This window comes from Streptomyces sp. M-16, from assembly GCF_052114405.1.
Lineage (GTDB): Bacteria > Actinomycetota > Actinomycetes > Streptomycetales > Streptomycetaceae > Streptomyces.
In genome coordinates, this window is record NZ_JBFRER010000012.1 from 1 (window position 1) to 57,169 (window position 57,169).

General features: G+C 72.7%; 51 protein-coding genes (1 of these 51 cut by a window edge). 16 read left to right on the forward strand and 35 right to left on the reverse strand.

Features of this window, described 5'->3' with window-relative positions; translation table 11 throughout:
- Positions 1-113: 113 nt before the first annotated feature.
- The 3 genes from AB4039_RS08250 (at position 114) to AB4039_RS08260 (ending at position 3,011) form a co-directional block, all read left to right on the forward strand.
- Positions 114-1,481: an NtaA/DmoA family FMN-dependent monooxygenase gene (locus tag AB4039_RS08250; protein WP_442270400.1), complete on the forward strand. Its 1,368-nt coding sequence runs from the start codon at positions 114-116 to the stop codon at positions 1,479-1,481.
- Between the two features lie 11 nt (positions 1,482-1,492).
- Complete coding sequence (locus AB4039_RS08255; RefSeq protein WP_266837801.1) at positions 1,493-2,617, forward strand: LLM class flavin-dependent oxidoreductase; 1,125 nt, start codon at positions 1,493-1,495, stop codon at positions 2,615-2,617.
- A 97-nt stretch (positions 2,618-2,714) separates the two neighbouring features.
- Positions 2,715-3,011 (forward strand): WhiB family transcriptional regulator, encoded by a 297-nt coding sequence (locus tag AB4039_RS08260; RefSeq protein WP_266837803.1) that lies wholly within the window; start codon positions 2,715-2,717, stop codon positions 3,009-3,011.
- A gap of 35 nt (positions 3,012-3,046) precedes the next feature.
- Here AB4039_RS08260 and AB4039_RS08265 read toward each other — a convergent pair whose 3' ends face one another.
- The 3 genes from AB4039_RS08265 to AB4039_RS08275 all read right to left on the reverse strand — a co-directional run bounded on the left by AB4039_RS08265 (position 3,047) and on the right by AB4039_RS08275 (position 9,809).
- A complete protein-coding gene (locus AB4039_RS08265; RefSeq protein ID WP_442270401.1) occupies positions 3,047-7,663 on the reverse strand; it encodes a hypothetical protein in 4,617 nt (1,538 codons plus the stop codon).
- Positions 7,664-7,882: 219 nt separating this feature from the next.
- On the reverse strand, positions 7,883-8,329 hold the full coding sequence (locus tag AB4039_RS08270) for an Lrp/AsnC family transcriptional regulator (protein ID WP_030234152.1): 447 nt from the start codon (positions 8,327-8,329) through the stop codon (positions 7,883-7,885).
- Between the two features lie 10 nt (positions 8,330-8,339).
- Positions 8,340-9,809: an amino acid permease gene (locus AB4039_RS08275; protein WP_266837808.1), complete on the reverse strand. Its 1,470-nt coding sequence runs from the start codon at positions 9,807-9,809 to the stop codon at positions 8,340-8,342.
- A 355-nt stretch (positions 9,810-10,164) separates the two neighbouring features.
- On the opposite strand from AB4039_RS08275, the gene AB4039_RS08280 reads away from it, so the two are divergent.
- From AB4039_RS08280 to AB4039_RS08315, 8 genes are all read left to right on the forward strand, one after another.
- Positions 10,165-11,184: a GDSL-type esterase/lipase family protein gene (locus tag AB4039_RS08280; RefSeq protein WP_266837810.1), complete on the forward strand. Its 1,020-nt coding sequence runs from the start codon at positions 10,165-10,167 to the stop codon at positions 11,182-11,184.
- 117 nt (positions 11,185-11,301) lie between these two features.
- A complete protein-coding gene (locus AB4039_RS08285) occupies positions 11,302-12,267 on the forward strand; it encodes an SCO0930 family lipoprotein (RefSeq protein ID WP_442270426.1) in 966 nt (321 codons plus the stop codon).
- 122 nt (positions 12,268-12,389) lie between these two features.
- Positions 12,390-13,208 (forward strand): LytR/AlgR family response regulator transcription factor, encoded by an 819-nt coding sequence (locus tag AB4039_RS08290; RefSeq protein ID WP_266837812.1) that lies wholly within the window; start codon positions 12,390-12,392, stop codon positions 13,206-13,208.
- A 420-nt stretch (positions 13,209-13,628) separates the two neighbouring features.
- Entirely contained in the window at positions 13,629-17,783 is a 4,155-nt protein-coding gene (locus tag AB4039_RS08295; protein WP_442270402.1) for an nSTAND1 domain-containing NTPase, read from the forward strand.
- A gap of 159 nt (positions 17,784-17,942) precedes the next feature.
- Positions 17,943-18,218 (forward strand): hypothetical protein, encoded by a 276-nt coding sequence (locus tag AB4039_RS08300; protein WP_266837816.1) that lies wholly within the window; start codon positions 17,943-17,945, stop codon positions 18,216-18,218.
- 120 nt (positions 18,219-18,338) lie between these two features.
- Positions 18,339-20,066 (forward strand): sodium/solute symporter, encoded by a 1,728-nt coding sequence (locus AB4039_RS08305; protein ID WP_442270403.1) that lies wholly within the window; start codon positions 18,339-18,341, stop codon positions 20,064-20,066.
- Positions 20,063-21,337: a histidine kinase gene (locus AB4039_RS08310; protein ID WP_266837820.1), complete on the forward strand. Its 1,275-nt coding sequence runs from the start codon at positions 20,063-20,065 to the stop codon at positions 21,335-21,337. The genes AB4039_RS08305 and AB4039_RS08310 overlap by 4 nt, the downstream gene beginning before the upstream one ends.
- Before the next feature lie 339 nt (positions 21,338-21,676).
- Positions 21,677-22,312 (forward strand): LuxR C-terminal-related transcriptional regulator, encoded by a 636-nt coding sequence (locus tag AB4039_RS08315; protein ID WP_442270404.1) that lies wholly within the window; start codon positions 21,677-21,679, stop codon positions 22,310-22,312.
- A gap of 127 nt (positions 22,313-22,439) precedes the next feature.
- Here AB4039_RS08315 and AB4039_RS08320 read toward each other — a convergent pair whose 3' ends face one another.
- The 28 genes from AB4039_RS08320 to AB4039_RS08455 all read right to left on the reverse strand — a co-directional run bounded on the left by AB4039_RS08320 (position 22,440) and on the right by AB4039_RS08455 (position 51,073).
- The gene (locus tag AB4039_RS08320; RefSeq protein WP_266841493.1) at positions 22,440-23,903 is read right to left on the reverse strand and encodes a GuaB1 family IMP dehydrogenase-related protein; all 1,464 of its coding nucleotides are present in this window, start codon (positions 23,901-23,903) and stop codon (positions 22,440-22,442) included.
- Positions 23,904-24,018: 115 nt separating this feature from the next.
- The gene (locus AB4039_RS08325; protein WP_266837828.1) at positions 24,019-25,176 is read right to left on the reverse strand and encodes an XdhC/CoxI family protein; all 1,158 of its coding nucleotides are present in this window, start codon (positions 25,174-25,176) and stop codon (positions 24,019-24,021) included.
- Positions 25,176-26,468, reverse strand: a complete 1,293-nt coding sequence (locus tag AB4039_RS08330) for an IS701 family transposase (protein ID WP_266837830.1) — start codon at positions 26,466-26,468, stop codon at positions 25,176-25,178. Before AB4039_RS08330 ends, AB4039_RS08325 begins: the two co-directional genes overlap by 1 nt.
- A gap of 73 nt (positions 26,469-26,541) precedes the next feature.
- Positions 26,542-27,186, reverse strand: a complete 645-nt coding sequence (locus tag AB4039_RS08335) for a TMEM175 family protein (RefSeq protein WP_266837832.1) — start codon at positions 27,184-27,186, stop codon at positions 26,542-26,544.
- 93 nt (positions 27,187-27,279) lie between these two features.
- Positions 27,280-27,621, reverse strand: coding sequence for a nuclear transport factor 2 family protein (locus AB4039_RS08340; RefSeq protein WP_266837834.1), 342 nt, complete (start codon positions 27,619-27,621; stop codon positions 27,280-27,282).
- A gap of 153 nt (positions 27,622-27,774) precedes the next feature.
- Positions 27,775-29,244, reverse strand: coding sequence for an ATP-binding protein (locus AB4039_RS08345; protein ID WP_266837836.1), 1,470 nt, complete (start codon positions 29,242-29,244; stop codon positions 27,775-27,777).
- Positions 29,241-30,512: an MFS transporter gene (locus AB4039_RS08350; protein ID WP_442270405.1), complete on the reverse strand. Its 1,272-nt coding sequence runs from the start codon at positions 30,510-30,512 to the stop codon at positions 29,241-29,243. The genes AB4039_RS08345 and AB4039_RS08350 overlap by 4 nt, the downstream gene beginning before the upstream one ends.
- 37 nt (positions 30,513-30,549) lie before the next feature.
- Complete coding sequence (locus AB4039_RS08355) at positions 30,550-31,371, reverse strand: FAD binding domain-containing protein (RefSeq protein WP_442270406.1); 822 nt, start codon at positions 31,369-31,371, stop codon at positions 30,550-30,552.
- Complete coding sequence (locus AB4039_RS08360) at positions 31,368-33,896, reverse strand: xanthine dehydrogenase family protein molybdopterin-binding subunit (RefSeq protein ID WP_442270407.1); 2,529 nt, start codon at positions 33,894-33,896, stop codon at positions 31,368-31,370. Before AB4039_RS08360 ends, AB4039_RS08355 begins: the two co-directional genes overlap by 4 nt.
- 5 nt (positions 33,897-33,901) lie before the next feature.
- Positions 33,902-34,432 (reverse strand): (2Fe-2S)-binding protein, encoded by a 531-nt coding sequence (locus AB4039_RS08365; RefSeq protein ID WP_442270408.1) that lies wholly within the window; start codon positions 34,430-34,432, stop codon positions 33,902-33,904.
- Positions 34,423-34,986, reverse strand: coding sequence for an NADPH-dependent F420 reductase (locus AB4039_RS08370; RefSeq protein ID WP_442270409.1), 564 nt, complete (start codon positions 34,984-34,986; stop codon positions 34,423-34,425). Before AB4039_RS08370 ends, AB4039_RS08365 begins: the two co-directional genes overlap by 10 nt.
- Before the next feature lie 91 nt (positions 34,987-35,077).
- Positions 35,078-36,562, reverse strand: a complete 1,485-nt coding sequence (locus tag AB4039_RS08375) for an aldehyde dehydrogenase family protein (RefSeq protein ID WP_266837848.1) — start codon at positions 36,560-36,562, stop codon at positions 35,078-35,080.
- A 26-nt stretch (positions 36,563-36,588) separates the two neighbouring features.
- On the reverse strand, positions 36,589-37,329 hold the full coding sequence (locus AB4039_RS08380) for a type 1 glutamine amidotransferase domain-containing protein (protein ID WP_266837850.1): 741 nt from the start codon (positions 37,327-37,329) through the stop codon (positions 36,589-36,591).
- Positions 37,330-37,398: 69 nt separating this feature from the next.
- A complete protein-coding gene (locus tag AB4039_RS08385; RefSeq protein WP_266837852.1) occupies positions 37,399-38,145 on the reverse strand; it encodes a MinD/ParA family ATP-binding protein in 747 nt (248 codons plus the stop codon).
- Positions 38,145-39,404: a PP2C family protein-serine/threonine phosphatase gene (locus AB4039_RS08390; protein ID WP_442270410.1), complete on the reverse strand. Its 1,260-nt coding sequence runs from the start codon at positions 39,402-39,404 to the stop codon at positions 38,145-38,147. The genes AB4039_RS08385 and AB4039_RS08390 overlap by 1 nt, the downstream gene beginning before the upstream one ends.
- A complete protein-coding gene (locus AB4039_RS08395; protein WP_266841494.1) occupies positions 39,386-39,841 on the reverse strand; it encodes an ATP-binding protein in 456 nt (151 codons plus the stop codon). The genes AB4039_RS08390 and AB4039_RS08395 overlap by 19 nt, the downstream gene beginning before the upstream one ends.
- Before the next feature lie 29 nt (positions 39,842-39,870).
- Positions 39,871-40,182, reverse strand: a complete 312-nt coding sequence (locus AB4039_RS08400; protein ID WP_266837856.1) for an STAS domain-containing protein — start codon at positions 40,180-40,182, stop codon at positions 39,871-39,873.
- Between the two features lie 25 nt (positions 40,183-40,207).
- Positions 40,208-42,352: a glycogen debranching protein GlgX gene (gene glgX, locus AB4039_RS08405; protein WP_266837858.1), complete on the reverse strand. Its 2,145-nt coding sequence runs from the start codon at positions 42,350-42,352 to the stop codon at positions 40,208-40,210.
- Positions 42,349-42,693 (reverse strand): STAS domain-containing protein, encoded by a 345-nt coding sequence (locus AB4039_RS08410; RefSeq protein WP_030234084.1) that lies wholly within the window; start codon positions 42,691-42,693, stop codon positions 42,349-42,351. Before AB4039_RS08410 ends, glgX begins: the two co-directional genes overlap by 4 nt.
- Before the next feature lie 37 nt (positions 42,694-42,730).
- Entirely contained in the window at positions 42,731-44,554 is a 1,824-nt protein-coding gene (locus AB4039_RS08415; protein ID WP_442270411.1) for an AGE family epimerase/isomerase, read from the reverse strand.
- A 1-nt stretch (position 44,555) separates the two neighbouring features.
- Entirely contained in the window at positions 44,556-44,990 is a 435-nt protein-coding gene (locus tag AB4039_RS08420; RefSeq protein ID WP_266837862.1) for a VOC family protein, read from the reverse strand.
- A complete protein-coding gene (locus AB4039_RS08425; RefSeq protein ID WP_266837864.1) occupies positions 44,990-45,601 on the reverse strand; it encodes a DJ-1/PfpI family protein in 612 nt (203 codons plus the stop codon). Before AB4039_RS08425 ends, AB4039_RS08420 begins: the two co-directional genes overlap by 1 nt.
- A complete protein-coding gene (locus AB4039_RS08430; RefSeq protein ID WP_266837866.1) occupies positions 45,594-47,210 on the reverse strand; it encodes a GMC family oxidoreductase N-terminal domain-containing protein in 1,617 nt (538 codons plus the stop codon). Before AB4039_RS08430 ends, AB4039_RS08425 begins: the two co-directional genes overlap by 8 nt.
- A gap of 17 nt (positions 47,211-47,227) precedes the next feature.
- Positions 47,228-47,623: a nuclear transport factor 2 family protein gene (locus AB4039_RS08435; RefSeq protein WP_266837868.1), complete on the reverse strand. Its 396-nt coding sequence runs from the start codon at positions 47,621-47,623 to the stop codon at positions 47,228-47,230.
- A 13-nt stretch (positions 47,624-47,636) separates the two neighbouring features.
- A complete protein-coding gene (locus AB4039_RS08440) occupies positions 47,637-48,092 on the reverse strand; it encodes a nuclear transport factor 2 family protein (protein WP_266837870.1) in 456 nt (151 codons plus the stop codon).
- Between the two features lie 13 nt (positions 48,093-48,105).
- Positions 48,106-48,537 carry a nuclear transport factor 2 family protein gene (locus AB4039_RS08445; RefSeq protein ID WP_266837872.1) on the reverse strand — a complete coding sequence of 144 codons (432 nt, stop codon included), beginning with the start codon at positions 48,535-48,537 and terminating at the stop codon, positions 48,106-48,108.
- Between the two features lie 34 nt (positions 48,538-48,571).
- Positions 48,572-50,215 (reverse strand): thiamine pyrophosphate-binding protein, encoded by a 1,644-nt coding sequence (locus AB4039_RS08450; protein WP_266837874.1) that lies wholly within the window; start codon positions 50,213-50,215, stop codon positions 48,572-48,574.
- 33 nt (positions 50,216-50,248) lie between these two features.
- Positions 50,249-51,073 (reverse strand): type 1 glutamine amidotransferase domain-containing protein, encoded by an 825-nt coding sequence (locus AB4039_RS08455; RefSeq protein WP_266837876.1) that lies wholly within the window; start codon positions 51,071-51,073, stop codon positions 50,249-50,251.
- A 277-nt stretch (positions 51,074-51,350) separates the two neighbouring features.
- Between AB4039_RS08455 and AB4039_RS08460 the strand changes: the two genes are divergently transcribed.
- The 5 genes from AB4039_RS08460 to AB4039_RS08480 all read left to right on the forward strand — a co-directional run bounded on the left by AB4039_RS08460 (position 51,351) and on the right by AB4039_RS08480 (position 54,877).
- Entirely contained in the window at positions 51,351-51,623 is a 273-nt protein-coding gene (locus AB4039_RS08460; RefSeq protein WP_266837878.1) for a UBP-type zinc finger domain-containing protein, read from the forward strand.
- 170 nt (positions 51,624-51,793) lie between these two features.
- A complete protein-coding gene (locus AB4039_RS08465) occupies positions 51,794-53,431 on the forward strand; it encodes an FAD-dependent oxidoreductase (RefSeq protein WP_442270427.1) in 1,638 nt (545 codons plus the stop codon).
- 71 nt (positions 53,432-53,502) lie between these two features.
- Complete coding sequence (locus AB4039_RS08470) at positions 53,503-53,994, forward strand: hypothetical protein (RefSeq protein ID WP_266837880.1); 492 nt, start codon at positions 53,503-53,505, stop codon at positions 53,992-53,994.
- A gap of 77 nt (positions 53,995-54,071) precedes the next feature.
- Entirely contained in the window at positions 54,072-54,401 is a 330-nt protein-coding gene (locus AB4039_RS08475; protein WP_442270412.1) for a putative quinol monooxygenase, read from the forward strand.
- Positions 54,398-54,877 (forward strand): group II truncated hemoglobin, encoded by a 480-nt coding sequence (locus AB4039_RS08480; protein ID WP_442270413.1) that lies wholly within the window; start codon positions 54,398-54,400, stop codon positions 54,875-54,877. The genes AB4039_RS08475 and AB4039_RS08480 overlap by 4 nt, the downstream gene beginning before the upstream one ends.
- 55 nt (positions 54,878-54,932) lie before the next feature.
- On the opposite strand, the gene AB4039_RS08485 is transcribed toward AB4039_RS08480, so the two are convergent.
- The 4 genes from AB4039_RS08485 to AB4039_RS08500 all read right to left on the reverse strand — a co-directional run.
- A complete protein-coding gene (locus AB4039_RS08485) occupies positions 54,933-55,349 on the reverse strand; it encodes a barstar family protein (RefSeq protein WP_442270414.1) in 417 nt (138 codons plus the stop codon).
- Complete coding sequence (locus tag AB4039_RS08490; RefSeq protein WP_442270415.1) at positions 55,346-55,801, reverse strand: ribonuclease domain-containing protein; 456 nt, start codon at positions 55,799-55,801, stop codon at positions 55,346-55,348. The genes AB4039_RS08485 and AB4039_RS08490 overlap by 4 nt, the downstream gene beginning before the upstream one ends.
- Before the next feature lie 66 nt (positions 55,802-55,867).
- Positions 55,868-56,089: a CarD family transcriptional regulator gene (locus AB4039_RS08495; RefSeq protein WP_266837885.1), complete on the reverse strand. Its 222-nt coding sequence runs from the start codon at positions 56,087-56,089 to the stop codon at positions 55,868-55,870.
- A 95-nt stretch (positions 56,090-56,184) separates the two neighbouring features.
- Positions 56,185-57,169 carry the 3' portion of a sugar-binding domain-containing protein gene (locus AB4039_RS08500; protein WP_030234040.1) on the reverse strand. The gene runs 29 nt beyond the window's last position, so the window shows 985 of its 1,014 coding nt (coding positions 30-1,014); the start codon falls outside the window, past its right edge; it ends in the stop codon at positions 56,185-56,187.

Sequence of the window (57,169 nt, forward strand, 5' to 3'; positions counted from 1 at the left end):
ACACGACGCACGGCCCGCGACGCGGAAGCCACCACCGCGGAAGCCACCACCGCAGAGGCCACGACCGCGGAGGCCACCACGCACGGGCCACGACCCGGAGGACACGTACCACCATGGGCAAACCCCTCAAGCAGATCCATCTGGCCGCGCACTTCCCCGGGGTCAACAACACCACCGTGTGGAGCCACCCGGAGGCCGGCAGCCACATCGACTTCGACTCCTTCGTCCACTTCGCGCGGACCGCCGAACGCGCCCGCTTCGACTTCCTCTTCCTCGCCGAGGGACTGCGGCTGCGCGAACAGGGCGGCCTGATATACGACCTGGACGTGGTCGGCCGGCCCGACACCTTCACGGTGCTCTCCGCCCTCGCCGCCGTGACCGAGCACCTGGGCCTGACCGGCACCATCAACTCCACCTTCAACGAGCCCTACGAGGTGGCCCGCCAGTTCGCCACCCTCGACCACCTGTCGGGCGGCCGGGCCGCCTGGAACGTGGTGACGTCCTGGGACGCCTTCACCGGTGAGAACTTCCGGCGCGGCGGCTTCCTGCCGCGCGAGGAACGCTACGGGCGGGCGCGGGAGTTCCTGGCCACCGCCCGCGAACTGTTCGACTCCTGGGACGGGGGCGAGATCCTCGCCGACCCGGCGTCGGGGGTCTTCCTGCGGGACGCGGGCGCGGGCGCCTTCGTCCACCGGGGCGAACAGTTCGACATCTCGGGGCGGTTCAACGTGCCGCGCAGCCCCCAGGGCCGACCGGTGATCTTCCAGGCGGGCGATTCGGAAGAGGGCCGGGAGTTCGCCGCGGCCGACGCCGACGCCATCTTCAGCCGGTACGCCACGCTGGAGGAGGGCCGGGCCTTCTACGCCGACGTCAAGGGCCGGCTCGCCCGGTACGGCCGCACCCCGGACCGGCTGAAGATCCTGCCCGCGGCCACCTTCGTCCTCGGTGACACCGACGCCGACGCCCGGGAACTGGCCCGCGAGGTACGCCTCGCGCAGGTCAGCGGGGCCACGGCGATCAAGTACCTGGAGCACGTCTGGAACCGGGACCTGTCCGCCTACGACCCGGACGGCCCGCTCCCGGAGACCGACCCGGTCCCGGGGGAGAACACCGTCGCGCGGGGCCGGGCCAGCGTGCGCATGTTCCGCGACCCACTGGCCACCGCCAGGCAGTGGCGGGAGCTGGCCGCCGCCCGGAAGCTGTCGATCCGGGAGCTGGTGATCGAGACGACCGGACGGCAGACCTTCATCGGCTCGCCCGCCACCGTCGCCACCGCGATCGACGACCTGGTCCAGCAGGACGCGGCCGACGGTTTCATCCTCGTCCCGCACCTGACGCCCGGCGGCCTGGACGGCTTCGCCGACACCGTCGTCCCGCTGCTCCAGGAACGGGGGGTCTTCCGGCGCGAGTACTCCGGCCCCACCCTGCGCGACCACCTGGGCCTGGCCTCGGCGCGGATCCCGGCCCCCACCGGCCCCTGAGGAGGAGCACCGTGTCCCGTACCCCCCTCGGGGTCCTCGACCTCGTCCCCGTCCCGTCCGGCTCCACCGCCACCGAGGCGCTGCACCACACCGTCGCCCTCGCCCGGCAGGCCGAGCGGCTCGGCTACGCCCGCTACTGGTTCGCCGAGCACCACCTGAACCCGGGGGTGGCCGGGACCTCGCCCGCCGTGCTGCTGGCGCTGACCGCCTCGGCCACGTCCACGATCCGGATCGGGTCGGGGGCCGTCCAGCTGGGCCACCGCACCGCGCTGTCGACGGTGGAGGAGTTCGGGCTGATCGACGCCCTGCACCCGGGCCGCCTCGACCTGGGCCTGGGCCGCTCGGCCGGCCGTCCGCCGCGGCCCGCGCCGGACGCGGCCCCGCCCTTCGAGGGGTGGACGCCGGGCGGGCTGCGGATACCGCCCCGGTTCTCCTTCGCCCACCTCCTCGGCCACCCGCGCGTGGCCCTCCAGCAGCGGTTGCTGAACCTGCCCGGGGCCGGCCCGCAAGACTACGCCGAGCAGGTGGGCGACGTACTGGCCCTGCTACGCGGCGAATACCGCTCCCCGGAGGGGGTGGAGGCGCACGCCGTGCCCGGTGAGGGGGCCGACGTCCAGGTGTGGATCCTGGGCAGCAGCGGCGGGCAGAGCGCGGAGGCGGCCGGCGCGAACGGGCTGCGCTTCGCCGCGAACTACCACGTGAGCCCGGCGAGCGTGCTGGAGGCGGCGGAGGGCTACCGGGCCGCCTTCAAGCCGTCCGCCGCGCTGGAGCGGCCGTACCTGACGGTGTCCGCGGACGTGGTGGTGGCCCCGGACGACGCCGAGGCCCGGGAGCTGGCCGCCGGATACGCCCCCTGGGTGCGCAGCATCCGTACGGCCGAGGGCGCGATCCCCTTCCCCTCGCCGCGGGAGGCGCGGGAGCTGGTGGCCGGCTGGTCGGCGGCCGATCACGCGCTGGTCGCCGACCGGGTGGAGACCCAGTTCACGGGGTCGCCGGCGACCGTCGCGGACCACCTGGAGCGGCTGCGGGAGGCCACCGGCGCGGACGAGCTGCTGATCACGACGATCACGCACTCGCCCGCCGACCGGGTGCGCTCGTACCGGCTGCTGGCCGAGGAGTGGGCCCGGCGTCCTTGACCGGTGCCGGCCGGAGGCGGTCCGCGCCGCCGGGTTTCGCGGGGCTGCTCGCGGTCAGACGCGGGAGGAGCCACGAAACCTACGGAAGGGATCTGCCGTGAACGACGTCTCCCGTCTGCCCGGCGCCGCGCACCACCACTGGCAGTGGCAGGCACGGGCCGCCTGCCGGGGCCTGGGCCCCGGCAGGTTCTTCCACCCCGCCGGAGAGCGGGGCGAGGAGCGCGAGGACCGGGACGAGGCCGCCAAGCGGGTGTGCCAGGGCTGCCCGGTGCGGGCGGCCTGCCTGGAGCACGCGCTGCGCACCCGGGAGCCCTTCGGGGTGTGGGGCGGGCTGACGGAGGAGGAGCGGCGGCGGCTGCTGTCCGGCGCCGCCGCCCGGACCGTGTCGGTGTAGCACCGGGCCCGTTACGGGCGGTAGCACCGGGCCCGTTACGGGCGCGCCTCCTCCCAGGCCCGGGCGAACAGTTCGTGCGGGGGCAGCGGGGCCAGCAGCCGCAGCGTCATCGCGTACAGGTTCCTGCCCCCGGCCCACGCCAGGTGGCCGTCCAGTTTGGCCTTCTCCAGCGGAAGGTGCGGGGCCTTCAGGTCCGCCCAGTCCCCGGGGAGGAAGGCGGTGCGGCCCGCGCGGGCCCGCTTGCCGCTCTCCACGGCCCCCGCCGCGACGAGTTCGCCCTGGGCCGCCTTGTGCCGGGCGGCCGTCCAGCCGTTCCAGCGCCGTACGGCCCGGTCGGTGGGCCGGGCGAGCGCGAGCAGCTGGAGGTGGAGGGCGGCGGCGTCCGCGCCGACCCCGAGGGTCCGGGCGACCTCGGCCACCAGGCCGGGGGCGCTGAGCGAGGGGTCGGTCTCGTAACCGCCCTCGGGCACGGGGGTGTCCGCGGCGCGGGCGGCGAGCCGGTCGAGTCCCTCCAGGAGCCGGACGGTGCGCGGCAGGTCGTCGAGGATCCAGGCCGGTGCCCGGGCTCCGCACGTCGCGGCGGCCCGTTCCGCTCCGCCCGGGGCGGTGAGGGCGGCGGCCCGCAGGAAGGTCTCGCCCGAGGGGGCCGCGACCAGCAGGGTCCCGTCGTCGTACACGGTGTCGGGTACGACGCCCTCCTCCATCGGCCTGGGGCCGGGCAGGACCGTCCCCCGGTACGGGGCGAAGGCCGGGTCGGTGGTCACCGCGCGCCCCAGGCCGGGCAGCCGTCCGAGGGGGATCAGCGCTCCGRGGCCCGCGAGCTGCTCCCGCAGCCGCCGGTGCAGGAGCAGGGCCCCGTGGCGGGCGGGATCCCCGACGGGGCGTTCCGCCAGCGCCCAGGCGATCACGGTGGCGGCCGTCCGGTGGGCGGGCGCCGTGGGGGCCACCCAGCGCCCGGCGGTGCCGTCCGGTTCGGCGTACCGCAGTTCCGGGACGCCGTTGCGGTCCCGGGTGAGGAGGAAGCCGTCCTCGCCGAAGGGGTCGCCCTGCGGGGCGCGTCCGGAGGGCAGGCTCCGGGCCCAGCTCTCGTGCAGGCCCAGCTCGGCCTCCAGGGCGGAGGCCAGTTCCTCGTCGGTGGGCTCCTCGGCGCCGAGGAGCCCGTTCCAGGCGGCGGCCATCCTTTCGGCGGCGGCGGTGGTCCCGGTGGGCTCCCACAGTTCGGCGGGGTCCTGCGGGAGGCCGGCGGCGAGGACCGCCCGGCGTCCGGCCGCGCCCAGTGCCCGGCAGAGCTCGTCGTAGGCGGCGACCATGGCCTTGGTCGCCTTGTACGGGGGCCCGCCCAGCAGGCGCTGGTGCTCGTCGTAGCGGTCGCGGCCCGGGAACCCGGCGAGGACCAGGGCCGCGACGGGGCCGCGTACGCCGGTGAGCCGGGCGAAGGCCTCCCGGGCGGCGGGGGACGCCGTGAGCGGTCCCCGCTCGGCGAGCAGTTCCAGCAGCCGGGGCAGACGGGCGGTGTCGTCCGCGTCGACGGTGGGGGTCTCGCAGTCCTCGGCGCCGTCGGGCGCGGGGTCGGCGGCCCGCTGGAGGAACCATTCCCCGCCGCCGTCGGCGGCGGCCGAGGAGAGGGGGCGTCCGGCGGAGCGGACGGCGGTCAGGGCCTGCGTGGCCGCGCGGCCGGTGCGCCAGGTGCTGCCCGGTTCGGCGAAGGGCTGTCCGCTCCAGGTCTCCAGCAGGGCGGCGAGGGCCGCGCGCTCCCCGTCGGGGGTGGTGGCGGCGCAGGCCCGCCAGGCGACGGCTCCGATCCGGCCCACGAGCGGCTGCCAGGGCGCGTGGCCGGCGGGCAGGGCCAGCAGGCGGGTCTCCTCGTCGATCTCCCCGCGCAGGTGGCGGCCGTCGGCGGCGACGGCGGTGAGCAGGGCGGGCTGCGGCTGGGGCTCGGGGCTGCCGTGGTAGCGGCGCTGGTGGGGCAGCAACCCGTGCAGGGCGGGGGTGAGTTCGGTGTCGGGCACTTCGGTGCGCAGCGACACGGCCGGTTCGGCCCGCATGAGGGCGACGCGGCGGGACAGGGCCCGGCGGCGGCGCAGGACGTCGGCGGCGCGGTGGGCGGCGCGGGCGACGCCTTCGGCGATCCGCGGTTCGAGCGCCCCGGGGAGCGCGGGGGCCGGGTCGTCGTGCAGGGCGGCGTCGAGGAGGTCCCGTACGGCGGGGTCGCCGACGGCGCGCAGGGTCTGGGAGGAGGTTTCGTCGCGGGGGGTCAGGAAGTGCCAGAACGCGGGCGGCGGGACGGGGCCCGCGCCGTCGCCGAAGCCGGGGGTGCGGCGGCGGTCGGAGCCGGGGAAGCCGTGGACCTGCCAGAGCGGGGAGTTGTCCTCGGCGGAGTGGCAGCGGACGGTCTCCTGGCCGGCGAGGACCGCGTCCTCGCCGCCCACGGGCATGCGCAGGATCCCCCAGGGCCGGCGGCCCAGGCGGCGGCTGCGGTAGGAGGCGCTGCGGCCGTCGGTGCCCTGGAGGACGAACTCGCGGGGCGAGGGGCCGGCGTAGGGGGTGCGGTTGAGAACGCGGAAGCCGACGAGGCGGCCGTCCTGTCCGAGCGGGGAGGCGGGGGCGTCAGGGGGCAGCGCGGCGAGGGACTGCACGTCCCCGAAGAGCTGGGTGCCGGGCGGGGGTTCGGCGGCGGTGTGGAAGGCGGGCGGGGTGCGGTCGGTGCCGCGTTCCCCGGTGTCGGGGTCGACGCGGGTCCAGCTGCCCCAGGAGCAGAAGGTGTCGGCGCTCCAGAAGCGGTGGCCGTCGCTCATCTGGACCTCGTGCGAACCGATGCCCTCGCGGCCGCCGGCGCGCAGGACGTTGTGGCCGTCGTGGCGGCCGGTGCCGTCGGGGGTGGCGAACTGGTAGCCGAGGCCGCCCTGGATCATGCCGCCGTAGCGGCGCATGCCGTACGTCTGCTCGGGCTCGAAGACGTCGTCGGGGCGGTCGCTCCAGAAGGCGCGGTCGGGGAAGCCGCTCTTGGGGGCGGTGCTCCAGGCGACGAGGAACTGTCCGCCGATGTGGTGCACGGTGAGCGCGGCCGCCGCGGCGCCGGCCGGGGCGTCCCCCTCCGTCCCGGACACCCGGAAGGTGCAGGCGCCGCGCCGGCCGGCGTGGTCGACGGCGAAGGCACGGTCCGGGCCGTAGACGGTGAGGACGGGCCAGGTGCTGGTCACCCCGACGACCCGGTCGGGGCCGCCCAGCTCGGCGACGGCCTCCTCCAGGGCGGGCCAGCCGTACTCCTCGGGGAGCCCCGCGCGCAGGGCGCGGCCGAGGGGGCCGGTGAGGTCCAGGGCGGCCAGGGCCTCCTCGATGCCGTCCAGGGCGCGGGCGGTGGGGCGGTCCAGCAGTGCGTGGAGCTCGTCGACGGCCTCGTCGGCGGCGGCGAGGCCGCCGCCGCGCAGGGCGTCGAGGAGGGCTTCGACCCGGCTGTGCACCCCGGCGGCGATGCCCGCGTTGCGCGGGAGGCGGGTGATGGCGCTGCCCGCGGTGCGCAGGGCCTCGTGGACGGTGCCCTCCAGGCGGGAGCCGAAGACGGGGTCCGCGGCCAGGGCCTTGAGGTCGCGCCGGGAGCGGCCGTCCCAGAACTCCAGGCGCACGGCCGGTCCGGGGTCCTCGACGGCGATGCCCTCGGCGAGGCAGGCGTCGAGCAGGTCGGCGTCGAGCCCGGGGTGGCGGTAGCGGTCCTCGTGCAGGCGCAGCGGGGCGGCGGCGCGCAGCCGGGGGGCCCAGCGGGTCAGCAGCTCGAAGAGTTCGGCGGGCATGGGCTGGCGCATGACTCCGCTGCCGGAGCGGCCGTGGCCGAAGCGGTGGGTGTAGCGCGCGAACCAGCCGTCGAGGCCGCCCTCGGGGACGATCCGCCCGGCCGCGGCGGCGTCGGCGGCCCCGCAGGCCAGGAGCAGCCGCAGCCAGGCGCTCGCGTCGCCGCGGCTCTCGGGGAACAGGTCGAGGAGCAGGGCGGCGGTGTCGTCGGCCGGGGGGTGCTCGGTCAGCAGGGCCGTGGCGGCGTCGAGCAGCCGGTCGGGGACGTCCTTGCCGCGGGAGGCACCGAGCAGGGCGCCCAGTACCCGGGCCTCCTCGGCGGTGTCGGCTCCGGCCGCGCGGACGGACAGCCGCAGGCGGCGGGCCAGGTCGGCGGGGGGTTCCCCGGGCGAGGCGGCCCACGCCTCCAGGAAGCGTACGAACTCCTGGTGCGCGGCCCGGGGGTCCAGGGTGGCGGCGAGCCAGGTCTGGTGGGCCCCGATCGCGGTGGCGGGGAGTGCTCCGGCGCGGGCGAAGAGCAGGGTGTTGGCCCGGTGCCAGTCGGGGTCGACGGGGAGCCGGTGGGTCTGCTCGGCCTTGCGGGCGAGGGCGTGGGCACGGGCGGCGGAGCGCCGGTGCCAGGGGATCAGCCGGTGCCCGATGGCGTCCCAGAACCAGGGCAGGTGGGCGGGTTCCAGGGCCCGGACCCGCCGCTCCAGGCCGTCCACGTACCGGCCGGGCTTCTCGTAGGCGGTGTGGAGGGTGGAGAGGGCCTCTCCGAAGAGCGCGGCGGCGTCCGCGGCCCGGGCGGGATCGTGGGCCGCGGCCCAGTCCGGGTAGACGGTCGAGCGGTGCGGGTCGGCCGGCGGCAGGATCTGGATCTTCATGCGCCGATCCTGGCACGCCCCTGTGACAGCCCCCCGGCCCCCGGTTCGGCTGCAAAAAGGGCCCGCCCCCACCTCGCAGCCCGCACGGGGAGGCTGAGCCGAAGGGGCGCGCCGTGCTCTCAGGGGCGCACGCCCGGAGGAAACCGCGAGGAACGAGCGGTTTCTGAGGACGTACGCCCCTGAGAGCACGGCATCAGCGCCCCGGAGGCGAAGCCTCCCCTAAACAGACGTGAAGCGGCGCAAGAGGGGGGAGAGGACCAGTACCGACTTGGTGCGTTCCACGAAGGGCTCGCCCGCGATGCGTTCCAGCACCCGCTCGAAGTGGCGCATGTCCGAGGCGAAGACCTGGACGAGGGCGTCCGCGTCGCCGGTGACGGTCGACGCGGACACCACCTCGGGGTACCGCTCCAACCCGCGCCGGATGTCGTCCGGCGAGGTGTTGTGGCGACAGTAGATCTCGATGAAGCCCTCGGTCTCCCAGCCCATCGCGGCCGGGTCCACGCGGACCGTGAAGCCGGTGATGGCTCCCTCGGCGCGCAGCCGGTCGACGCGCCGCTTGACGGCGGGGGCGGAGAGGCCGACCTCGGAGCCGATGTCCGCGTAGGAGCGGCGGGCGTCCTCGGCCAAGGCGTGCACGATGCGTTCGTCGAGATCGTTCAGTCGCACTGCGGGTGGATCACTTTTCTGCTGTGGCCACTTCTTCCGTGGCCAGGCGGGAGCGGCGGATGCCGTAGGTGAAGTACACCACGAGGCCGACGGCCATCCAGCCACCGAAGACGAGCCAGGTGGGGGTATCGAGGCTGAACATCATGTAGGCGCAGGCGAGGAAGCCGAGGATCGGCGTGACCGGGAAGAGCGCCACCTTGAAGGTGCGCGGCATGTCCGGCTTGGTGCGGCGCAGGATGATGACCGCGACGTTGACCAGGCCGAAGGCGAAGAGGGTGCCGATGCTGGTGGCATCGGCGAGCTTGCCCAGCGGGATGAAGGCGGCGAGGAGGCCGCAGAAGACGGAGACGATGACGACGTTGGCGCGGGGGGCGCCGGTCTTCTCGTCGACCTTCGCGAAGACCTTGGGGACGAGGCCGTCGCGGGACATCGCGAAGAGGATGCGGGTCTGGCCGTAGAGGACCGCGAAGACCACGGAGAAGATCGCGACCACGGCGCCGGCGGCGAGGATGACGCCCCAGAAGCTGTGGCCGGTGACGTCGGTCATGATCTGGGCGAGCGCGGCCTCGGTGCCCTCGAAGTCCTGCCACGGCATGGCGCCGACGGCGACGAAGGCGACGAGGACGTAGAGGACGGTGACGATGCCCAGCGAGAGCATGATCGCGCGCGGCAGGTCCTTCTTCGGGTCCTTGGCTTCCTCACCGGCGGTGGAGGCGGCGTCGAAGCCGATGTAGGAGAAGAAGAGCGTGGAGGCCGCGGCGCTGATGCCGGTGACGCCGAGCGGGGCGAGCGGGGTGTAGTTGCCGGACTTGATGCCCATGACGCCGATGCCGATGAAGAGCAGCAGCGTGACGATCTTCACGGCGACCATGATCGAGTTGACCGTGGCGCTCTCCTTGGCGCCGCGCATCAGGAAGACCATGGAGAGCAGGACGACGACCAGTGCCGGCAGGTTGATGAACCCGCCGTCGCCCAGCGGTGCGGAGACCGCCCCGGGGATGGTGACCCCGATGGTCCCGTCGAGGAGCTCATTGAGGTACTGGCCCCAGCCGACGGCCACGGCCGCGACGGAGACGGCGTACTCCAGGACGAGGCACCAGCCGCAGATCCAGGCTATGAGCTCGCCCATGGTGGCGTAGGCGTACGAGTACGAGGAGCCGGAGACCGGCACGGAGCCGGCCAGCTCGGCGTAGGACAGGGCCGAGAACAGCGCGGTCAGGCCCGCGATGACGAAGGAGATCGTGACGGCCGGGCCGGCCTTGGGGGCCGCGGTGCCGAGGACGACGAAGATGCCGGTGCCCAGGGTGGCGCCGATGCTGATCATCGTCAGCTGCCACATGGTGAGCGAGCGGCGCAGCGTACCGCCCTCGCCCTGGCCGCCCTCGGCGACCAGACGCTCCACCGGCTTGCGGCGGAGCAGGGGGTGCGCGGGCTTGCGGGGCTCGGACGTGAGCGGTGGCGCCTGGCCGTGATCGAGCACGAAGGGACTCCTTTGACACTGCGGATGGGGGACTGTCAGGCGTCGACCGCAGCGGTCCGGAGCAGTTCTCAGGCAGGGATGAACCCTGTCTGGGCATGGGGGGACCGCCGAGCWGGCGGTCCGCGCCACTCCACGTACAGCGAGTGAGCCTACGAGCTGAGTGATACCGCCCGTAATGCACCATCCTTGCACATTGGCGAACGATCATTGCGCGGATCTGTCCGGGATGGCCGTTTGTTGCGCACAGATGATCGATCACTGCGCAGCCCTCCCTCGACCCCCTTTCTTGACACAGCATCAGACATGCCGCAGCGTGCCCCCGTGGTCCCCCCTGTCCGACGATCGGAGGCGAAGAGTGAAGCCGACGCAGACGGAGTCCGACGAGCGGTGGCTGGATCCCGGACCGTTCCTGCGCGGGGTCGCCTGGCTGCACGAGGGGCGCCCCGTGCGCGCCGACCCGGCCGACACGATGCGACTGCCCTGGGACACCGGCGAGCGCGCCACCCTGCCCATAGGGGTCCGGCTGGAGTTCACCGCCGGGTCCGCGCACGCCGTGGAGATCCGCTACCGGGCCACCGTGCCGGGCCCCACCGACGCGCTGCGCGACCTCGCGCACGGCTTCGCCCTGTGGAACCGCCACGGCCGGATCACCGAGGTGTTCACCGAGCCCGCCGCCGAGTCCGTCGTACGCGTCCCGCTGCCCCGCGGCGGCGGCCCCTTCACCCTGCACCCGCCCGAGGCCCAGTCCCCCGCGGTCCTGGGCCTGCGCGGGATCGGCGGCCCCCTCGCACCCGCCCCCCGGGGCCCGCGCTGGGTGGTGCACGGCGACTCCATCACCGAGGGCTGGTGGTCCACCCGGCCCGCCCACGGCTGGCCCGCCGTCGCCGGCCGGGCACTGGGCTGGGACACGGTCAACCTCGGCTACGCGGGCGCGGCGCGCGGGGAACTCGCCACCGCCGAGCAGCTCGCCACCCTCCCCGCCGACGTCCTCACCCTCGCCTTCGGCACGAACTGCTGGTCCCGGGTGCCCTTCACCGCCCCCCTCCTCTACGAGACCACCCGCACGTTCCTCGACCTGATCCGCCAGGGCCATCCCCGCACTCCCCTGCTGCTGCTCTCCCCGGTGCTGCGCCCCGACGCCGAACGCACTCCCAACCGCCTCGGCGCGACCCTGGGCGCCCTGCGGGACGCCATGGAGCGGGCCACCCGCGACCGGATCGCCGCCGGGGACGGCCGGCTCGTCCTGCTGCCGGGCCGTGACCTGCTGGGACCCGAGCACCTCGCGGACGGACTGCACCCCGACGACGAGGGACACCGGATCCTCGGCCTCGCTGTGGTCACGGCCGCCCGGCGGGCCGGGTTCGACGGCGTGTGAGTGAAACAGGTCATAGCGGCCCCGCTGAACAGAACGCTCCCGCCGCACCGTGTCCTGCACAAGTTGCCGATCCTCCGGCGACGGACTCGGCAGACACCAGACGTGGGAGAGAACGACATGGGCATCAAGCGCGGAACTTCCCTGGCCGCGGTCGCGGTCGTCGTCACCCTCGCGGCGACGGCCTGCGGCGGGTACGACAAGGCGGCCGACGCGACCAAGCCGGCCGGTGCCGTCGCCGACGCCCAGGCGCCCGCCGCCGACCCCTACGGCAACGACAAGCCCGCCCAGGACGCGGCGGCCACCCAGGCCAAGGCCGGCGGGCAGCTGGCGATCGCCTCCACCGACCAGCTGGGCTCGGTCCTCACCGACAGCGCGGGCTTCACCCTCTACCGCTTCGACAAGGACACCGCCAAGCCGCCCGCCTCCAACTGTGACGGCGACTGCGCCAAGGCCTGGCCCGCGGTCCCGGCGGGCGACGCGACCGCCGCCGCGGGCATGGATCCCGCCGTGCTGGGCGAGGTGGTCCGCAAGGACGGCAGCAAGCAGCTGACGGTGGCCGGCTGGCCCGCGTACCGCTTCGCCAAGGACACCAAGGCGGGCGACCTGAACGGGCAGGGTGTCGGCGGCACCTGGTTCGCCCTGGCCCCCGACGGCAAGAAGGCCGCGAAGCCCGCCGCGGGCGCCGGGGCCGGAGCGGGGACGGGAGCGGGCGCCGGCCAGACCGCGGGCGCGCTGACCGTGGCCAAGGACCCCAAGCTCGGCGAGCACATCGTCGACGGCAACGGGATGACCGTCTACCGCTTCAAGCCGGACACCGCCTGGCCGATGGTCTCCAAGTGCGAGGGCGACTGCGTCGCCAAGTGGCCGGTCGTCCCGCCGGTCGACAAGGCCAACGCCAAGGGCATCGTCGAGAAGAACTACCTGGTCCTCGACCGGCCCGACGGCAAGAAGCAGCAGACCGTGAACTGCTGGCCCGTCTACACCTTCACCGGTGACAAGAAGGCCGGCGACACCAACGGCCAGGGCGTGGGCGGCACCTGGTACGCCGTCGCCCCCGACGGCAAGCTCATCACCGTCCAGTAGCCCCCGCCCCTCGCCACGTCCCACGCCCCCCACTCCCGATCCGCGCGGTCCCCGCCCCCCTCCCCCCGGGSGGGGGCCGCGCGCCGTTTCCCGGGGCGGCCCCGTTGCCTAAGGTGACCTCCATGCTGCGCGTACTGGCCGTCGACGACGAGAAACCGCTCCTGGAGGAACTCCTCTACCTGCTGCGCTCCGACCCCCGGATCAGCAGCGCGGAGGGCGCCTCCGACGCCACCGGAGCGCTTCGCCGGATCACCCGGGCGCTGGAGAGCGGACCGGAGGGACCCGACGGCATCGACGTGGTGTTCCTGGACATCCAGATGGCCGGACTGACCGGACTGGACATCGCCCGGCTGCTGACCGGGTTCGCCCGTCCCCCGCTGATCGTGTTCGTCACCGCCCACGAGGGCTTCGCCGTCCAGGCCTTCGACCTCAAGGCCGTCGACTACGTCCTCAAGCCGGTCCGTCCCGAGCGCCTGGCGGAGGCGGTCCGGCGGGCCCGCGCCCTGCTGGGCCGGCCGGACGGGGCGGAGCCGGAGACGGCCGCTGCCCGGGCCGGAGCCGCCGCCGGAGCCGGAGCCGCCGCGGGGGCCGGGGCCATCGAGCGCGGCCCGGAGCAGATCGCGGTCGAACTGGGCGGCGTCACGCGGTTCGTGGCGATCGCGGACATCGCGTACGTGGAGGCCCAGGGCGACTACGCCCGGCTGCACACCGACGAGGGCAGCCACCTGGTGCGGATCCCGCTGTCCACCCTGGAGGAGCGCTGGGCGGCCCGCGGGTTCGTCCGGATCCACCGGCGCCACCTGGTGGCACTGGGCAGGATCGACGAACTGCGCATGGACGCGGGGACCACGAGCGTGCGGGTGGGCTCGTCGGAACTCCAGGTCAGCCGCCGCCACGCACGGCACCTGCGGGACCTGCTGATGCGCCAGGCGACGGGCTAGCTTCCCTGGCCCCGCCGGGGCGAGGCCGCGGGCCACCGCATCCGGGCGCGTCCTGCCCCCGGATGCGGTACGGGCCGGATGCACCCATCCTGGAAAGGGGCGTCGAAGGAGCCGTTCRCAGCCGGAAGCGACCTCGCCCCGACCGTCACGCTCTTCCCACCCTTCCCGCTCTTCCCGCCCACGGGCGCTTCCCCTTCCGGCGTCCGCGAGATGCCCGGTCCAGGTGTCCATCGCCTTGCCTGGCCCGCCATGGCGCGCGCGGCCGGGGCCGTACCCCTGTTGACAACGGAGTCCGCGTCAGCACCGACGGCACCCCCGCCGGCTGCCGGCCGGGGCGAGCACAACGGCCGAAGGAGGAGTCGTGACGCGCACCCAGCGGACCGCCCGGCGCAGGACCGCCGCGAGCTCGGACTGAATCCCGTGGCCACCACCGGCACGAGGCCCGGCAGCGACCGCTCACCGGAACTGCTCTCCGCCGTGGCCCAGGTCCTCGGGCCCGGCGGCGAGGTGGCCGGAGCGGGCTTCCTGCTTTCCGAGGACGTCCTGGTCACCTGTGCCCATGTCCTGAGCGGGGCCGGCTCGGGCCCGGGCGAGCAGGTGCGGCTGGCCTTCCCCCACCTGGCCGGGGCGCCCCGGATCGTGGAGGGACGCGTCCTGGAGGGGCCGTGGCGTGCCCCCGAGGACGAGGACGTGGCCATCGTGCGCCTGAGCGGTACCGCGGAGGGCATGGAGGGGTTGCCCATGGGCGCCGCGGCAGGCTGCCGGGGCCACCCGGTGCGCTCGTTCGGGTTCCCCGCCCAGGCCCCGCCCGGCGGGCACTTCGGCTTCGGGGTGGCCGGCGATCTACTGCCGGCGGCCGCGGGCCGCGGCGTGCATCTGCAGTTGACCTCCGCCAACGACTTGACCACGGGTTTCAGCGGCGGTCCGGTCGTCGACGAGGTGACGGGTCTGGTCATCGGCATGCTCACCGAGATCGCCGCACCGGACCAGCACGAGAGGGGGCTCGGCATCGCCTACGTCACGCCCACGCAGGTGCTGCGGGAGGTGTGGCCCGAGCTGGCCGAGCGGGAGGTGTGCCCCTACCGGGGGCTGGAGCCGTTCACCGCCGAGCAGGCCCAGTGGTTCGAAGGCCGGGAAGGGGCCGTGCGGCAGGTGTTGGCGAACCTGGCCCGGCAGCAGCGGCTCACCCTGTTGCTCGGACCATCCGGTTCGGGCAAGTCGTCCCTGGTCGAGGCGGGTGTCCTGCCCGCGCTGGCCGCAGGCGAACTGCCGCAGAGCGACCGGTGGTTGCCCGTGGTCGCCCGCCCGAGGCAGGACCTGCTGGCCGAGCTGGAACGCGCCGGACTGCCCGGGGCCGCCACCGACGGGATCGCCGCGGCCGTCACCCGCAAGCTCGCGGCCGAACGCTCCTACCGGCGCGTCGTCCTGGTCGTCGACCAGTTCGAGGAGCTCCTCGTCCAGTCGGCGAGCGGCCTCCAGCACGAGCGCCGCCTGGCGGCCACGAACGAGATCACCGCAGCGGTCAAGTCACGTGCCGAGCTCAGCATCATCCTGATCATGCGGGACGACTTCTACCCCCAGCTGGCAGCCCTGGCCCGCATGTTCGAAGCGGCGATGCCAGGACTGCTCAACGTGCCGAGCGCCCTGAGCCAGCAGGACCTGCACGACATCATCACCCTGCCGGCCGAGCGCACGGGAGCACGCTTCCAGCCCGGACTGCCCGAGCAGATCATCAGCGACGTCCTGGCCACCACTCCCGAGGGCACCGCGTCCCGCGAGGCACCCGTGACCGTGCTGCCCCTGCTGGAGCTGACGCTCAGCCAGCTGTGGGAGCGGCGCCGGGACGGCTACCTCACGCATGAGGCGTACCGGCGCATCGGCGGCGTCACCGGCAGCCTGACCACGTGGTGCGACACCGCCATGGACGAGCTGCCCCCCGACCACCGCCCCGTCGCACAGCGGATCCTGACCTCCCTGGTGCGGCCGGCCGACCTGACCCACCACATCCCCGCCATCCGCGCACAGGTCCCCCTTCACGAACTGCGCGACCTGGCGGCCGACCCCGGCGCAGGGCCCGAGGGCGACGACGCGTTCGACGAGGTGCTGGCCGTCCTCACCCGCCACCGCATCATCACCACGCACACCCCCCTCGTTCCCGGGCACCCGGACGCCCCTGCGGGGCCGCCGGTCGCCGAGCTCATCCACGACGCGCTCATCCAGGACTGGGGCACGCTGCGCGAATGGGTCAGCCAGGACCACCGCTTCCAGGAGTGGTTCGACCACACCCGCGACCGGCGTGCCCGCTGGGCCGCGGGCAACGACCCCGGGGACCTGCTCGGAGGAACGGCCCTCGCCGAGGGCCTGGACTGGTCGCGGCAGCGGCGCCTGCCGAGTGACGTCGCGTCCTTCCTGACCGCGAGCCAGGAGCGCCAGCAGGCCGTCATCCGGCGCAGCAGACGTCTCAACGCGGTCCTGGCCACGTTGCTCGTCCTCGCGCTGCTCGCGGTGGGAGGTGCCCTCTGGCAATGGCGGACGGCCGTCACCCAGCGCCAGGAGGCCCTGTCCCGGCAGCTCGCCGCCCAGTCCAACACGCTCATGGGCGCGAACCCCGACCTCGCCGCACTGCTGGCCGTCCAGTCGTACCGCACCCACCGCACCCCCGAAGCCGTCGAAAGCCTGGCGTACAACGCGTCCGGCCCGCTGCGGCAGCGCTTGCCCGGCCATACGGACGAGGTGTGGTCGGTGGCGTTCAGCCCCGACGGACGCACCCTGGCCAGCAGCAGCGCGGACACGACGGTGCGGCTGTGGAACGTGGCGACCGGCACCACCCGCGCCACGCTCACCGGCCATGCGAAGGGAGTCGAATCGGTGGCGTTCAGCCCGGACGGACGGACCCTCGCCACCGGCAGCGACGACGACACGGTGCGGCTGTGGGACACGGCCACCGGAAAGACCCGCGCCAAGCTCACCGGCCACACGGACGACGTGTACGCGGTGGCGTTCAGCCCCGACGGACACACCCTCGCCACCGGCAGCCTCGACGACACGGTGCGACTGTGGGACACGGCCACCGGAAAAGCCCGCGCCAAGCTCACCGGCCACACGGACGACGTGTACGCGGTGGCGTTCAGCCCCGACGGACACACCCTCGCCACCGGCAGCAACGACAAGACGGTGCGGCTCTGGGACGCGGCCACCGGAAAACACCTCGGCACGCTCACCGGCCACACCGACCTCGTGTATGCGGTGGTGTTCAGCCCCGACGGACGCACCCTCGCCACCGGCAGCTCCGACGAGACCGTACGGCTGTGGAACACGGCCACCGGAAAGCTCCGCCACACCCTCACCGGCCACACCGACGAGGTCACGTCGGTCGCGTTCAGCCCCGACGGACGCACCCTCGCCACCGGCAGCGCCGACCACACCGTCCGGCTGTGGGACACGGCCACCGGCGCGGCCCGCACCACGCTGGCCGGGCACGTCGGCGAGGTGTACGCGGTTGCGTTCAGCCCCGACGGGCGCACCCTCGCCACCGGCAGCGCCGACCACACCGTGCGGTTGTATGACATGGCCACCGGTACGAACCGCCCCGCGCTGACCGGCCACAAGGACTGGGTGAACTCGGTGGCGTTCAGCCCCGACGGGCGCACCCTCGCCACCGGCAGCGGCGACAACACCGTCCGGCTGTGGGACGCGGCCACCGGAAAGCTCCGCCGCACCCTCACCGGCCACACCGACCCGGTGACCTCGGTGGCGTTCGGCCCCGACGGCCGCACCCTCGCCACCGGCAGCGACGACAACACCGTCCGGCTGTGGGATCCGGCCACCGGAAAGCTCCGCCACACCCTCACCGGCCACACCGCCTGGGTGCAGTCGATGGCGTTCAGCCCCGACGGGCGCACCCTCGCCACCGGCAGCGACGACAAGACGGTGCGACTGTGGAACACGGCCACGGGCAAGGCCGGCAACGCGTCCACCGGCTACCCGGACGAGGTGTGGTCGGTGGCGTTCAGCCCCGACGGGCACACCCTCGCCATCGCCAGCGGCGACAACACCGTGCGACTGTGGGACACGGCCACCGGCATCACCCAGGCCACGCTGACGGGCCACAACGAACCGGTGGCGGCGGTGGCGTTCAGTCCCGACGGCCGCACCCTCGCCACCGGAAGCCGTGACCACACCGTGCGGCTGTGGAACGTGGCGACCGGCAAGACCCGCACCACGTTGTACGGCCACGTCTACGCGGTGACCTCGGTGGCGTTCAGCCCCGACGGGCGCACCCTCGCCACCGGCAGCGACGACTGGAGCATCTGGCTGTGGGACGTGGCCACCGGCAAGGCGCGCGAGAAGTTCTCCGGCCACCAGGGCGCGGTGCTGTCGGTCGCGTTCAGCCCGGACGGGCACACCCTCGCCAGCGGCAGCGCCGACGAGACCGTACGGCTGTGGGACGTCCTCTTCCAGCCCGCGGCGGCGATCCAGAGGATCTGTCATGCCGTCAACCGTGACCTCACCGCGCAGGAACGGTCCACCTACCTTCCGGGCCACGCGGCCGGTGCGGTGTGTCCCTCCCGCTGATGCCGGAGCCCGACCGCCCGGCGTACCGATGCGCCGTTCGTCGCGCCACGGGGGGCGTACGGCGATCCGCCGGGCCCGTCGGCCGCAGCGCCCGCCGAGCCGCCCGCCCGTGGCGCGGGCCGCGCGTATCGTGTGATCTTCCGGCCCGGGAGGAGCGAGATGTCCGAGATCCAGGCGTTGTTGGACGCGCTGACCGGACTTCCCCGGACCCGTGCCGACGGGCCCGCCGAGGCCGAGGCGCTGCTCGCCCGGCTGCGCAGCGCGGCCGCCCGCTGGGCGGAGGTCCTGTACGAGGCGCAGGAGGGCACCCGCGGGCAGTTGCCGCCCCGGGTGGAGGCGGCCCTGACCCTTGCCTTCCGGCGCGCGGAGGAGTCGTACGTGGAGCTGGAGATCGCCCTGCGCGACTGCGCGCAGCACCACGATCCGGTGCTCTGACCAGCGAGCCGCGACCCGCCGGAACCCCCGCGCAGGTGCCCGGTTCGCGCCTGTCGCCGGGGACGGGCGGCTGCGTAGACTCCGGAGGCTTCCCTCCCCTCCCCCGTCGAAGGACCTCCGGTGAACCAGACGTACGCGCTGACCGCGGTCACCGTCGTCGTCCTGGTCACCGTCCTCGTCGGGGCGCTGGGCCTGCGGATATCGCGGACCACCTCCGACTTCTACGTCGCCTCCCGCACCGTGGGCCCCCGCCTCAACGCGGCCGCCATCAGCGGGGAGTACCTCTCCGCCGCCTCCTTCCTCGGGGTGGCCGGGCTGGTGTTGCTCCAGGGGCCGGAGATGCTCTGGTACCCCGTCGGCTACACCGCCGGCTACCTGGTGCTGCTGGTGCTGGTCGCGGCCCCGCTGCGGCGCTCGGGCGCGTACACGCTGCCCGACTTCGCCGAGGCCCGGCTCCGGTCGCGGGCGGTGCGCAGGATCGCGGTGCTGTTCGTGCTGGGCGTGGGCTGGCTGTACCTGCTGCCGCAGTTGCAGGGGGCCGGGCTGACGCTGGAGGTGCTGACCGGGGCCCCGCACTGGGTGGGCGGGGTGGTCGTGGCCTTCGTGGTCACGGCGGCCGTCGCCGCGGGCGGCATGCGCAGCATCACCTTCGTGCAGGCGTTCCAGTACTGGCTCAAACTCACCGCACTGCTGGTGCCGGCCTTCTTCCTGATCGCCGCCTGGGCCGGGGACGGCGCTCCGCGCGCCTCCTTCGACGCCCCGGCCGTCTTCCGCGACCACACCGCCGTCACCCTGGGCGAGGACGTACGGCTCTCGGTGGACGCGCCGCTCACCGTGACGGTGACGGGCCGGGTGGACGGCGCCGACCACGCCGGGGTCCCGGTGACCCTGGAGAGCGGCCGGCACTCCGTCGCGGCCCGCACCCGCCTGGAGTTCGCCCCCGGCAGCGTGGTCCCGGACTCCCACTCCGGCCCCGGCCCGGACGCTCCCGGCTGGTCGAAGGCGCTGTCCGGCGGGGAGCACCGGCTGTACGCCACCTACGGGCTGATCCTGGCCACCTTCCTCGGCACCATGGGCCTGCCGCACGTGGCGGTGCGCTTCTACACCAGCCCCCACGGGCGGGCCGCCCGCCGCACCACGCTCGTCGTGCTGGGCCTGCTCGGGGTGTTCTACCTGCTGCCCCAGGTGTACGGGGCGCTGGGCCGGATCTACGCACCCGAGCTGGCGCTGACCGGGGACGCGGACGCCGCGGTGCTGGTGCTCCCGGAACGGATGCTGGGAGGGCTGCTCGGGGACCTGCTGGGGGCGCTGCTGGCCGGGGGCGCGTTCGCCGCGTTCCTGTCGACGGCCTCGGGGCTGACCATGGCGGTGGCCGGGGTGCTGCACCAGGACGTGCTGCCCCGGCGCGGGGTGGGAACGTTCCGGCTCGCCGTGGCGGTGGCGATGGCGGTGCCGCTCGCGGGCGGGATCATGACCACCGACGTGCCGGTCGCCGACGCCGTCGGGCTGGCCTTCGCGGTCTCGGCGTCCTCCTTCTGCCCGCTGCTGGTCCTCGGCATCTGGTGGCGGGGGCTGACCCCGCCCGGGGCCGTGGCCGGGCTGCTCACCGGGGGCGGTGCGGCGCTGGGCGCGGTGGTGGCCACCCGATCCGGGCTGGTCCCGGCGGGCTGGGCCCACGCGCTGCTGGCCTGGCCCGCGGTGTGGTCGGTGCCGCTGGGCTTCCTGACGATGGTGACGGTGTCGCTGGCGACCCGGTCCCGCATCCCGGCGGGGACGGCCGCCGCGCTGGCCCGGCTGCACCTGCCCGAGGACGTGGCCGGTGAGCGGGCCGCGGGGGGCGCCCGGTGAGCGGGGCGGCGCTCGTGGTGCCGGCGCTGGCGGCCGCGGCCCTGCTGCTGGGGCTGGGCTGGGCCGCGGGCCGGTGGCACGCCGGGCGCGCGGAGCGGGCCGCCGGGCCGGACCTGGGCACCCCGGTGGAGCGGGCCACCTTCCACACCCTGCACACCGCTTCGCTGGCCGCTCCCCCGCTGCGGGCGGGGCTCACCGAGGACGCCGCCCGCAAGGCCGCCCGGCGGCTGCGCTCGCTGCTGGGCACCGAGGCGCTGTGCCTGACCGACCGCGAGGCCGTGCTGGCCTGGGACGGGCCGGGCGCCGACCACCACCAGCGGCGGGCGATGGCGCGGGTGGCGGTGATGCTGGAGTCCGGGCGCAGCCAGAGCGTGCGCACCGAGTGCCAGCGGCCCGGCTGCCCTTTGAAGTGGGCGGTGTTCGCCCCGCTGACGGGCGAGGACGGGCTGCTGGGGGCGCTGGTCGCCTACGGGTCGCGGGAGTCGGCGGTACTGGTGCGGGCCGCGACGGAGGTGGCGCGCTGGGTCTCCGTACAGCTGGAGCTGTCGGAGCTGGACCGGGCGCGGACGCGGCTGATGGAGGCGGAGATCAAGGCGTTGCGGGCGCAGATCTCCCCGCACTTCATCTTCAACTCGCTCGCCGCGATCGCCTCGTTCGTGCGGACCGATCCGGAGCGGGCGCGGGAACTGCTGCTGGAGTTCGCGGACTTCACCCGCTACTCCTTCCGCCGGCACGGCGAGTTCACCACCCTGGCCGAGGAGTTGCGTTCGATCGAGCGGTACCTGGCGCTGGCGGGGGCCCGGTTCGGGGACCGGCTGAAGGTGACCTTGCAGGTGGCGCCCGAGGTGCTGCCGGTGGCGCTGCCGTTCCTGTGTCTGCAGCCGCTGGTGGAGAACGCCGTCAAGCACGGGGTGGAGGACTCCACCGGGGAGTGCCGGATCACCATCGCCGCCCGGGACGCCGGCGCGGAGGCGGTGCTGACCATCGAGGACAACGGCGTCGGGATGGATCCGGCGCTGCTGCGCCGGATCCTGGCCGGGGAGCGCCCGGAGGCCTCCTCGGGGATCGGGCTGACCAACGTCGACGAGCGGATGCGCCAGGTCTACGGGGACGCGCACGGGCTCGTCATCGAGACGGGGGTCGGCGCCGGCTTGAAGGTCACCGTTCGGATTCCCAAATACCGTGCGGGCGTGCACCCTTCGGGCCCGGGAAGGGGTGGAAGGCGAGCCGAGGGGGCCGGGCCGTGGCATCCCGCGGACGGCCCGGCCTGACCGGACGGCCCGGCCTGACCCGAGGGGCGGCCTGACCCGAGGGGCGGCCGCCGCCCGGGTCGGGCGGTCACCTTCCCCGGCTGTCGCCGGAGGTGTCGCACAGCGCCCGGTCGACGAGGTCGCTGCCGGCCCGGTGCTGCCGGAGCGTTTCATCGGGGTCGTTGAAGCTGGTGGACATGGAGACGGTGACGGCGCGGGCGCCGTCGTCGGTGGCGCCGTTCAGGGTGATGTAGCCGGCTTCGCCCCCTTCGTGGCTCCAGTAGCTGCCGCCGCAGGTCAGGGGGCGGCTGACCAGGCCGAGGCCGTAGCGTCCTCGACCCGCTTGTCGACGGGGACGGTGTGCCGCATCTCGGCCATGCGCGCCCCGGACAGCAGCCTGCCGCCCAGCAGTGCGCGGAAGAAGCGGTTGACGTCCTCCGTGGTGGAGACGTAGCCGCCGAGGTCGGGGACGATCTGTTCGGTGACGTCGGTCCGTTCGCGACCTTCCGCGACGAGGGCATTCGCGCCGCCCTCCGGGCCCGCCGCGAGCGCCCCGGACTTCCCGTCCTGGTCCTGTCCCAGTACGTGGAGCAGGAATACGCCGGCCGCCTCCTCTCCGACAGCCGCGGCGGCATCGGCTATCTGCTCAAGGACCGGGTGAGCCGGATCGCGGAGTTCACCGACGCACTGCGCCGCGTGGCCGCCGGCGGCACGGCCATGGACCCCGAGGTCATCGCCCGGCTCCTCGCCGTCCGCAGCGATCCCGTCGACGCCCTCACCCCCCGCGAGCGCGAGGTCCTGGCGCTGATGGCCGAAGGGCACGACAACGCCACCATCGCCCAGCGGCTGTTCGTCACCGACAACGCCGTCCACAAGCACATCGGCGGCGTCTTCCTCAAACTCGGCCTGTCGGCCGGCGACAGCGGCCACCGCCGGGTACGCGCCGTCCTGGCCTACCTCCGTCGCCACGGCGGCACCGAACCCGGTCCCGGTTGAGTACGGGACCGGTGAGCGGCGGCGCGCAGCCGGAGCGGCGGCCCCGCCGGACACGAGGCCGCCGGTCCGGGTACGCCGGTGGCCCCGGCCGCCCTGACGGGGCGGGCCGGGGCCACCGGGACGGGGACTAGCTCCAGCTGGCGTGCAGCGGCTTGCCCTCGGCGTAGCCCGCCGCGGACTGGATGCCGACGACCGCCTTCTCCTCGAACTCCGCGAGGGAGCCGGCACCGGCGTAGGTGCAGGAGGAACGGACACCCGCGATGATCGAGTCGATCAGGTCCTCCACGCCCGGCCGCGTCGGGTCGAGGAACATGCGCGAGGTGGAGATGCCCTCCTCGAACAGCGCCTTGCGGGCGCGGTCGTAGGCCGACTCCTCGGAGGTCCGGTTGCGCACGGCGCGCGCCGAGGCCATGCCGAAGGACTCCTTGTACAGGCGGCCGTCGGCCGACTGCTGGAGGTCGCCCGGGGACTCGTACGTACCGGCGAACCAGGAGCCGATCATGACGTTGGAGGCACCGGCGGCGAGCGCCATGGCCACGTCGCGCGGGTGGCGGACGCCGCCGTCGGCCCACACGTGCTTGCCGTACTTCTTCGCCTCGGCCGCGCACTCCAGCACCGCGGAGAACTGCGGGCGGCCCACGCCGGTCATCATGCGGGTGGTGCACATGGCGCCGGGGCCCACACCGACCTTGATGATGTCGGCGCCGGCGTCGATGAGGTCCTTGACGCCCTCGGCGGCGACGATGTTGCCGGCCACGATCGGGACCTGCGGGTCCAGCGCGCGGACGGCCTTGATCGCGCTGATCATCGATTCCTGGTGGCCGTGGGCCGTGTCGATGACGAGCGTGTCCACGCCGGCGTCGAGCAGCTGCTTGGCCTTGCCCACGAAGTCGCCGTTGATGCCGACGGCGGCGGCGATGCGCAGCTTGCCGTTGGCGTCGGTGGCCGGGGTGTACAGGGTCGCGCGCAGGGCGCCCTTGCGGGTGAGGATGCCGACGAGGCGGCCGTCCTTGTCGACGGCGGGGGCCAGCTTGCGGTGGCCGGCGTCGAGCTGGTTGAAGGCGTCGCGCGGGTCCATGTCGGCGTCGATGAGCAGCAGCTCCTTCGACATGACCTCGGAGAGCTGGGTGAAGCGGTCGACGCCGCTCAGGTCGTGGTCGGTGACGACGCCGACCGGGCGGCCCTCGGAGTCGACGACGACGCCCGCGCCGTGCGCCCGCTTGGGCAGCAGGGACAGCGCGTCGGCGACGGTCTGGGTGGGCGCCAGGATGATCGGCGTGTCGAGCACCAGGTGGCGGGTCTTCACCCAGGAGATGACGTCGGTGACGACCTCGATCGGGATGTCCTGGGGGATGACGACGATTCCACCGCGGCGCGCCACGGTCTCCGCCATCCGGCGGCCCGCGATGGCGGTCATGTTCGCCACGACGAGCGGAATGGTCGTGCCGGTGCCGTCGGGCGAGGAGAGGTCGACGCCCTGGCGGGAGCCGACCGCGGAGCGGCTCGGCACCATGAACACATCGTCGTACGTCAGGTCGTACGGCGGCTTCAGGTCATTGAGGAAACGCACGTGCTGAACTTCCCAGTCGATCGGAGGTACCTCGACGGGTCAGCCGAGGAAACGCACGTACTTCATTCTCCCATGTCCGGGGGTTCATGCCGCCCGGGCCGATCGTCCAGGACATACCGGGCCGCCTGGTCGGTTCCTACGGGACCTTGGTCCCGGGGCCCCGGAAGGAGGCCGTCCGGTGCAGGGGCCGGAGGCCTCCGGTGAGGGGTGTGGCGGGGGCCCCGTGGCGCAGGGCGGTGAACTCGGCGGCGATGGACAGGGCCGTCTCCTCGGGGGTGCGCCCGCCCAGGTCCAGGCCGATCGGTGATCTGAGCCGGGCCAGCTCGGCCTCGGTCACCCCCTCGGCGCGCAGCCGGGCGGCCCGCTCGGTGTGGGTGCGGCGCGAGCCCATGGCGCCGACGTAGGCCAGCGGCAGCCGCAGGGCCAGCGCGAGGACGGGTACGTCGAACTTGGCGTCGTGGGTCAGTACGCACACGGCCGTACGGGTGTCCAGGCGCCCGGCGGCGTGTTCCGCGGCGAGGTGCCGGTGCGGCCAGTCCACGATCACCTCGTCGGCGCCGGGGAAACGCTGCGGGGTGGCGAAGACGGGCCGGGCGTCGCACACGGTGACCCGGTGCCCGAGGAAGGCCCCCATCCGCGCCAGGGCGGAGGCGAAGTCGATGGCCCCGTAGACGATCAGCCGGGGCGGTGCGGCGGCGGATTCGACGAGGAGGGTCAGCGGCTCCCCGCACAGCCCGCCGGCGGTGCCCAGCTCGGCGGTGCCGGTGCGCCCGGCGAGCAGCAGGGCCCGTACGCGTTCGGCGGCGGCCCGGTCCAGGGCCGCGCCGCCGCTGAGGCCGCCCACGCAGGTGCCGTCGGCGTGGACGGCCAGGGCCTGCCCGGACTGTCCGGGCGGGCCGCTGACGACGCGGGCGAGGGCGACCCCGGCCCCGTCGGCGGCGGCGTCGAGCACGGAGCCGAGCACGGGCCGTACGGGGTCCTGTCCGCGCACCGGGGTGACCAGCACGTCCAGGATCCCGCCGCAGGTCAGCCCTACCGCGAAGGCGTCGTCGTCGCTGTAGCCGAAGCGGTGCACGCCGCCCTTGCCGGAGGCGATGGCCTCCAGGCACAGCTCGTGCACGGCCGACTCCACGCAGCCTCCGGAGAGGGAGCCGAGAGCGGTGCCGGCGGCGTCCACGGCCAGGGAGGCGCCCGGTCCGCGCGGCGCGCTGCCGCTGACGGAGACCACGGTGGCCAGCGCGAACTCCCGCCGCTCCGCGCACCAGGTCCGCAGGGCCGCGGCGATGTCGAGCATCAGCGGATGACGGCGCGTCGCGGCGACTGCCCGGGGATCAGCGGTCGCGGGGGCAGGACGGCGGGCGGTCTGGCGGCCGGTGCGCCCGTGTAGCGGGCGGGGGCGGACGTCAGGGGCACGGGGTCGGGGTGCCGGCCGCCGGTGCTGAGCAGCCGGGCGGCGTGGGCGACGCTCGCGAGGGTGGCGTGGTGGTGCCAGCCACGGAAGGAGCGGCCCTCGAAGTCCCGGATGCCGACGGGTTCGCAGGTCTCGGTGAAGTCCAGCGTCACCCGGTCGGTGAGTTTGGCGAGCAGGAAGAGCTGGGCGAGGGGCCGGTCGCCGATGTTGGTGATCCAGAACTCGGAGGGCAGCAGGGCGGCTTCGGTCCAGGCTCCCACGAGCAGCAGCGGGGTGGGCGGTGCGGGCACGGGCCGGTCCTCGGCGGGGGTGGCGAGGATGGGGGCCGAGGTGAGCAGGGTCACCGCTCCCTCGGCGCGGCCGTGCCGGGTCCATTCGACGACCCGGCGCTGGGAGCGCAGCGAGTCGATGAGCTCGCGGGCGGGCGCGGTGTGCGGCCCGGGCTTGTGGCGGCCCGCGCCGCCGAAGGAGACGGGCAGGGAGCCGTCGACCTTGAGGACGAAGGGGATGTCCTGGAGGGCGAAGGCCTCGATGGTCTGGGGCAGGTCGGTGTTGGAGACCTCCATGACGACCGGGCGGCGCTGGAGCTGCCAGGTCGCGGCCATGCGCTGGACGGCGTGGACGGCGTCCTGGGCGGGGGTGAGGGAGCGTGCGGTGTCGGGGATGCCGGCCCGGCGGCGGCGCAGCAGTTCGCTGGTCCAGGGCCCGGGGAGGGTGAGGGTCCATTCGACGGGGAAGCTGGCCTCGCTGGAGGCGAGCCAGATCCCGCCCGCCTGCTGACAGTTGGCGGTGCGGCCGAGCTGGGGGACGAACTGGCGGCCGACTCCGACGGAGCGGTCGCCGGCCTTCTCGATGACCATGGGCTGCACGACCCAGGCCAGCGGACGCTGGGCGGTGCGTTCCAGGTGCTGGGCGAGCGAGCGGCGTACGGGGGTCCAGTCCCAGGGGGACTTGCTGATGAACTGCTGGAGGCTCTGCTCGACGGAACTGGCCCCTGTTCCGGCGATGTTACGGATTGTTTTCTTCCCGGTGGTCCGCACCAGACCGTTCAGATAAACGCGGGCCCAGTTTCGCTGGTCCCGCCGGGGTAAAGATTCGAAGAAAAGCGAGATCAGTACGTCGATCAAATCGGAGATTTCCTTGATGGAATCCTCCGGCAGGACTACCCGAGCCATCTGGTGCCTCCCCCGCGACCAGCTAGATCCTTTACCCTACTTGACCGCACAGAACGGCCGTAGGTCCGGGCGGCTACTTCCTGAGGTCGCCGGCAGATTCGAGCCGCTCTTCCTCTACCACGAGCGGGATGGGGATCTGGTTCGCCGCATAGTAGAGCGCGATCAGAAAGTGTGCGACGAGAGTGAGGGGTGCCGAAAAGAAGGACAGAAGGACGGTCAAGGGGTAGGCGACCGCGCCCAGTCCGAATCGCACCCGGGTGGCCCGGGCGCCCTCTTTGTCGACCTTTTCGTGGAAGAGGTGACCGACCTGGGTGACGTACCACCAGAAGCCCAGGAAGGCGAGAGCGTACACGACGGTCCACGAACTATAGAGGATCGCGGCCACGTTGGCCGATTCCCCGTCCATGAGGTGCTCGGCGAGGACGTTGGTCGTGTACGGAATCACCGACACCACCATCAGCACCAGGAGATTCAGGAACAACAGCGGTCGGTCAACCCGCTTGAGGTGACTGAAGATCGTGTGGTGATTCACCCACATCACGCCGATGATGAGGAAACTCACGAGATATGCGGCGTAGTGCGGCCATTGCCCCCAGAGTCCGTGCCACAGGGCCGAGCCCTGCTCTTCCGGAACCTTTAACTCCAGCACCAGAATGGTGATCACGATGGCGAATACGCCGTCGCTGAACGCCTCCACCCGGTTGGTTTCCTGCTCCATGGCCCGCGGCCTCCCCTTCACCGAATCATTCACGTGTGCGGGGAGGGCCCACGCCCTGCACCCTCCCCGCACACGCTACCCAGGAAAGGGCCGTCAGCCGCCGAATCCGGCGGTCTGGCGCCAGATCCGGCCATCGCGGACCACCAGTGTCCCGAACGCGTGCTCCGGCTCGCCGTTCAGGTTCATGATCGCCCGATAGAAGATGGTGTCCTCCGTCTCGATGTACTCCTGCAGTTCGACCAGCGTGGGCTTCACCGTGAGGTATCCGGTGAACGTCTCGCGAACGGCCTCGATGCCGACGGAGGCGCCCTCGAAGCGCAGCAGGACGGCGTCCTCCGTGTAGTTCTTCATCACCGCGTCGATGTCCAGCGCTGCCAGCGCCTCCATCTGGCGGACGAAGACGGGGTGCAGCGTGGCGATGTCGTACTTGGCCATGTTCGACTCCCTTTCCTGACATCCGGCTGACAGCGGGTCGGCCGGCACGGGTACGTGGTGACGGATGTGCTGGTGACGGACGGGTGGACGACGGACGGGTCGGCGGCTGACCGGCCGGTCACGAACCGGCCGGTCACGGGCGGGCCGGCGCTCTCAGCCGGTGGCGGCCGGCGCGAGCGGCAGGCGGACGACCATCCGGGTCTCGCCCGGACGGGAGCGGGCCGTGATCGACCCGTGGTGGCGCTGGGTCACGATGCGGTAGCTGAGGTGCAGCCCCAGGCCCGTGCCCTTGCCCACGTCCTTGGTGGTGTAGAAGGGCTCGAAGATCCGCGGCAGGACGTCCTCGGGGATCCCCCGCCCGGTGTCGGTGATCTCCACGACCATGCAGACCCCCTCGGCGCGGGCCCGCAGCGTGAGCACGCCCGCGCCCTCCATCGCCTCGGCGGCGTTGTCGACCAGGTTGGTCCACACCTGGTTCAGCTCGCCGGGATAGCCCGTGAGATCGGGCAGCTCCGGGTCGTAGGCGCGCACGATGGTGATGCCCCCCAGCTTGGACCGCAGCACGACCAGGGTGTTCTCCAGGCCGTCGGTGACCGCGAACCGCTGCTCGGGGGCCCGGTCGAGGTTGGCGTAGTCCCGGGTGGCGGCCACCAGCTGGGAGATCCGGGGGCCCGCGGCACGCAGTTCGGCGGCCAGCGAGCGGGCCTCCAGCAGCGCCGCCAGGTGGTCCAGGGCGGCGGGCAGGGCGCTCCCGCCGACCTCCTGCAGCCGCGCCGGCAGCCAGTCCGGCTCCAGCCCCAGGTCGGCGGCCCCCGAACCGAGCAGGCCGGGACGTTCGGCACCGGACGCCGCGGCCCAGTCGGCGATCTCCTCCTCGGCGTCCGCCTGGGCGAGCGGATCGCTGGTCCCGGGCGGCGGGAGCTTGTCGAGTTCCCCGGCGAGGCGGTCCAGTACGGAACGCTCCGCGCCCGTGGCGGCCGCGCCCCACGCGTACGCGGTCCCGGTCAGCCGCTCCAGGGCGGGCTCCAGTTCCTGCGCGGCCCGCGCCACGGCGGCGGCCGGGTTGTTCAGCTCGTGCGCGAGCCCCGCGGCGAGGGTGCCCAACGCCTCCACGGTGGCCCGCTTGCGCGCCTGGACCTCGGAGGACTTGATCCGCCACGCCAGGACGGGCAGCAGCACGGCCGCCACTCCGTGGCAGCGGGTCAGCATCTCGAAGAACACCGGCTTCGGGTAGGCCACGACGGTCGTCGCCGGCCCGCTGGCGGCCGCGGTGGCCACGTAGGAGCCCTCCGTCAGCAGGGGCAGCTCCCCGGTGAAGCGGTGGGCGGCGGAGGGTTTGCCGTCGTGCTCCTCGGCGGCGGCCCCGCCCTCCTCGGTGGAGTGCCGGGTCAGCACCTCCTCCCGGCCGTCGACGACCTTGGTGACCACGAGCCCGCCGGAGAGCAGGACGTGGAAGCCGGTCGCCTCGTCCCCGTCGCGGAAGAGGACCTCCCCGTCGCCGAGGACCCGCGGTTCGGAGACCGAGACGAGCCAGTCCAGCTGTTCCCCGGTGAGCCCCGCGAAGATCTCCAGCCCGTACAGGGCGGACCTCAGCTCCGTGGCGTCCATCGCCGCTCCGGTCACACCGTGCTCCCCTCTGCCCTGGTGCGGGAGGCCAGCCGCAGGGTCGTGAACAGGGCCAGCGCGCACACTCCGGCGACGGCGGCCATGAAGCCGACCGAGGTGCGGTGCAGGCCGTGGATATTGGTCAGCAGTCCGGCGAGGACGGCCGGAACGCTCATGGCGAGGTACGCGAACACGTAGACGGCGGCGGTCAGTTCGCCGCGGTGCTCGGGCTCGGCGAGTGCGCTGAGCGCACGGAAGGAGCCGAGGAAGGCGGCCCCCCAGCCGCTGCCGAGGACGGCCGTGGCGACGAGGAACACGGCCGGCGAGCCCAGGCCCAGCGCGAGCAGCACCAGGGCGAGGCCGAGGAGCAGCCCGATCAGGCCCAGTACGGCGGTGCGCAGCGCCTCGGTGCGGCCCAGCAGCAGCTGGGCCGCGGTGGCCGCACCCGCGAGCAGGGCCACCGTGGCGCCGCCGGCGAGGTAGTTGGTGCTGTGGAGCAGGGAGAGGGCCAGGTGCGGGCCCAGGGACAGGTAGAACCCGCCGACCGTCCACACGGCGACCACGGTCAGCACCAGCACCGCGAACCGCCCGCGCGCGGCGGCGGGCACCCTGATCCGGCGCGGCACCACCCGGAGCCGGCCGCCCGCCCCGGGAGCGCTCTCGGCCATGCGCGCCACGCCGACCAGGGTGATCGCGAAGGCCCCGACCAGCAGCAGGTAGCTGAGCACGGTGGGCGCGGGCGCGCACTGGACGAGGAGTCCCGCCCCGAGCCCGCCGAGGCCGATGCCGACGGTCGGTCCCGCGCTGTTGACCTGGGCGCCGAGCGCGGGCCGCGAGCGCGGGCTCAGTTCCAGCAGGGCCGCGCCCATCGCCCCGGTGGCCAGGCCCACCGCCAGCCCCTGGACGGCGCGGGCGGCGAGCAGCAGGCCCAGTCCCCCGGCCCCGGCGAACAGGCCCATGGAGACGATCGCCAGGACCAGTGCGGCTCCGAGGACCGGCCGGCGGCCCACGGTGTCGGAGAGGGAGCCGAACAGCAGCAGCCCGGCGAGCACGGTGACGGCGTAGGCGGCGAAGACCACCGTGACCGTCCCCGAGGACAGGCCCCACCTCTCCTGGTAGAGCACGTAGAGGGCGGAGGGCACGGAGGAGGAGAGCATCAGCAGGACGAGGACGGTGCCCACCACCCAGAAGCCCGACGGTCTGGCCGCGCCGCCCGGGGCGGCCGCGCGGGCGGCCCGGTGGTCCACCGTGCCTCCTGTGGTCGTCGTCTCGGTCGGTTCGGCCATGGCGTCTACTCCCCTCCTCCTGGTGCCCGGCGGGCGGTCAGGCGGTGATCCGGGCCGCCCTCGCCAGCGCGCGGGCGGTGAGCACGCCCGCGAGGTGGCCCAGGTATTCGGCCGAGGTGCCGCGCCCGGGGACGAACAGCTCCCGGGGCTCGGCGCGGAAGGCCGCGAGCACCGCCTCCGTCGTGTACGGGCCGCCGCGCAGCCGGTCCTCGACCCCGCGCAGGCGCAGGGCGCGGGGGGTGGCTCCGGTGACGGCGATCCGGGGGCCGTCGGCGGTGATCCGTGCGGAGGCCGCGCACAGCGGGTAGCGGGTGGCCCGGTCGGCGGTCTTCTCGAAGGCGGCGGCCGGGCCGGCGGCGGGCACCAGCAGGGCGGTGAGCACCGATCCGGCGGGCACCCCGCTGGCGGTGAACTCCTCGGCGCCCACCCGGGTGCGCCCGCCGGGGCCGGCCAGTTCCACCTCGGCGCCGGCGGCGAGGGCGGCGACCGGCAGGTCGGTCGGCCGGCCCTGGACCGCCAGGTTGCCGCCGGTGGTGCCGAGGTTGCGGACCTGGGGGTCGCCGTTGGCGCGGGCCGCGGCGGCCAGCTCCGGCGCCCCGTCCCGCACCAGGGGGTGCGCGGCGAGTTCGGCGAGGGTGGTCAGGGCCCCGATGCGCAGGGTCCCGTCGGCGCCGGAGATCCCCCGCAGCTCCTCCAGGTGGCGTACGTCGACCAGCAGCCGGGCGCGGTCGGTTCCGGCGCGCAGGCCGGGCAGCAGGCTCTGGCCGCCTGCCAGCACCCGGGCGCCGGGCCCGGCGAGCAGGTCCAGGGCCTCGTCGAGGCGCAGGGGGCGGACGTAGTCGAATTCGGTGAGGATCACTGCGTCTCTCCCTGCAGGCGGCGCCACACCTTCTCGGGGGTGAGCGGCATGTCGATGTGCCGGACGCCCAGGTCGGAGAGGGCGTCGACGACCGCGTTGACCACCGCGGCGGCGGGCGGCACGGTGGCGATCTCGCCGGCCCCCTTGGCGCCGAGCGGGTTGTGCGGGGAGGGCGTGACGGTCCGGTCGAGGGCGAAGAAGGGGACGTCGGCGGCGCGCGGCAGGGCGTAGTGGTTCAGGTCGGAGCTGATCAGGATGCCGTTCTCGTCGTACTCGGCCGCCTCCATCAGCGCCTGGCCGAGGCCGTGCACGATGCTGCCCTCGATCTGGCCGGTGACGATCTTCGGGTTGCCGATGTTGCCGGCGTCGTCGACGGCGGTGTACGCCACCACCTCGGTCTCCCCGGTGAGTTCGTCGACCTCGACGACGGCGACGTGCGTGCCGAAGGGGTAGTTGAAGTCCGGCGGGTCGAAGTGCGTGGTCTCGTCGAGGGCCGGCTCGATCTCCGGGGGCAGTCCCCAGCCGTACCACATGGCCATGGCCAGTTCGGAGAAGGTCTTGGTGTTCGCGGGGTTGCCGTCCTCGTGGACGCCGCCGCCCCGGTAGACGACCTTGTCCTCGGGGACGCCCAGGAAGACGGCTCCGGCCTTGACCAGTTTGGCCTTGATCTTGCGGGCGGTGAGGGCGACGGCGGGGGCGGCCATGCTGTAGGAGCGGGAGCCGTAGGTGCCCTGCCCGTACGGGGCCTTGAGGGTGTCCCCCTCGTACACCTGGACCTGGGAGGGGTCGATGCCCAGCTCGTCGGCGGCGACCATCGCGAAGACGGTGTGGTGGCTCTGGCCGGTGGAGGCGGAGCCGACGGTGACGGTGACCTCGCCGGTGGGGTGGACGCGGATGTTCGCGCTCTCCCAGGTGCCGCCGAGCATGCCCTCCTTGGACATCCGGGTGGAGGGGCCGACCCCGCAGATCGCGACGTAGGTGGCGATGCCGACGCCGAGCCGCTTGCCGCGGGTGCGGGCCTCGGCCTTGCGGGCGGGCATGTCGGCGTAGCCGGACAGTTCGATGGCCCGGTCGAAGTTCGGCAGGTAGTTCCCGGAGTCGTAGGTCCAGCCCAGACCGTTGTCGTACGGGAACTCCTCCTTCGGCACCAGGTTCTTGCGCCGGACCTCCGCCGGGTCCATGCCGATCTCCCCGGCGTAGCGGTCGACGAGGCGTTCCATCAGGAAGGCGGCCTCCGCGCGCCCGCTGCCGCGCTGGGCGCCGAGCGAGACGGTGTTGGTGAAGGCGGCGTAGACCTCGCAGAAGGCGGCGTCGACGGCGTACATGCCGGTGATGGAGCGGCCCATCAGGGCGGTGGCGACGCCGGGGCCGATGGTGGAGGGGTAGGCGCCGAGGTTGGCGTAGCTGGTGCAGCGCACGGCGGTGATGCGGCCGTCGCGGGTGCCGGCGAGGGTGACGTGCTGGCGGTGGTCACGGCCCTGGACGGTGGAGTTCATCAGCCCGGTTCGGGTGTCCACCCATTTCACGGGCCGGCCGAGCGCCTTCGACAGGAGCAGGACGAGCGCCATGTCGGGGTAGAGGTAGCCCTTGGTGCCGAAGCTGCCGCCGACGGTGGGGGCGATCACCCGGAGCTTGTTGAAGGGGATGCCGAGGACCAGGGCGGAGAGCAGGAAACGGTGGTTGTGCGGGCCCTGGGTGGTGGCGTAGAGGGTGTACTCGCCGGTGGTGGCGTCGTAGTCGCCGACCGCGCCGCGCGGCTCGATGGGGCTGTTGATGGTGCGCTGGTTGACCAGGTCGAGCTCCACCGTGACCTCGGCTCCGGCGATGGCCGCGTCGGTGCGGTCCTTGTCGCCGCAGGTCCAGTACGCGTTCAGGTTCCCGGGGACGGCCTCGTGCAGCTGCGGCGCGCCCTCGGCGAGCGCCGCGTCGGCGCGGGTGACCACGGGCAGCGGCTCGTACTCGACGGAGATCGCGGCGAGCGCGGCGGCGGCCTGGCGCGGGGTCTCGGCGACGACCACGGCGATGGGGTCGCCGACGTGGCGGACGGCGTCGCCGGTGAGGACGGGGCGGGCGCCGGGCAGTCCGTAGGGGTGGGGCGGGAAGTGGCTCTCGACCCCTCCGGGGATCCAGATGCACGGCAGCGGCATCACATCGGTGAAGTCGGCGGCGGTGGCGACCTTGAGGACGCCGGGCATCTGTTCGGCGGCCTTGGTGTCGATGGAGAGGAGCTTCGCGTGGGCCACCGGGCTGCCGAGGATCGCCATGTGGGCGGTGCCCGGCAGGTCGATGTCCGCGACGTACGTGGCCTCACCGCGCAGCAGCCGCGGGTCCTCGCGGGCGTCCATCGGCTGCCCGAGGACGGCGTGCTCCGCGGGCTCGGCCGCGGTCGCGGGCGCCTCGTCCCGCACGGCCGTGGCTGCTTCGGCGGCGGCGTCGCGCACCGCGGTGGTGTCCCCGCCTGCTGTGGCGTCCTGCACGGCTGCGGCCCCGCCGGTCACGGCGGTCTCCCCCGTCACTGCGGTCATCTCCCTCAGCCCTCCCGTCCGGGCGCGCCGGCCGCGGCCGTTCCCGCCGCCTCGGCGGCGGGGGCGCAGGCGCGCTGTACCCCGCGGACCACGCTGTGGTAGCCGGTGCAGCGGCACAGGTTGCCGGTGAGCCACTCGCGGATCTCGGGCTCGGTGGGAGCCTCGCCGCCGGCGGTGGTCTCGACGAGCTCGCCGAGGGCCATGACCATGCCGGGGGTGCAGAAGCCGCACTGGGTGCCGTGCTCCTGGCGCAGGGCCTCCTGGAGGCCGGTCAGCTCTCCGCCCCGCTCGGCCACGCCCTCGATGGTGGTGACCTCCGAGCCGGCGGCCGCGGCGGTGAGGATCAGGCAGCTCTTGACCGACCTGCCGTCGAGCCGGACCACGCAGGTCCCGCACTGGCCGGTGTCGCAGCCGACCTTGGTGCCGGTGAGCCCGAGTCCGTCGCGGAGCCGCTCCACGAGGAGTTCGTTGGGCTGCGCCGCGAAGCGCTCCGGTCTTCCGTTCACGTTCAGGTTCAGGTTCAGGTTCAGATCCATGCGAGCGCCTGCGCTTCCGTGAGCGACCGGTTGTAGAGGGGACCGCCGGGCTGCTGGAGAATTCCTCCGGAGTGCAGCGGGCCGGTGTCGACGGGCACGAATCCGAGGTCCGTGATGATTCCCGCGACGATTTCCTTCGCCTTCGCGTCGTCGCCCGCCGTGAAATGGGCCAGGCGCTCGGACGGCTGCCTGCCGGGGGCGGTCCCGGCGACGGCGAGGGTCTCGAAGTACATGGTGTTCAGGGATTTCACGACCCGGGCGCCGGGGTACCACTGGGCGACCAGTTCGCTGGAGCCGCGGCCCGTCGGGTCGGCGGCGGTTCCGGGGCCGTCGAAGGCGTTGGTGGCGTCCACCAGCACCTTGTCCTGCACGACGTGCGGGGGCAGCAGCCCCCGCACGGTGGCGAAGGGCACCATCAGCACCAGGAGGTCGGCCTGCCCGGCCGCCTCGACGGGGCGTCCCGCCGCGGCGCCGGGTCCGAGCTCGGCCAGCAGCGGGGCGAGCGATCGCGGCCCGCGCGCGTTGGCGAGGACGACCTGGTGGCCCGCCGCCACGGATCCTGGCGAGGGTCGAGCCGATCCGCCCGGTGCCGATGATGCCTGTCCGCATGAGGACTCCTCGATCGGGGGTCCGGCCGGGTGGACCTCAGTCCATTCCGATCCAGACCGACTTGGTCTGCGTGTAGCTCTCCAGGGATTCCGGTCCGCACTCGCGTCCGTAGCCGGAGGCCTTGTAGCCGCCGTAGGGCACGGAGGGGTCGTACTGGTTGTAGCAATTCACCCAGACCGTGCCCGCCTTGATCTGCGAGGCGACCCGGTGGGCCCGCCGCAGGTCCTTGGTGTGGACCCCGGCGGCGAGGCCGTACGCGCTGTCGTTGGCGATGCGTACGGCGTCCTCCTCGGTGTCGAAGGGGATGATCGACAGGACGGGGCCGAAGATCTCCTCCTGGGCGATCCGCATGGAGTTGTCGACCCCGGTGAAGACGGTCGGCAGGAAGTACAGGCCCCGGCTGGAGGCGCCCTCGGGGGTCCAGCCGGCGCCTCCGGTGCGCAGTACCGCGCCTTCCTTCTCGCCGACCTCGATGTAGGAGCTGACCTTGTCGAACTGGCCCTGGTGGGCCAGTGGTCCGAAGAGGGTCCCGGGGTCGCGCGGGTCCCCGGGCTTGAGGTCGGCGGCCCGGCGCACCAGGCGTTCGACCATCTCGTCGTGGATGGGGCGGTGCAGCAGCAGCCGGGAGCCGGCGGTGCAGATCTCGCCCTTGTTGTAGTAGATGCCGAAGAAGGCGAGTTCCTCGGCGGCGTCGAGGTCGGCGTCGGCGAAGACGATGTTGGCGGACTTGCCGCCGAGTTCCATCGTCACCTTCTTCAGGGTGCCGGCCGACTTGCGGATGATCGACTGGCCGACCGCGGTGGAGCCGGTGAAGGCGATCTTGTCGATGCCGGGGTGGGCCGTGAGGGTCTCCCCCAGTTCCACGCCGGGACCGGTGATGACGTTCAGCACCCCGTCGGGGATCTCCGCCTCCTGGAAGAGTTCGGCGATCTTCAGGGCGGTGAGCGGGGTGGCCGGGGAGGGCTTGTGGACGACGGTGTTCCCCGCCGCGAGGGCCGGGGCGATCTTCGTCATCGACAGCAGGAGCGGGAAGTTGAAGGGCGTGATGGCGCAGACGACGCCCAGCGGTTCGCGCAGCGTGTACGCGAGCTGTCCGCCCGCCGGGGCCCGGGAGGACCCGTCGACGCGGGTGACCGCGCCGGCGTAGTAGTGCATCAGCTGGGCGGCCATGGGGGCGTCGACGGTGCTGGAGAAGGCGAACGGCTTGCCCATGTCCACCGTCTCCAGCAGCGCGATCTCCTCCAGGTCCCGCTCGATCAGTTCGCCGACCCGGTTCAGCCGCAGCGCGCGCTCCTGGGCGGAGAGCCGGCTCCAGGGACCTTCCTCGTAGGCCGTGCGCGCCGCCGTGACGGCGGCGTCGGCGTCGGCCGCGGAGGCCTGGGCCACCGGAACGATCTCCTGTCCGTCGATCGGGCTGACGTCCGGTTCGGTACGTCCGTCCCGGGCCGGGATCCATCTGCCGCCGATGAACAGCTTCCCGGGGTTGGCCAGAGGTCGGTCGCTGAGCACGCGCTGGGTCATGGCTGCACCTTCCGGTGTCGCGGGGGCTAGCCCTGGTCGAGCTGCTTCAGGAACGTCTCGGCGAGGGCCTTGGAGGAGTACGGGTTCTGGCCGGTGGTGAGCCTGCGGTCCACCACCACGTGCGAGTCCCAGATCGCTTCGGCCTTCTCGTAGCGGGCGCCGAGTCTGGTGAGTTCGGCCTCCAGGATCAGCGGGAGCCGGCCGGCCATGTTGGTGACCAGTTCCTCGGCGTGCGAGAAGGCGGTCATCCGGTAGCCCTCGAACGGCCAGCGGCCCTCGCCGTCGCGCAGGGACAGGAGCGCGGTGTGGCCGTGGCAGACCGTGGCGAGCGGCTTGTCCCGATCGATGGCCCAGCGCAGCAGCTGGGCGAGTTCGTCGGACTTGGGCAGGTCGCCGATGGCCCCGTGGCCGCCGCTGATGTAGATGCCGTCGTAGTCGGCGACGTCCTTCTCGCCGAGGGATTCCAGGGCGATGGGGTGCTGGAGCTGGGGGGTCTGCCCGATGACGCGGACGTACTCGGCGGCGTTGGCCGCGTCCTCGTCCGGGGAGCCTTCGGGCCGCACCCACCGCAGGAAGCCGGGGTCGATGCTGGTCCGGTCGACCGTGGGTGCCACGCCCCCGATCGTCGCCACGTCCACGGCGTGGCCGGCGGCCCGGAAGAGGGCATAGGGAACGACGAATTCCTCGGCCCAGAATCCCGAGGGATGCTGTTCCCCGTCCAGGAGATGAAGCGTGGCCTTTGCCGTCATGACGACGAGAATCTTCATGATTCTCTCCTTGTTCTGGATTCGCTGCCGATTCAACACGCCCCCTTCCAGGGGCGTAAGGGGTGGACGTCAGGCCCGCGATACTTCGTCACGTGCGTCCAACGCCGAGAGGATCGTGCGGAATTCACCGACCAGGGGGTGGTCGGGAAGGGCTTCCGCAAATATGCGCTCCCCGTACAGGGAGGCCATTTGTGGCACGTACGGGAGAATTCCGGCCAAGGGAGCCCCGTAGACCTCCTCGGCCCGTCGGCGGACGGTCTCCCGGTCGACGCCCTCGGGGGCCATGCTCAGGACGAGGGCCCGCCGGCAGGCGAGCCGTCCGACCAGGGCGATGGTCTCCTCGACCCCGGAGAGGTCGACGCGGTCCGCCCGCGCCATGATCAGGACGATGTCGGCGCTGCCCATGGCGGTCACCGACTCGTTGTTCAGTCCGGCGTGCGTGTCGAGCAGCAGCACGTCGAGCGCGAACCGCTGCGCCAGCCGGTCGAAGCCCTCCGGGAGCAGCCCCACGTCGTACCCGGTGGTCATCAGCTCCCGCAGGGCCGCCGCGCCGGACCGGGCCGGTACGACGTACAGCCCGGGCAGGACGGTGCGGCGGGCCGCGGCCTCGATCTCACAGCGGCCCAGGAGGTAGTCGGCCAGCGAGCCCGGACCCGGCCCGAGCCCGAACAGCAGGTCGAGGGTCGGCGACTGGAGGTCGGTGTCGACCACCCCCACCCGCAGTCCCCCGGCGGCCAGCAGGACCGCGAGGTTGGCCAGCACCGAGGACTTCCCCGTGCCGCCGCGGTGCGAGTGCACCACGATGGTCCGGGTCATCACGCCACCACCCGGTAGCCGTCGCCGGCCACGTGCGGCCCCCGCGCCGCACGTGGCCGGTGCAGGGCCAGCATGGTCACGTCGTCGTGCTGTTCGGCGGTCCCGGTGTGGCGGCGCACGGCCAGGTCCATCCGGTCCACCACGTCCCGGCCGCTCGCCGGGGGGCCGGCGAGCAGTTCCAGCATCCGTTCGTCACCGAGGAAAGTGCCCTCGGGGCAGCGGGCCTCGGGTACCCCGTCGGTGAACACGAACAAGGTGTCGCCGGGGTCCAACTGGGCGTAGCCCAGGGTGTAGACGCAGTCGGGCAGCACGCCGACGGCCGGTCCCGTCACATCGAGCGGCCGTGGCACGGCGCCCTCGCCGGAGAGCAGCAGCGGCGGGTTGTGGCCGCCGTTGATGTAGACGAGGCTGCCGGTGAGCGGGTCCAGGACGCCGAAGAAGAGGGTGGCGAAGTAGCCCTGGCGCAGGTGGTTGCGGGTGAGGTAGCCGTTGGTGGCGGTGACCGCGTTGAGCAGCGGGGTGGCGCCGACGACCGGGGTGCGGCGGCTGCCGCCGGTGCGGCCGGCCGCCATCAGGTGCTGGAGTCCGCTGTTCTCGGCGGTGTGGCGCAGCAGGGAGCGGATCAGGGCCATGAAGAGGGCGGCGCCGACGCCCTTGTCGCAGACGTCGGCGACGACGACGGCGAGGCGCCGGCCCCGGGAGAGTTCGAAGACGTCGTAGAAGTCCCCGGCGACCTGGCGGGCGGGGCGGAAGCGCACGTCGATCTCCCAGCCCTCGGGGACGGGCAGCGATTCGGGCAGGAAGCCGGCCTGGATCTCGCGGCCGATCTCCAGTTCCTTCTCGTATCCCATGAGTTCGGCGCGGGCGTCGGCCTCGCGCAGGGTGCGGCCCAGTCCGGCCCGCTCGGAGCAGCTGTGCAGCCGGGCGCGGACGAGGGCGGGCAGGAAGGGCGGCACGAGGTAGTCGTGGCCGATGCTGACGTGCCGCTCCAGTGCGGCGAAGGCCGTGACGGTCCAGACGACCACGATGGGGGCTCCGGCCCAGCGGCGCAGCCGGCGTATGGCGCTGCGCACCGCTTCCCCGTCGGCCTCGGCGGGGGCGAGCAGCACGTCGGCGAGGGGCAGTGCCTCCAGTCGGCCGAGCAGCAGTTCGGACAGCGTGCGGGTGACGAGTTCCGCGTCCATCAGCCGGAGTGCTTCGAGCAGTTCGGCGGGTGGCGGCGGGTTCGCGTCCAGGATGATCACGGTGGTGGAGGGCATGCGTCCGTCCCCTCGGCCTTGACGGTCAGCGTGCTGATGTTGCGGCCGTCCCTGCGGGCGTAGGCGTACGTGTCCACGCTGGTCAGGGCCAGGTGGATGCCGAGGCCGCCGACCCGCCGCCGTTCCGGGGGGATCCCCGGGGCGGGGGGCAGGCGGCCTTCGACCGGGTCGAACGCGGGGGCGGTGTCCTCGATGACGATCCGCACCCCGTCGGGACCGCAGCGGCCGCGGACGGTGATCCGTCCGTCGCCGCCCCGGTACCCGTGCATCACGATGTTCGTGGCCAGCTCGTCCACCGCCAGCCGGATCCGGTACGTGGCCCCTTTGCCGAGGCCCGCCCGGCCGGCCAGCAGCAGGACGAACGCGGCGATCTCGCCCAGTGCCCCCACGGTCGCGGGCACCTCCAGTACGGCGGGCTTCCTCGCCAGTCCGACCATCTCACTCACCGCGCGGGCGGCCGTGCTGCTCAGCCATCGGACAGCTGGATGCTGCGGTCGAGGCCCGCCGTGCGGATGGTCCGGGAGACGGGCTCGATGGCGCCGACCACCTTGATGGTGACGCCGGAGCCCACCTTCTGCTGGGCGAAGACCAGGGAGCGCAGCCCGGCGCTGGCCATGTAGCCGACCCCGGCCATCCTGATCTCGACGGTGCCGGTGCCGTGACCGGCGGCCTTCTCGATCGTCTGGTGGAAGTCGGGGGCGGTCTTGGCGTCCAGCTCGCCCGTCAGTTCGATCACGGTGGTATCGCCCTCGATGCTCAGGGACACGGAAAGCGGCATGTCAGGTCTCCTTCGGTCGGGCGGCTCAGTCGTCCCGGGGGTCGGGGTCGTTCGCGCGGCCGACCAGGATCACGACCGAGCGCGGGCCGATCAGGTACTTGCCGGCGTTGTCCAGCTCCTGTTCGGTCCCCGGGGTGCGGATGTCGTGCGGCGCCTCGGCGCCGGTGTCCGCGAACAGGTGCCAGCTGCGGCCGCCGGGCAGCGCGGGCAGTTCGAGGTCGTGCGGCTCCCAGTGGGAGTTCATGGCCACGTAGACCACGTCCTCGTCACCGACGCCGCAGCGGGCCACCGCCAGCAGCCGGCTCTCCGCCGACCAGTCGGGCTGCCAGGCCCGCTCGCCGTGCCAGCTGATGTCCGGCAGGCCCAGGCTGTCGCGCAGCCGGCCGGTGGGGTGCGAGGTGGAGCGCAGCTCGCGGTGGTGCTTGCGGAAGCCGATCATCTCCCGGGTGAACCGGAGCAGTTCGGCGTTCGCGTCGACCTGGTCCCAGTCGAACCAGGAGAGCTCGTTGTCCTGGCAGTACGTGTTGTTGTTGCCCAGCTGGCTCCGCGCGACCTCGTCCCCGGCCAGCAGCATCGGGATGCCCTGGCTGGTGAAGAGGATCGCGAGGGCGTTCTTCATCTGGCGCAGCCGCAGCGCGGACACCTCGGGGTCGTCGGTGGGCCCCTCGGCGCCGCAGTTCCAGCTGGCGTTGTCGTTGCCGCCGTCGTTGTTGCCCTCGCCGTTGGCCTCGTTGTGCTTGTCGTTGTACGAGACCAGGTCGGCCAGGGTGAAGCCGTCGTGCGCCGTCAGGAAGTTGACGGAGGCCGAGGTCCCGCGGCTGGAGTAGAGGTCGGGCGAGCCCGCGATCCGGGTCGCCAGCTCTCCGGTGACCCCGGGGTCGCCCTTGAGGAAGCTGCGCACGGTGTCCCGGTACTTGCCGTTCCACTCCGCCCAGCGGCCGTAGGCCGGGAAGTTGCCGACCTCGTAGAGGCCGCCCGCGTCCCAGGCCTCGGCGATGAGCTTGGTGTGCCGCAGGACCGGGTCGAAGGCGAGCAGTTCCAGCAGCGGCGGGTTGGGCAGCGGGGTGCCGTCCGCGGACCGGCCGAGGATGGCGGCGAGGTCGAAGCGGAAGCCGTCGATGTGGTAGTCGGCGACCCAGTGGCGCAGGCAGTCGAGCACGAAGTTGCGCACGACGGGGTGGTTGCAGTTGACCGTGTTGCCCGTGCCGCTGAAGTTGAAGTAGTACCCCTCCGGCGTGAGCATGTAGTACGTGGCGTTGTCGAGGCCCTTGAAGGAGATGGTCGGGCCCAGCTCGTTGCCCTCGGCGGTGTGGTTGAAGACGACGTCGAGGATGACCTCGATGCCGGCCGCGTGCAGGTCCTTGATCAGGGTGCGGAACTCGTCGCCCTGCATCCCGTAGCGTCCGGTGGCCGCGTAGCCGGCCTTCGGCGCGAAGAAGGAGACGGTGTTGTAGCCCCAGTAGTCGTAGAGCCTCTCGCCGGTCTCCGGGTTGGTCCGCGGGTTGTCGCTCTCGTCGAACTCGAAGACGGGCAGCAGCTCGATGCAGTTGACCCCGAGCTCCTTCAGGTACGGGATCTTCTCGCGCAGCCCCGCGAAGGTGCCGGGGGCGGTGACCCGCGAGGAGGGGTGGCGGGTGAAGCCGCGCACGTGGGTCTCGTAGACGACGAGGTCCTCGGCGGGGATCCGCAGCGGGGTGTCGTCGCCCCAGTCGAAGTCCTGGAGGCAGACCCGGGAGCGGTACTGGTAGCCGCGGCTGCGGTCCGGTTCCACACCCCACACGTCGCGGCCGGCGATCAGCCGGGCGTAGGGGTCGGAGAGGACCTGCCGGGCGTCGAAGCGGTGTCCGCTGGCCGGGTCGAAGGGTCCGTCGGCCCGGTAGCCGTACTCGATGTTCTCGTGGTCGAGGCCGAAGACGGTCATGGCGAAGACGCTGCCCGTGCGGAACTCCTCGGGGAACTGCAGCTCGGCCATCGGCTCGGGCTCTCCGCGCTTGAAGATGACCAGGGTCATGGAGGTGGCCTGGTCGGAGAAGACGGAGAAGCTGACCCCGCCCGGGACCACGTTGGCCCCGAACGGGAACGGCTTGCCGGCGCGGACGCGGTACCCGCCCACCTCGTGGGTCGGGTACGCGTCCACCCGCAGCACCTGCTCGGAGGAGGTCTCGCTCATCGCGCGACCTTGGCCCTCGCCGCGGCGGCCGCGGCCTCGCCGGTCTCGAAGAAGTCGAGGAAGCCGGTGGCCGACATGACGAACCGGACTTCCTCGCTCACCCCGTACAGGGTGACCGCGACGCCGGCGTGCTGCGCCTCCCGGTAGACGACGAGCAGGGTGCGCAGGCCGGCGCTGGACACATAGGTGACGGCGGTCAGGTCGATGCGCAGCGGCCGGCCCTCGCGGACCAGCGGCAGGAGTGCCTGGAGCAGGGCACCGGAGGTCTCGCTGTTGATCTCGCCGGTGGCGACGAGCACGGTGCCCGACTTGTTCCGGCGTTCCTTCACGGTCAGAGTCATTGCATTCCCCTCGTGTTGGGGCGCCCCCCGTTGAGCGCTACTTCCGGTTCACCGGCCGGAGCCGGACCTTGACCTTGACCCTTCCCTGGACGTCGGGGAGGTGGACGGTCAGCTCGTCCGCGTCGAATTCCTCGTACGGCTTCTCGTCGATCTCCACGGACGCGATCCGCACCGAGCCCGCGGGCAGCAGGTCGGGCGAGACGCGCAGCGTCCGGCCGGGCAGGTCGGTCGGGTCGGGCTGGAAGTGGAAGTCCATCTCCCGGCCGTTGATGAGCAGGTTGTTGTAGACGGCGGCGAGGTAGCACAGCTCCGCCGAGTGGTACATGGACATCGAGTGGCTGCCCTTGAGCCGCTCGGTGCCGAGCAGGTACGGCGTGCCGCTGGCGAGCACGTTGAAGTACACGGCTCCCTCGTCGTGGTCGAGGAAGAAGGTGTTGTAGAAGGCCTGCGCCTGCCGGGCCTCGCGCAGGTTCGCGTCGCCGCCGACCGTGCCGTTCAGGATGAGGTAGGCGAGGATCGCCTGTTCCTGCTGCCACCAGGCCTTGCGGTCGTGCCAGGCGAAACGATACGTCTCCTCGTCCCCGCGCTTCACCCGCTCCACCACGTCGTACCAGCCGCCCCGCTGGACGTCGCTGCCGACGGCCGGCATGGTCTGGCCGATCTTCCGGGCCAGCTCCTCGTACGCCGGCTTGGCCTTCAGGGAGTTCATCCGCATCAGGTTCCAGGCGATCTTGAGGTTGTGCCCGACGACCGCGCGGTTCTGCTGCCAGCTGTGCGCGGTGTCGTGCGACCAGTCGCGGAAGAAGCGCTCCTGGACGAACGGGCTGTTCTTGTAGTCCGGGAACCGGTCCGCGATGGTGTCGAAGGTGTACTCCAGGAAGTCGGCGTACTTCTGCTCGCCGGTCGCCAGGTACAGGTTGATCAGGTACGCGGGCGCGTGGTCGCCGACCGAGTTCCAGTTCTTGCGCTCGGCGTTCTCGCCCAGCGACTCGTGGTCGGGGCTGAAGAGGATCGGGTCGATGTGCGAGTAGTAGCCGCCCTGCTCCTCGTCCTTGAAGAACTTGTCGAAGAGCCGGATGGTGGCGTCCGCGTCGTTCCTGATCCGGACGTCGCCGGTGACCCGGTAGGTCTGGATGGGGCCGGCCAGCGCGTAGATCTGCTCGTACATCGGGATCGCGTCGTAGTCGTCGGAGAACTCCGAGGTGAACAGCTTGCGCTCGCTGTCCCCGTCGACGCTGATGCCGTGGTACCAGAAGACCACGTCCTCCTCCGTGTCGACGACCCGCATGTGCTTGCGCAGGTACTCGGTGCCGCGCTCGGCGATCTCCAGGTACTCGTCCTTGCCGGTCAGCAGGTAGGCCGAGGCCATGCCGTAGACCAGCCGGGAGATCGTGTCGGTCTCCTGGACGTGGCTGGCGGTCTTGTCCCCGCCGAGGCGGATCTCGGTGCGGTACTGCGTGAAGTCCACCGGCCCGTCGCCGAACTGGGCCCGCTTGTAGAAGTCGGCCAGCGACTCGATCTGCTTGATCCACCAGCCGGTCTCCTCGAACCGGTAGTCCTCGGCCCCGCGGCCCAGGAACACCAGCCGCTTGGCCTCGAACCTTCCCTCCCCCTCCGGGTAGTGGACCCCGTAGACGAAGAGGAAGCGGCCCGGGGAGAGCATCTCGTCGATGTGCCCGGAGGCGTCGATGTACGGCTCGTCCAGGTTGCGCACCAGCTCGGCACTCGGGTCGCCGGCGAGCGAGACCTCGAACTCGCGCTCGTCCGCGGTCTTCAGGCGCAGCAGCCGCGCCCCGGAGTCGAAGCGGACGACGTAGCCCGCGATCGTGTCGGAGAAGGAGAAGCCCAACGAGCCCGCCATGTCATGCACCGTCCTTGTCGTGTGAGCGGTCGTCCTCGAATCCCTGGCTGACCTCGACGATCACCCCGTCGGGATCGCGGACCCACACGGTCCGCCACCCGCAGATGAAGTCGTCGAAGTCCAGCGGCCCCAGGGTCACTTCGGCCGCGTCGCCCAGCTCCGCGAGGAACGCGTCGACGCTGTCGGTCTGGAAGGCCAGGTGCCGTATCCGGCCCGGGGCCGGCGGGCCGTCCTCGTGCGCCGTGCGGGCCGGCTCGGCTCCGGCCGCGAAGAGCTCCAGGTACGCGTCCCCCTTGCGCAGGAACACGATCCGGGCCTCCCCGAGGTCGACCACCCGGGCCCGGGTGAAACCGAAGTGGCGGGTGTAGAACTCCTCGGTGGTCTTCTGGTCGGCGCAGTTGAGGCCCACGTGCGACCAGACCATCGCGCCCGGCATCAGCCGGCCCTCCGGCCCCGCCCGGCGGCGAGCAGCTCGATGATCCGGCGGGCGAAGAGATGGTGGTGGGCTCCGGTGCGGCCGGTCACCAGGTCCCCGTCCACCACCACGTCCTCGTCCACGTACTCGGCGCCCATGTTGCGGACGTCGCCGATGAGGTTGTTGTGGCAGACGACCTTGCGGCCGCGCACCTTGCCCGGGATCGAGGACGCCAGCCACATGCCGTGGCAGATGATCCCCTTGAGCACCGTCGGCTCCTCGAACGCCCGGCGCAGCAGCTCCGTCGCCGGGGCCAGTACGTCCACGTCCTCGGTGTAGCGCAGCCGGTCGGCGACCATGCCCGAGGGCACGATGAGCGCGGAGTAGCCGCGCAGCTCCTCGTCGGCCAGCCCCTCCAGGGAGCGGTCGGCGGTGAAGGGCGCCCGGTACTCGTGCCCGGTGAAGGTGATGGAGTCGTTGCCCCACAGCCGGGTCAGGAAGTCGACCTCGGCGCCCTCCTCCGCGAACCGGCGCTGGTAGTAGAAGATCTCGGGCTCGTAGAAGTCGCTCTCGACCAGGACCGCGATCCGGGTCCCGGACAGCGCGCCCTCGCGCAGGACCACGTCAGGCACGGGATTCCCCCCTGTTCCGGCCTCCGATGAAGTCCGCCGCGCGTTCGGCGATCATCGCGATGGCGGTGTGGCAGTTACCGGACGGGACGGCGGGCATCACGCTCGCGTCGACGACGCGCAGGTTGCGCACGCCGTGCACCCGCAGTTCGGGGTCGACGACGGAGAGGTCGTCGACGCCCATGCGGCAGGAGCCGGCCTGGTGGTGGTAGCTCTCCGCCTTCTGTCTCACGAAGGTCCGCAGCTCCTCGTCCGAGACGTGCCCCGGCCCCGGCTGGAGCTCCTGCTTGTACCAGGGCGAGAAGGCGGAGGTCGCGAAGAGCTCCCGGGCGGTCCTGACGCCCTGCACCATCCGCTCCAGGTCCCACCGGTCGCCCAGGTAGTTCGGGTGGATCAGCGGGTGGGCCAGCGGATCGGCGCTCGCGAGCCTGATCCAGCCCCGGGAGACCGGGCGGACGACGCCGGGCAGGATGGACACCGTGTTCGGGTGGTCCTGGCCGACGATCACGTCGAACGGGACGTGGACGAAGGCGATCTGCAGGTCCGGAGCCGGCAGACCGGGCCGCGAGGACAGGAACAGAGCGCTCTCGGAGAGGTTCTGCGCGGGCGGCGGCAGTTCCTGGGTGACCTCGGCCATGAGCCCGGTCAGCACGTGGTTGTGGAAGTTCTCCCCGACCCCGGGCAGGGCCGTGGTGACCTCGATGCCGTGCTCGTCCAGCTGCTCGGGGTGCCCGATCCCGGAGAGCATCAGCAGCTTCGGGGACTCGATCGCCCCGGCGGCCACGATCACCTCGCGCCGGGCCCGTACGGTGTGCCGTCCGGGCGCCGCCGCCCGGCTGTGGCCGTCGCGCACGGTGCGGCCCGGGATCTCCGCCGGGGCCCGGAGCTGTTCGTACTCGACGCCGGAGCAGGTGTCCCCGTCGAAGAGCAGCCGGGTGGTCTGGGCGTTGGTGCGCAGCGTCAGGTTGGACCGCTCCAGCGCCGGTTCCAGGTAGGCGGCCAGGGTGCCCTGGCGGCGGCCGTCGGCCACGTCGATGTGGTGCCAGCCGGTGCCGAACAGACCGCGCCGGGGGCCGTCGGTGTTGAAGTCGGCGATCTCCCGGTGGCCCAGCTCGACGGCCGCGTCGATGAAGGCGCGGGATACCGGGTTGGGGCCGTGGAGGCCGGCGTTGGTGACCCGCTGCGGGCCGCCGGTGCCGGTGGTGGGAGCGGTGGGGTCCTCCTGGCCTTCCAGCAGGGCGAAGTACGGGAGCACGTCCTCGTACGCCCAGCCGGCCGCGCCCTGGTAGGCCCAGTTGTCGAAGTCCGAGGCGTGGCCCCGGATGTGCATCATGATGTAGAGGTTGCTGCTGCCGCCGGCGGCCTTGCCGCGCGGTTCGTAGGTACGGCGTCCGCCCAGGCCCGGCTGCGGGACGCTGGTGTAGCCCCAGTCGACGGGCCCGCCCAGCAGCTTGTACCAGGAGGACGGGTCGTCCACCTCGGGCGGGATCCGGGAACCGCCCGCCTCCAGGACCAGGACCGAGACGTCCGGGTCCTCGGAGAGCCGGTTCGCGAGGACGCTGCCGGCGGTGCCGGAGCCGACGATCACGTAGTCGTACTGCTCTGTGGCCACGGGTGTCGTCCTCCCCCTCAGTCCTGGCCCAGCACCTGGAAGGGGACGGTGTCGTGGTAGTTCGCCATGTAGGCGATGCGTCCGTCCACGATCCGGAAGAAGTTCATGACCTCGGCCTCGATCGCCTCGCCGGAGGCGCTGACGGCGGTCAGGTGGGAGACGGCGGCGGCCTTCTCCCCGTCGACGAGGAAGTGCACGGGCTCGTTGCGGAAGACCCGGTACATGGTCCCCATGCCCTTCATCATCGAGCGCAGGGTCTCCAGGCCCTCGATGTGTCCGGCCAACTGCTCGTCCATGACCTGGTCCTCGGCGAACAGGTCGCACCAGCGGTCCCAGTCACCGGCGTTGGCGTACTCGTAGTACTTCCGAAGGACCTCGGTCAGGCTCTCTCGGGCGTCGTGCGTCGCGCTCATTGCGGTCATCCCCCTATCGGTCCCTGCGGGTTCCGTCCGGCGCGAAGGGCGCCCAGAACTGGCTGAAGGCGGAGGCGGTGTCGCCGAAGAGCCCGTCGCGGCCCTCGACGATCCGGCCGTCCCGCCAGCGCATGAAGTGGAAGACCGGGTAGTCCATCCGCTCGTACGGGGTGGTGCTCCCCGGGTCCGCGCCGTCCCGCAGGGCGACGTTGCGGCAGACGTCGGCGCTGCAGTCCTCGCCGACCAGGACCGCCTCCAGGTCCATCCGGAAGGTGCCGCCCGTGAGCTTGTGGGTCCGGCCCATCAGTTCCAGGAAGGCGTCGAGGCTCTCGTACCAGCCGGCCAGGGGGTGGTTGCCGGGCACCAGCCAGCGCAGGTCCTCGGCGTAGTACTCCAGGATGCGCGCGCGGTCTCCGGAGCCGAGGGCGCGGTAGGCGGCCTCGACGCGCTCGCGGGTCACTTCGGTCATCGCCGCGGCCCTCTCAGAGCGAGCCCGAACCGGGCATCGGCGTCAGTTCGTTGACGGTGTACTGCTTGATCTGCGGTCCGTCCGCGCCCGCCACCACGGTCCAGGTCTGGTCGGCGTCGAAGCCGATCCACTGGCTGCGGGCGGCCGGCGCGTCCCAGATCTTGGCCTGCCAGTTGACGAGGACGCGGACGACCGCCCGGTCCCCCTCGATGACCGGCTCCACCTTGGTGACCGTGTGCACCTCGTCGAAGAAGCGGTGGACGGCGGCGTCGTACCAGCGGGCGAAGCCCTGGTGGCCGAGGAAGGTGTCCTCGGGGGCCTTGAGCTCCAGGTCCTCGGTGACGAGGGCGCGGACCTGCTCCAGCGGGAGGTGGCGGTCCAGGGCCACGTACCAGTTCTCGGTGAAGGCGCGGATCGCGTCCTCGGTCAGCCGCTCGGCGGGCATGCGGTCTCCTCCTGTTCGGTGGGGTCCGGTCGGTTCAGATCTGGACGTCGACGAGGAACGGGCCGGGGTGGGCCAGCATCCGGTCCACGGCGGCCGCGGCCTCGTCCGGCTTCTCCACCCGCGTCCCGTCGGCGCCCAGCGCCCGGGCCAGCCCCGCGAAGTCGATCTCGGGGCGGGAGAGGTCGAAGGAGCCCGGGAAGGGGTGTTCGGCGATGTCCCGTTCGCGCCAGTACTGGGCGATGTTGTCGTCGAGCAGCCGGTACTTGCGGTTGTTGCAGACCACGAACTTGGCGTCGATCCCGTGCCGGACCGCCGTCCACAGCGCCTGGTAGGTGTACATCGACCCGCCGTCGCCCGCGAAGCCGACGACGAGCCGGTCCGGGCGGGCCAGTTTGGCGCCGACCGCCCCCGGGAAGCCCACGCCCAGCGATCCGCCCCGGGTCAGGTGGTAGTCGCCGGGCCGCTCGGGCGGCAGGTACCGGGTCACCAGCGGCGAGGTGGTCAGCGCCTCGTCGAAGACGATCAGGTCCCCGCGGGTGCGTTCGGCCAGCGTCCGCAGGAAGACGGCCATCGGCGTGCCGTCGTCGTCCGCCGTGAGGTCCGCGCGGGCCCGCTCCCGGGTCCGTACGTCCAGCCGCGCGGCGGCCGCGGCCCGCTGCGCCGGGCTCAGCCGCTGCTCCAGTACGCCGGCCAGCGCGCGCAGCGCCTGGCGCGGGTCGGCGGCCAGTCCGAGGTCCACGGGGTGGTTCTTGGCGATCTCGTAGGCGTTCAGGTCGATGTGCACGACCTTGGCGCCGGGCCGGAAGGGGTTCTCCAGTTCGGGGAACACCTCCGGGAAGACGTAGGTGCCCACGATCAGCACCGCGTCCGCGTCCCCGATCAGCTCCTTGCTGTGCGGGCCGAACATGTGCCCCGTCTGGCCGCGGCGCAGCGGGTGCGAGGCGGCGATGTTGACCTCGGAGGAGTCGACCTCGTACACGTCGGCGCCCAGCAGCTCGGCGACGGCGGCGAGTCCGGCCTGGGCCCCGGAGAGCGCGACCCCGTCCCCGACGAGGACCACCGGGCGTTCGGCGGAGGCGAGCAGCTCGGCCGCCCGCCCCACCGAGGCCGGCGAGGGGGCCACGTCGGTGAGCGGCACCGTGGCGGGCAGCACGGGCTCGGAGTTGAGCTCGTCCAGCACGTCCATGGGCAGCGCCACGAAGACGGGGCCGCGCGGCGGGGTGAGGGCGATCTTCACGGCCCGCCGCACCGTGCGCAGCACGGACCGCGGGTCGGTGACCCGGGTCGCGTACTTGGTGACGGGCCTGGCCATGGCCACCAGGTCGGAGGCCATCTGCGCGTCCATGGCGTCGTAGCGCACCCCGGCGTCACCGGCGACCACGACGAGCGGGGTGTGGCCGCGCAGCGACTGGTAGAGCATGCCTATGCCGTTGCCCAGACCCACACCGGAGTGCAGCTGGAGCAGGGCCGCGCCGCCCGTGGCGCGGGCGTAGCCGTCCGCGATGCCCGCGGCCACCGTCTCCTGGAGCGCGAGGACGTAACGGAAGTCCGCCGCCGCGTCCACCGCGTCGAGGAATCCCTGTTCCACCGTTCCCGGATTTCCGAACATCACCTTCAGGCCATCGGCCTTGAACTGCTCGATCAGCCTTTCCCGGCCGGGAGTCGCTGCGGCGTTCACGGTATTCCCCCTTTTCTCCCGCGGATCGCAGAGTTACCAGCCGTAGCGGGTGAGACCGTCTTCCAGGACTTCCACGATCTTCTGCCCCGTGAGGTAGGAGTCGGGGGTAGAACGTCCCGTCACGAAGGGATAGTCGACGATCACGGAGACCGGCTTGCCGAAATTCCCGTGATAGGCGCCGCGCGGGCCCGTGGCATCGCGCAGGATGTACTCCAGCGGGTACGGGGGCGGGCCCATGTTGAAGTCGGTACCGAGGAATCCGGTGCCGTCCTTGTAGTCGTACTCCTTGCAGTGGCCGGTCACGTGCTTGCCCCAGACGATGCTCTTGCGGTCGTCCCAGTCCCGGGCGAAGGCCAGGCAGGCGACCCCGTAGCACTCGGCGGCCACGACCTTGCCGGCCTTCTTGAAGGCCAGGATCAGGGCGTGCACGCGCTCGTTGTTGGCGAGGTCGGCGATGGGGCCGCTGCCGCCGACGATGAGGATCGCGTCGAAGTCCGCGATGTCGGCGTCGAGCTCGTCCAGGTCGCGGTGGTACTGCTCCAGCTTGCGCAGGTAGTCCTCGTCGCTCGTGTACGGGCGCTCGGGCACCCAGGCCTCGATGTCGAGCGGCGAGTCGAGCCGGCTCGACTGCTCGAACTCGCGGCCCAGCCGGGCGTTCTCCTCGGTGGTCACCGAGCGGCCCAGCGGGGGGTCGATGTAGTTCGCGTCGAGGCTCGGCGGAAGTGCGTGGGCGCGCTTTCCGGTCGGCGTGGCAAATACGGTCTCATAGCCCCGCTCATCGAACTTCGATACGGGACCGATCAGTTCCTCGGCCCAGTAACCGTGTTCGGAGACAATGACCAGAATCTTTCTGCTCACAGATTCCTCCAGGCGCCGCCTGTTGTCGTTGGCGTCCCCCACACTGCGTGCGCCCGGTGCCTGCGTCAAAGGGCCCGAATGCGACTTCGTGAGGTAGCGGGCAAGGTGGGCCGGGCACCTCACGTAGTCGTCCCGCGAGGTCATGAAGTACCCGCCGGACTTCCTGACCTCGGCCGGATCGATGAACCTTTCCCGGATCTCCGACTTATGGTCTGGACGCGCCGTGGACCCCGGGCGGGCCGGGGGGCACGAGTGCGCGAGGAAAGGGACGGGGACGATGACGATGGACCTGTTGTGCACACACGTCGACCGGATACGTCCGGTGAAGGCCGGCTCCGAGGGCTGTGAGGAGTGCCTGCGGTCCGGTGACAGCTGGGTGCACCTGAGGATGTGCCTGAGCTGCGGGCACGTCGGCTGCTGCGACTCGTCGAAGAACCGTCACGCCACACGGCACTACCGGACCACCGATCACCCCATCGCGGCCTCGCACGAACCCGGCGAGGACTGGGCCTGGTGCTACGCCGACAAGCTGATGCTGGACCCGGCGTGAGCGCGGCCCGGGAGGGCGCCACCGCCCCCGCCACGAGCGGCCCCGCCACCACCACCGCCCCCGCCACCACCGCCGACGCGACGACCGGCGCAGGCTCCCCCGCTCCCGCGGGCTCCCCGTCCGGGGCGGCCACCGAGCGCGCGGAGAGCCGCAAGCCGGTCATCCTGGCCGTGGACGACGACCCGCAGGTGCTGCGGGCCGTCCGCAGGGACCTGCGCAGCGCCTACGGCGACCGCTACCGCGTGCTCGGCGCCTCCTCCGCGGCCGACGCCCTGAAGATCCTGGACTCCCTCGACGAGCGCGGTCACGACCCCGCCCTGTTCCTCGTCGACCAGCGGATGCCCGACGTGACCGGCGTGGAGTTCCTGCTGGAGGCCGTCAGCCGGTTCCCGGACGCGCGCCGGGTGCTGCTCACGGCGTACGCGGAGACCGACGCCGCGATCACCGCCATCAACCGGGTGCGGCTGGACTACTACCTGCTCAAGCCCTGGGACCCGCCCCACGAGCGGCTCTTCCCGGTCCTGGACGACCTGCTCTCCGACTGGCTGGCCACCTACCGGCCGGCGTACGACGGGATCATCGTCGCGGGGCACCTGGTCTCCCCCGGCACCCACGCCGTCCGGGACTTCTTCACCCGCAACGGGCAGCCGTTCCGCTTCCTGAACGTCGAGCGCGACCCCGAGGCCCTGACGGTGATCGCCGCCGCGCAGGCGGACGCCGCGCTCCCGCTGGTGCGCTTCCCGGACGGCTCGGTGCTCTCCGCTCCGAGCGACACCGAGCTGGCCCGGCGCCTCGGCCTGGCCACCACCGCCTCCCGCCCGCACTACGAGTGCGTCATCGTCGGAGCCGGACCCGCCGGGCTGGCCGCCGGGGTGTACGCGGCCTCCGAGGGCCTGTCCACGCTGATGCTGGACTCCCGCGCCCCGGGCGGCCAGGCCGGCACCTCCAGCCTGATCGAGAACTACCTCGGCTTCCCCTCGGGCCTCTCCGGCGGCGACCTGACCCGACGGGCCACCATCCAGGCCTCCCGGTTCGGCGCCGAGATCCTGCACCCCGTCGAGGTGGTCTCCGTGACCCGGGACGACCCGGCGAAGATCCTGACCCTGGCCGACGGTACGGAGATCAGCGCCGAGACGGTGCTGCTGGCGACGGGGGTCTCGTACAACCGGCTGGACGCCCCCGGCGCGGACCGGTTCGAGGGCGCGGGGCTGTACTACGGCGCGGCCACCACGGAGAGCTCGGCCTGCATCTCGCAGCACGTGTTCATCGTGGGCGGCGCCAACTCGGCCGGGCAGGCCGCCGTCCACTTCGCCAAGTACGCGGCCCGCGTGACCATCCTGGTCCGCGCCGCCTCCCTGGACGCGAGCATGTCCCGCTACCTGATCGACGAGATCGAGCGGACCCCGAACATCGAGGTCCGGGTGCGCACRACGGTGGTGGCGCTGGACGGCGGCGAGCACCTGGAGCGGATCACCCTGCACGACGCCGACACCGGTGCGGACACGGTGACCCCGGCCCGGTTCATGTTCACCTTCATCGGCGCACGCCCGCACACCGACTGGCTGGCCGGGGTGGTGGAGCGCGACGAGTACGGCTTCGTCCTCACCGGCTCCGACCTGATCGCCAACGGCGGCGAACTCCCGGCGGAGTGGAGCCTGGAGCGCGCCCCCTACCCGCTGGAGACCAGCGTCCCCGGGGTCTTCGCGGCGGGCGACGTCCGGGCCCACTCGGTCAAGCGGGTCGCCTCGGGCGTCGGCGAGGGCGCCATGGCGGTGTCGCTGATCCACCGCTACCGCTCGATGGGCTGAGAGCGAACACCCGCCCGGACACCCGGCCGGGCCCTTGCGATCAAGAGGAGAGCGGATGCAACGTTGATTACATGATTACAGCCGAACAGAGCGAGAAGCTCCGCGCGTGGTTCGCCGAGCGCCTGCCGGTGGACGTCTACGAGTCCCTCGTCTCGGTCACCGTCGACCGGGAGGAGATCACGGTCGTCGGCACCGCCCCGGCGGCCGAGTCCGTCAAGGAGTTCCGCGAGCGCACCCGCGAGCAGCGCATCGAGGTCGCCCGGGAGGCGGAGGAGCTCTACCGCCGCAAGGTCGCCTGGGGCGTGCGTTCGGGTGAGGAGACCACCCTCTTCACCCACCTCGCCGTCCCCGTCATGACCCGGCTGCGCCAGTCCGAGCGCCAGGTGCTCGACACCCTGGTCGCCGGGGGCGTGGCGCGCAGCCGGGCGGACGCCCTGGCCTGGTGCGTCCGCCTCGTCGGGAGCAACACCGACACCTGGCTCGCCGAGCTGAGGGAGTCCCTCGACAAGGTGCGGCACGTCCGCGCCCAGGGCCCGGACATCCAGAAGTCGCAGTCCGAGTAGGGGAACCCCTCGCCGGGCACGCATGATCCCGGAAGGGTAGCCGGGACCACCTGATCCCAGGGAGAGGCACGCACACCATGACCACGACCGTCGAGTACATCCGCTACCGGATCGCCTCGCAGGACCAGCAGGCGTTCGAGGAGGCGTACGCGCGGGCCGCCGAGGCCCTGGCCGCCTCGCCCGAGTGCATCGACTACGAGCTGGCCCGCTGCGAGGAGGAGAAGGAGCGCTACATCCTCCGCATCCGCTGGACCTCGATCGACGCCCACCTGAACGGCTTCCGCAAGGGCGAGCACTTCCCGGCGTTCTTCACCGCGATCCGCCCGTACGTGACGGCCATCGAGGAGATGCAGCACTACCTCGTGACCGGTGTGGTGGGTCCGGGAAAGGCCGCCGGTCAGTCATGAGCACCACGCCCACGATCTACGAGTGGATGGGCGGTGCGGAGGCCATGCGCCGCCTCACCGACGTCTTCTACGCGCACGCCCTGCAGGACGAGATCCTGGCCCCGGTCTTCGCGGGCATGGACTCGGAGCACCCCCAGCACGTCGCCGTCTGGCTGTCGGAGGTCTTCGGCGGCCCGGCGGAGTACTCGGCGCACCACGGCGGCCACCAGCACATGGCCACCAAGCACCTGGGGCGCGGCATCACCGAGAAGCAGCGCCGCCGTTGGGTGGACCTGCTGCTGGACACGGCCGACGAGGTCGGCCTCCCGACGGACCCGGAGTTCCGGGCGGTGTTCGTCTACTACATCGAGTGGGGCACCCGGATGGCCCTGATCTACTCGGGCCCCCACCCGCCGCCGGTGGACGCGGCGAAGATCCCGGTCTGGTCCTGGGGCCAGACCCCGCCGTGGGTGCCCAAGACCGCGGCGAGCGAGTAACCCCCGTGGGGGCGGCCGGGGCCGCCCCCACGGGCGTTCCCGGGCCACGGGGCCCTCAGCCCCGGCGGGGTCCGGGGCGCGCGGCCCGGGACGGCGCCCCGTCCGGAGCGGACCCGGCCAGCAGCACCGCCAGCGGCGCGGCCCCCTCGGCCTCGCGCCAGAAGTCCACGGCCTCCTCCAGGACCTCCCGCAGCGTCTCCCAGTCCTGCGGACGCTCGGCCGCGTACCCGCGCCAGGAACTCACCACGAGCAGCCTCCCGGGCGCCGGCGGCAGCCACGACAGGTCCACCAGTACGTCGGCCAGCGCGTCCCAGTTCCCGCCGAACCACTCCGGCGCCCGCAGGGCGTCCGCGCACCGCCGCATCAGCGCGGCCTTGCTCCGTACGCCGTCCAGGTCCAGCCGTACGACGGCCCAGCCCGCCTCCTCGGCGGCGGCCAGCGCGGGGGCGAGCGGCTGCGGGTCCAGGCTCATCGGAGAACCGCCTCGAAGGTCTGGTAGTGGTCGTCCGTGTAGTAGAACTCCCCGCCCCCGCCGGTCACGATCCGCCGGGCCCCGCGGTCGCGTTCCCCCGGGGTCCGCACGGTGAACTCGTGGTAGTAGCCGCGTTTCTGCTTCGGCAGGGCCTTCTCGAAGTTCCCGAAGACGGTCCCGTCCTGCCGGTACGCGTACGGCCCGCCCCTGTCGATCAGGGACAGCACCTCGCGCGCCTGCTGCGGCAGCGCGTCGGCCCGCACGGTGGCCATCCCCCTGGCCCACCCGGGGACGTCGCGGCCACCCGCGCTGGCACCCGTACCCGCGCCGGCGCTGGCGGCGGGCGGCGGGGCGGACTTCCCACCGCAGCCCGCCGCACCGACCAGCATGGCGCACAGGAACAGAGCCCCCAGCACACGCAGCAGCGACCGGGGCACGTTCCGAAAGATCATGCACCGATCGTGCCAAATATCCGATTCGCTCGCGAATCGCCTGATGGCGTCAGAGCCCTGACGGGCTCAGAGCACGGACATCTTGGTGTAAGGACTCAGGATTCGTTTCTGGACCGACCCGAAGTCGACGAGGACGGCGATCCCCTCCTCGATCCCGACGACACGGCCGAGGCCGTGCTCGTCGTGACTCACCCGGTCGCCGACGCTGAACTGCCGGAGCGGCGGTTCCACGGGGGCCTTGAACGGGCTGGACGGCAAATGGCGGCGAGGTACTGCTGACTTAGTCATCAAAACCAGTATGCGCCCCCGGGGCCGCCCCGCGGTCCGCTGTTCGGGTCTCGATTCCGGCACCATCCGCATCACCGGCCGGCGCGGCCGCCCCGTCAGTCGTCCGGGTCGGCCCGGTCGAGCGCCGGACGGAGCCCGGGAGCGGACTCGGTGAGCAGGTAGTCCGCGACCGCCGTGTCCGTGACGAGGCTGGTCACCAGCCCGGAACGGAGCACCGCCCCGATCGCGGAGGCCTTGCGCAGGCCACCCGCGATGGCCACGACCTCGGGGATCCGGCGCAGCCGGTCCGCCTCGACGGTGATGCACCGCTCGCCGAGGTCGCGCCCGACCCTGCGGCCTTCCGAGTCGAAGAGGTGCGCGGACATCTCCGCCGCGACGCCGAGGGAGGCGTAGTGCGCCCGCTCCTCGTCGGTCAGCATGTCGTGGACGGTGGAGATGCCGGGCTCCCAGGAGCCGATCGAGACGGCGGCGACCGTCACCTTGTCGAAGTACTCGAAGGCCCGCGCGATGCCCGTCTGGCTGCGCAGGGCGGCCGCGGTCGCCGGATCGGGCAGCAGCATCGGGGCGTAGATCGGGTGGGCGTCCCCGCCGGAGACCTGCGCGGCCCGCCGGACGGCCTCCACGGAGCCGCGCTCGGCCGTCCCGGCGTCGTACACGCCGGTCAGCTGGACCACGGTGCAGGGGGGCAGCCGGTGCAGGGAGGCGGCCATGTGGATGGTGGAACGCCCCCACGCCAGCCCGAGCACATCGCCCTCGTTGACGAGCTCGCCGAGCAGGTCGGCGGCGACCGCGCCGAGGTTCTCCGGGTCCGGAGCGTCCTCGGTGGCGTCGGCCGGCGACTCCACCACGACCGCGTGCCGCAGCCCGTACCGGGCGCGGAGCGCGTCGGAGCGCTCCGCGTCCAGTTCGGCCGGCACCCGGATCTCGATGCGTACGAGGTCGCGTTCGAGGGCCGTCTCCAGGACCCGGGCCACCTTGAAGCGGCTCACGCCGAACTCCTCGGCGATCTGGATCTTGGACTTGCCCTCCAGGTAGAAGCGACGGGCCATGGCCGCCGCCTGCACCAGCTCCGCGGGTCCC

What these genes read in the sequence shown, in the direction of transcription:
- AB4039_RS08380 (WP_266837850.1), bottom strand. Translation starts at nt 37,329, where the DNA reads ATGAAGATTCTCGTCGTCATGACGGCAAAGGCCACGCTTCATCTCCTG.
- AB4039_RS08410 (WP_030234084.1), bottom strand. Translation starts at nt 42,693, where the DNA reads ATGACTCTGACCGTGAAGGAACGCCGGAACAAGTCGGGCACCGTGCTC.
- AB4039_RS08250 (WP_442270400.1), top strand. Translation starts at nt 114, where the DNA reads ATGGGCAAACCCCTCAAGCAGATCCATCTGGCCGCGCACTTCCCCGGG.
- AB4039_RS08470 (WP_266837880.1), top strand. Translation starts at nt 53,503, where the DNA reads ATGATTACAGCCGAACAGAGCGAGAAGCTCCGCGCGTGGTTCGCCGAG.
- AB4039_RS08460 (WP_266837878.1), top strand. Translation starts at nt 51,351, where the DNA reads ATGACGATGGACCTGTTGTGCACACACGTCGACCGGATACGTCCGGTG.
- AB4039_RS08335 (WP_266837832.1), bottom strand. Translation starts at nt 27,186, where the DNA reads ATGGAGCAGGAAACCAACCGGGTGGAGGCGTTCAGCGACGGCGTATTC.
- AB4039_RS08475 (WP_442270412.1), top strand. Translation starts at nt 54,072, where the DNA reads ATGACCACGACCGTCGAGTACATCCGCTACCGGATCGCCTCGCAGGAC.
- AB4039_RS08375 (WP_266837848.1), bottom strand. Translation starts at nt 36,562, where the DNA reads ATGACCCAGCGCGTGCTCAGCGACCGACCTCTGGCCAACCCCGGGAAG.
- AB4039_RS08495 (WP_266837885.1), bottom strand. Translation starts at nt 56,089, where the DNA reads ATGACTAAGTCAGCAGTACCTCGCCGCCATTTGCCGTCCAGCCCGTTC.
- AB4039_RS08420 (WP_266837862.1), bottom strand. Translation starts at nt 44,990, where the DNA reads ATGCCGGGCGCGATGGTCTGGTCGCACGTGGGCCTCAACTGCGCCGAC.
- AB4039_RS08330 (WP_266837830.1), bottom strand. Translation starts at nt 26,468, where the DNA reads ATGGCTCGGGTAGTCCTGCCGGAGGATTCCATCAAGGAAATCTCCGAT.
- AB4039_RS08490 (WP_442270415.1), bottom strand. Translation starts at nt 55,801, where the DNA reads ATGATCTTTCGGAACGTGCCCCGGTCGCTGCTGCGTGTGCTGGGGGCT.
- AB4039_RS08385 (WP_266837852.1), bottom strand. Translation starts at nt 38,145, where the DNA reads ATGACCCGGACCATCGTGGTGCACTCGCACCGCGGCGGCACGGGGAAG.
- AB4039_RS08395 (WP_266841494.1), bottom strand. Translation starts at nt 39,841, where the DNA reads ATGGTCGGACTGGCGAGGAAGCCCGCCGTACTGGAGGTGCCCGCGACC.
- AB4039_RS08290 (WP_266837812.1), top strand. Translation starts at nt 12,390, where the DNA reads ATGCTGCGCGTACTGGCCGTCGACGACGAGAAACCGCTCCTGGAGGAA.
- AB4039_RS08445 (WP_266837872.1), bottom strand. Translation starts at nt 48,537, where the DNA reads ATGCCCGCCGAGCGGCTGACCGAGGACGCGATCCGCGCCTTCACCGAG.
- AB4039_RS08480 (WP_442270413.1), top strand. Translation starts at nt 54,398, where the DNA reads ATGAGCACCACGCCCACGATCTACGAGTGGATGGGCGGTGCGGAGGCC.
- AB4039_RS08350 (WP_442270405.1), bottom strand. Translation starts at nt 30,512, where the DNA reads ATGGCCGAACCGACCGAGACGACGACCACAGGAGGCACGGTGGACCAC.
- AB4039_RS08485 (WP_442270414.1), bottom strand. Translation starts at nt 55,349, where the DNA reads ATGAGCCTGGACCCGCAGCCGCTCGCCCCCGCGCTGGCCGCCGCCGAG.
- AB4039_RS08440 (WP_266837870.1), bottom strand. Translation starts at nt 48,092, where the DNA reads ATGACCGAAGTGACCCGCGAGCGCGTCGAGGCCGCCTACCGCGCCCTC.
- AB4039_RS08285 (WP_442270426.1), top strand. Translation starts at nt 11,302, where the DNA reads ATGGGCATCAAGCGCGGAACTTCCCTGGCCGCGGTCGCGGTCGTCGTC.
- AB4039_RS08300 (WP_266837816.1), top strand. Translation starts at nt 17,943, where the DNA reads ATGTCCGAGATCCAGGCGTTGTTGGACGCGCTGACCGGACTTCCCCGG.
- AB4039_RS08360 (WP_442270407.1), bottom strand. Translation starts at nt 33,896, where the DNA reads ATGACCGCAGTGACGGGGGAGACCGCCGTGACCGGCGGGGCCGCAGCC.
- AB4039_RS08340 (WP_266837834.1), bottom strand. Translation starts at nt 27,621, where the DNA reads ATGGCCAAGTACGACATCGCCACGCTGCACCCCGTCTTCGTCCGCCAG.
- AB4039_RS08400 (WP_266837856.1), bottom strand. Translation starts at nt 40,182, where the DNA reads ATGCCGCTTTCCGTGTCCCTGAGCATCGAGGGCGATACCACCGTGATC.
- glgX (WP_266837858.1), bottom strand. Translation starts at nt 42,352, where the DNA reads ATGAGCGAGACCTCCTCCGAGCAGGTGCTGCGGGTGGACGCGTACCCG.
- AB4039_RS08390 (WP_442270410.1), bottom strand. Translation starts at nt 39,404, where the DNA reads ATGCCCTCCACCACCGTGATCATCCTGGACGCGAACCCGCCGCCACCC.
- AB4039_RS08435 (WP_266837868.1), bottom strand. Translation starts at nt 47,623, where the DNA reads ATGAGCGCGACGCACGACGCCCGAGAGAGCCTGACCGAGGTCCTTCGG.
- AB4039_RS08415 (WP_442270411.1), bottom strand. Translation starts at nt 44,554, where the DNA reads ATGGCGGGCTCGTTGGGCTTCTCCTTCTCCGACACGATCGCGGGCTAC.
- AB4039_RS08365 (WP_442270408.1), bottom strand. Translation starts at nt 34,432, where the DNA reads ATGGATCTGAACCTGAACCTGAACCTGAACGTGAACGGAAGACCGGAG.
- AB4039_RS08325 (WP_266837828.1), bottom strand. Translation starts at nt 25,176, where the DNA reads ATGCTCGACATCGCCGCGGCCCTGCGGACCTGGTGCGCGGAGCGGCGG.